This window comes from Synechococcus sp. PCC 7336 (assembly GCF_000332275.1).
Lineage (GTDB): Bacteria > Cyanobacteriota > Cyanobacteriia > Thermostichales > PCC-7336 > PCC-7336.
Genome location: NZ_CM001776.1, coordinates 4,902,883 through 4,960,553, shown reverse-complemented (window position 1 = coordinate 4,960,553; position 57,671 = coordinate 4,902,883). Strand labels below are relative to the sequence as shown.

Annotated in this window: 35 protein-coding genes; 18 read left to right on the top strand and 17 right to left on the bottom strand. The window is 54.4% G+C overall.

The annotated features are described in order from the left end of the window. Positions 1-369 precede the first annotated feature (369 nt). The 6 genes from SYN7336_RS23200 (at position 370) to SYN7336_RS23175 (ending at position 6,927) form a co-directional block, all read left to right on the top strand. Positions 370-714 carry a hypothetical protein gene (locus SYN7336_RS23200; protein WP_017328341.1) on the top strand — a complete coding sequence of 115 codons (345 nt, stop codon included), beginning with the start codon at positions 370-372 and terminating at the stop codon, positions 712-714. A 169-nt stretch (positions 715-883) separates the two neighbouring features. Continuing rightward, positions 884-1,804, top strand: coding sequence for a sulfotransferase (locus tag SYN7336_RS23195; RefSeq protein ID WP_017328340.1), 921 nt, complete (start codon positions 884-886; stop codon positions 1,802-1,804). Positions 1,805-1,990: 186 nt separating this feature from the next. After that, a complete protein-coding gene (aroC, locus tag SYN7336_RS23190; RefSeq protein WP_026101264.1) occupies positions 1,991-3,112 on the top strand; it encodes a chorismate synthase in 1,122 nt (373 codons plus the stop codon). A 223-nt stretch (positions 3,113-3,335) separates the two neighbouring features. Beyond that, positions 3,336-3,863 (top strand): Ycf51 family protein, encoded by a 528-nt coding sequence (locus tag SYN7336_RS23185; protein ID WP_017328338.1) that lies wholly within the window; start codon positions 3,336-3,338, stop codon positions 3,861-3,863. An 84-nt stretch (positions 3,864-3,947) separates the two neighbouring features. Then, on the top strand, positions 3,948-6,251 hold the full coding sequence (recJ, locus tag SYN7336_RS23180) for a single-stranded-DNA-specific exonuclease RecJ (RefSeq protein ID WP_017328337.1): 2,304 nt from the start codon (positions 3,948-3,950) through the stop codon (positions 6,249-6,251). Positions 6,252-6,360: 109 nt separating this feature from the next. Then, a complete protein-coding gene (locus SYN7336_RS23175) occupies positions 6,361-6,927 on the top strand; it encodes a Uma2 family endonuclease (RefSeq protein ID WP_017328336.1) in 567 nt (188 codons plus the stop codon). Between the two features lie 284 nt (positions 6,928-7,211). On the opposite strand, the gene SYN7336_RS23170 is transcribed toward SYN7336_RS23175, so the two are convergent. Beyond that, positions 7,212-7,487: a hypothetical protein gene (locus SYN7336_RS23170; RefSeq protein WP_227498568.1), complete on the bottom strand. Its 276-nt coding sequence runs from the start codon at positions 7,485-7,487 to the stop codon at positions 7,212-7,214. A 427-nt stretch (positions 7,488-7,914) separates the two neighbouring features. Here SYN7336_RS23170 and arsB point away from each other — a divergent pair, with 427 nt between their 5' ends. Further along, complete coding sequence (arsB, locus tag SYN7336_RS23165; RefSeq protein ID WP_017328334.1) at positions 7,915-9,075, top strand: ACR3 family arsenite efflux transporter; 1,161 nt, start codon at positions 7,915-7,917, stop codon at positions 9,073-9,075. Between the two features lie 13 nt (positions 9,076-9,088). Continuing rightward, positions 9,089-9,469 carry a hypothetical protein gene (locus SYN7336_RS23160; protein ID WP_017328333.1) on the top strand — a complete coding sequence of 127 codons (381 nt, stop codon included), beginning with the start codon at positions 9,089-9,091 and terminating at the stop codon, positions 9,467-9,469. 46 nt (positions 9,470-9,515) lie between these two features. Here SYN7336_RS23160 and SYN7336_RS23155 read toward each other — a convergent pair whose 3' ends face one another. Next, positions 9,516-9,884, bottom strand: a complete 369-nt coding sequence (locus tag SYN7336_RS23155) for an AbrB family transcriptional regulator (RefSeq protein WP_017328332.1) — start codon at positions 9,882-9,884, stop codon at positions 9,516-9,518. A 166-nt stretch (positions 9,885-10,050) separates the two neighbouring features. Between SYN7336_RS23155 and SYN7336_RS23150 the strand changes: the two genes are divergently transcribed. Together SYN7336_RS23150 and SYN7336_RS23145 are read left to right on the top strand one after the other, a co-directional pair. After that, on the top strand, positions 10,051-11,451 hold the full coding sequence (locus tag SYN7336_RS23150) for a cell wall metabolism sensor histidine kinase WalK (protein WP_017328331.1): 1,401 nt from the start codon (positions 10,051-10,053) through the stop codon (positions 11,449-11,451). Between the two features lie 125 nt (positions 11,452-11,576). Then, entirely contained in the window at positions 11,577-13,292 is a 1,716-nt protein-coding gene (locus tag SYN7336_RS23145; protein WP_038026225.1) for a hypothetical protein, read from the top strand. Positions 13,293-13,760: 468 nt separating this feature from the next. Here SYN7336_RS23145 and SYN7336_RS23140 read toward each other — a convergent pair whose 3' ends face one another. Further along, on the bottom strand, positions 13,761-13,988 hold the full coding sequence (locus SYN7336_RS23140; RefSeq protein WP_017328330.1) for a hypothetical protein: 228 nt from the start codon (positions 13,986-13,988) through the stop codon (positions 13,761-13,763). 224 nt (positions 13,989-14,212) lie between these two features. Between SYN7336_RS23140 and SYN7336_RS30250 the strand changes: the two genes are divergently transcribed. Then, a complete protein-coding gene (locus tag SYN7336_RS30250) occupies positions 14,213-15,322 on the top strand; it encodes a pentapeptide repeat-containing protein (RefSeq protein WP_017328328.1) in 1,110 nt (369 codons plus the stop codon). Between the two features lie 17 nt (positions 15,323-15,339). Here the strand turns inward: SYN7336_RS30250 and SYN7336_RS23125 are convergent, their stop codons facing one another. The 4 genes from SYN7336_RS23125 to SYN7336_RS23110 form a co-directional block, all read right to left on the bottom strand. Continuing rightward, positions 15,340-25,431, bottom strand: a complete 10,092-nt coding sequence (locus tag SYN7336_RS23125) for a tetratricopeptide repeat protein (protein ID WP_020480096.1) — start codon at positions 25,429-25,431, stop codon at positions 15,340-15,342. A gap of 257 nt (positions 25,432-25,688) precedes the next feature. Further along, positions 25,689-26,333 (bottom strand): hypothetical protein, encoded by a 645-nt coding sequence (locus tag SYN7336_RS23120; protein WP_156820297.1) that lies wholly within the window; start codon positions 26,331-26,333, stop codon positions 25,689-25,691. Between the two features lie 273 nt (positions 26,334-26,606). Beyond that, complete coding sequence (gene rodA / locus SYN7336_RS23115; RefSeq protein ID WP_038026222.1) at positions 26,607-27,890, bottom strand: rod shape-determining protein RodA; 1,284 nt, start codon at positions 27,888-27,890, stop codon at positions 26,607-26,609. A 5-nt stretch (positions 27,891-27,895) separates the two neighbouring features. Next, the gene (locus tag SYN7336_RS23110) at positions 27,896-29,392 is read right to left on the bottom strand and encodes an MFS transporter (protein ID WP_017328325.1); all 1,497 of its coding nucleotides are present in this window, start codon (positions 29,390-29,392) and stop codon (positions 27,896-27,898) included. A gap of 334 nt (positions 29,393-29,726) precedes the next feature. Here SYN7336_RS23110 and SYN7336_RS27475 point away from each other — a divergent pair, with 334 nt between their 5' ends. The 6 genes from SYN7336_RS27475 (at position 29,727) to SYN7336_RS23075 (ending at position 36,283) form a co-directional block, all read left to right on the top strand. Then, positions 29,727-30,842, top strand: a complete 1,116-nt coding sequence (locus tag SYN7336_RS27475; RefSeq protein WP_017328324.1) for a sucrase ferredoxin — start codon at positions 29,727-29,729, stop codon at positions 30,840-30,842. Positions 30,843-31,013: 171 nt separating this feature from the next. Further along, positions 31,014-31,931, top strand: coding sequence for an energy transducer TonB (locus tag SYN7336_RS29395; RefSeq protein WP_156820296.1), 918 nt, complete (start codon positions 31,014-31,016; stop codon positions 31,929-31,931). 180 nt (positions 31,932-32,111) lie between these two features. Continuing rightward, positions 32,112-33,146 (top strand): iron ABC transporter permease, encoded by a 1,035-nt coding sequence (locus SYN7336_RS23095; RefSeq protein WP_227498567.1) that lies wholly within the window; start codon positions 32,112-32,114, stop codon positions 33,144-33,146. Then, positions 33,146-34,195, top strand: coding sequence for an iron ABC transporter permease (locus SYN7336_RS23090; RefSeq protein ID WP_017328320.1), 1,050 nt, complete (start codon positions 33,146-33,148; stop codon positions 34,193-34,195). Before SYN7336_RS23095 ends, SYN7336_RS23090 begins: the two co-directional genes overlap by 1 nt. Further along, positions 34,192-35,034 (top strand): ABC transporter ATP-binding protein, encoded by an 843-nt coding sequence (locus tag SYN7336_RS23085; protein WP_017328319.1) that lies wholly within the window; start codon positions 34,192-34,194, stop codon positions 35,032-35,034. The genes SYN7336_RS23090 and SYN7336_RS23085 overlap by 4 nt, the downstream gene beginning before the upstream one ends. Before the next feature lie 109 nt (positions 35,035-35,143). After that, entirely contained in the window at positions 35,144-36,283 is a 1,140-nt protein-coding gene (locus SYN7336_RS23075) for an LptF/LptG family permease (RefSeq protein ID WP_083885862.1), read from the top strand. 300 nt (positions 36,284-36,583) lie between these two features. Here the strand turns inward: SYN7336_RS23075 and SYN7336_RS27465 are convergent, their stop codons facing one another. The 4 genes from SYN7336_RS27465 to SYN7336_RS23055 form a co-directional block, all read right to left on the bottom strand. After that, positions 36,584-37,747, bottom strand: coding sequence for an LptF/LptG family permease (locus SYN7336_RS27465; RefSeq protein WP_051039870.1), 1,164 nt, complete (start codon positions 37,745-37,747; stop codon positions 36,584-36,586). A 360-nt stretch (positions 37,748-38,107) separates the two neighbouring features. Beyond that, the gene (locus SYN7336_RS31375) at positions 38,108-38,683 is read right to left on the bottom strand and encodes a hypothetical protein (RefSeq protein ID WP_156820295.1); all 576 of its coding nucleotides are present in this window, start codon (positions 38,681-38,683) and stop codon (positions 38,108-38,110) included. A 148-nt stretch (positions 38,684-38,831) separates the two neighbouring features. Continuing rightward, a complete protein-coding gene (locus SYN7336_RS23065; RefSeq protein ID WP_051039869.1) occupies positions 38,832-41,306 on the bottom strand; it encodes a TonB-dependent siderophore receptor in 2,475 nt (824 codons plus the stop codon). 770 nt (positions 41,307-42,076) lie between these two features. Further along, on the bottom strand, positions 42,077-43,636 hold the full coding sequence (locus SYN7336_RS23055; RefSeq protein WP_017328313.1) for an LptA/OstA family protein: 1,560 nt from the start codon (positions 43,634-43,636) through the stop codon (positions 42,077-42,079). 500 nt (positions 43,637-44,136) lie between these two features. On the opposite strand from SYN7336_RS23055, the gene SYN7336_RS23050 reads away from it, so the two are divergent. Beyond that, positions 44,137-44,934 (top strand): hypothetical protein, encoded by a 798-nt coding sequence (locus SYN7336_RS23050; protein ID WP_017328312.1) that lies wholly within the window; start codon positions 44,137-44,139, stop codon positions 44,932-44,934. A 315-nt stretch (positions 44,935-45,249) separates the two neighbouring features. Here SYN7336_RS23050 and SYN7336_RS23045 read toward each other — a convergent pair whose 3' ends face one another. The 6 genes from SYN7336_RS23045 to SYN7336_RS23020 form a co-directional block, all read right to left on the bottom strand. After that, positions 45,250-46,017, bottom strand: a complete 768-nt coding sequence (locus SYN7336_RS23045) for a thioesterase II family protein (protein WP_026101257.1) — start codon at positions 46,015-46,017, stop codon at positions 45,250-45,252. A gap of 65 nt (positions 46,018-46,082) precedes the next feature. Beyond that, a complete protein-coding gene (locus SYN7336_RS27460) occupies positions 46,083-49,025 on the bottom strand; it encodes a hypothetical protein (RefSeq protein WP_156820294.1) in 2,943 nt (980 codons plus the stop codon). Positions 49,026-49,267: 242 nt separating this feature from the next. After that, entirely contained in the window at positions 49,268-49,852 is a 585-nt protein-coding gene (locus tag SYN7336_RS28465) for a hypothetical protein (RefSeq protein ID WP_017328308.1), read from the bottom strand. A 104-nt stretch (positions 49,853-49,956) separates the two neighbouring features. Then, positions 49,957-54,138: a tandem-95 repeat protein gene (locus tag SYN7336_RS23030; protein ID WP_227498710.1), complete on the bottom strand. Its 4,182-nt coding sequence runs from the start codon at positions 54,136-54,138 to the stop codon at positions 49,957-49,959. Between the two features lie 662 nt (positions 54,139-54,800). Next, entirely contained in the window at positions 54,801-55,853 is a 1,053-nt protein-coding gene (locus SYN7336_RS28460; RefSeq protein ID WP_051039867.1) for an ABC transporter substrate-binding protein, read from the bottom strand. Beyond that, positions 55,837-57,462 carry a cyclic peptide export ABC transporter gene (locus SYN7336_RS23020; protein ID WP_017328305.1) on the bottom strand — a complete coding sequence of 542 codons (1,626 nt, stop codon included), beginning with the start codon at positions 57,460-57,462 and terminating at the stop codon, positions 55,837-55,839. The genes SYN7336_RS28460 and SYN7336_RS23020 overlap by 17 nt, the downstream gene beginning before the upstream one ends. Between the last annotated feature and the right edge of the window lie 209 nt (positions 57,463-57,671).

Here is a 57,671-nt window from a genome sequence, read left to right as displayed (position 1 = left end):
GTGAGGGTCTGTAGCCCCCAACTCATCTCGACCTCAAAAAATATAGATCCTAACCTAGGTGAGTTTTGTGCTTGGCCCCTGAAACTTTTTGCCTCCCACAGCCTCTTCTCAGCCAATCAGGAGATTAGCACTCCCCATCGTCGAGTGCTTCAAGATTGTTGTCAAAATCGAGACATCCCTGATGGGGATCGGCTAAATTGGCAGTCATCTCATTACTCATCGATCCACCAAAATCTGCTGCTCGAAAGTGGCTCAGTTTCAGATTGGAGCAGCAGGAATCTAGGGGTCGGGCAATGGCGATCGCCTCTCGCAGGCAAAACTAGCCAACTCAGATTTCGAATTTATGTTGACTGTTTAATTTGGAACGACATGAGCTATTCATTTGAACTTTTAGGCGTTACCCCAATTCTAGAGTTCTTCAATCACCAACAGCGCCTGTTAGCACAACCCAGCCAGACTCGACTGGAGTATATCGGCGCTCGCCGCTGCTCGCTCGATCGCTTCTTACAACAATTACAGGATCTACCCCCCGATCGCAACTGGGACCCCGAGGCTTTGGCTCAGGTGGCGATCGACTACTGGATCGGTCGCGCCCCCACCATTCAATTTTGGACGCAGCGACTGGCAGACGCCGGTTCCTCTTGCTTGGTTGTCGCTCGAATTGGCGATTTCAACAGCCTGCGTCACGAATTCGAGCACCTGTTTACCCACTGATTGTCCGGGTTCTGCCTAGAGCGGCGATCGAAATATTTGTGCTCCTGGCGATCGGCGAGCGATATCCATTGCTTTTGATGGGGAGCGCGGCACGATTGCGTTAAGATTCACACAGTCTCGCTCGGGGCAATGCTCAAGAAGTCTAGCTCCTACCAAGTCTTAAATCCTTATGAGTGTTGTCACCATTTTAGGCATTGAAATGCGTTCGGGGACGAATTATCTCCACGATCTCATCGTCAAGCACCCTCAGTGTAGTGGGGCTAGAGGAATATGGGAAGATTTTGTGCTGGCGGATCTACAGTATGTTTCTAAATACTTCTCAGTTTTAGAGACTTTTTGGCAGAAATTCCCGTTCGATCGAAAAAATATCGATAAGTCGAAAGAGGCATTTGGAGGTGTCCTCATTGATTTGCTCAAATGTCAGAGCACCGAGAAACAGGAGTTTTCCTATTTGGTGACAAAGACTCCTTCTTTTGTTGGGATAGAAAAGGCTCCAGAATTTTTTCCCAATTCTAAATTTTTACTTCTCATCCGAGACGGCAGATCGGTTGCCTATTCCTTAGAGAAATCATTTAATGTCAATTATTTTGATGCCTTAGAGCGTTGGCGAGAGAGTGCCCGCAAGCTAATCGAATTTATGGAGAGTCATGAGGCATTTTTTCGGCAACAGTGTTTTCTGGTCAAGTACGAGGACATATTTCTAGATTCGCAGGCTCAGCTCAGCGATATTTTTAGATTTCTGTGCTTGGATCCCGACGAGTGTAACTTCTCTGAAATTGAAGCGTTAGAGGTGCGAGGAAGCTCCGATCTCAGAGCGGCAAATCAGCAGATCGATTGGAAGAAGGTTAAACGAACTCAAGACTTCAATCCTATCGGTCGGTTTAAGGCTTGGCCAAAGTGGAAGCAGGCATATGCAGATTTTTACTGCCGAGATGAATTGAAGCAGTTTGGATACCCATTAGAGGCTGAAATAGGTGGATGGTTACCGACTCCGCTAGTATCGGGCTTGCATGTTATAGAGCGTCTCAACCCCAAAAAGCTACAGGTACGCATGAAGAAATGGCTTAAAGCCCAATTAATCGATCGCTAGCGTCCTCCTCTGCTTGTAAGACCGATGGGTCGACCTCATGGGTGGGAGGCAAACGCTCTAGCCTGAATTTCTAACTTGCATGCTTGCTGGCCTAATGGCCTCGATCGGGAGCGCTGCACGACTGCGTTAAGATTCTCACAGTCCCTCTCGGGGCCAATCTCAGCCAGTCATTCTCACAAGGCTCTTATGGCAAACGGTAACTCCTTCGGACAGATGTTCAGTATCACCACCTACGGCGAGTCCCACGGTGGGGCAGTGGGGGCGATCGTGGATGGCTGCCCGCCTCGGGTGCCGATCTCGGCGGAAGAGATTCAAGTGGATCTCGATCGCCGTCGTCCCGGTCAAAGCAAGATTGTCACTCCCCGCAAAGAATCTGACATTTGCGAAATCACCTCGGGCGTGTTTCAGGGAATGACCATTGGCACCCCCATCCACATCATCGTGCGCAACAAAGATGCGCGATCGCAGGACTATAGCGAGATGGAAACCACCTTTCGTCCCTCCCATGCGGATGCCACCTATCAGGCAAAGTATGGCATTCGCAATTGGCAGGGGGGCGGTCGAGCCTCGGCGCGAGAGACCATTGGGCGCGTGGCAGCAGGGGCGATCGCCAAGAAAATTCTGAAACTGGCAGCGGGTGTTGAGGTGATTGGTTACGTCAAGCGGATTAAAGACTTAGAGGGGACGATCGATCCCGACAGGGTCACGCTGGCAGATGTGGAATCGAATATTGTCCGCTGCCCGGATACGGCTGTAGCCGAACAGGCGATCGACTTGATTCAAGCAACGGGCAAGCAGGGGGATTCGATTGGTGGTGTGGTGGAATGCGTGGCTCGCAATGTGCCTGTGGGATTGGGGGCACCCGTGTTTGACAAATTAGAGGCGGATTTGGCAAAAGGGGCAATGTCGCTGCCTGCCAGTAAGGGCTTCGAGATTGGGTCGGGGTTTGCCGGAACGTATCTGACGGGCAAGCAACATAATGACGAGTTTTATATGGCAGGCGATCGCTTTAGAACGGCGACCAATCGTTCTGGCGGCATTCAAGGGGGCATCTCCAACGGCGAGAATATCGTCATTCGAGTGGCGTTCAAGCCCACTGCAACGATTCGCAAAGCCCAAAATACTGTGACCCGAGACGGTAGAGAAACAGTTTTGGCTGCTCGCGGTCGCCACGATCCCTGCGTGTTGCCCCGTGCGGTGCCGATGGTGGAGGCGATGGTGGCGCTGGTATTGTGCGATCATTATTTGCGCCAGCAGGCTCAATGCCAGTCTCTGTCCTTGTCTCCCTTGGAAGCTTCCGTGAAATAGGGATTGCGCGATCGCGATGTCTTGCTTTAGTTCGAGCTGTTCGAGACCTGCCGTACGCCAGACGAGGACGACCCCCACCCCAACGATCGCCCTTAGCCAGCCCCGTTCTATGACTCAAAACCGACACTTTTTGGCGTATGTCGAATTGCGCAGATGGCATTAGACTGATGTAGCATTGCGCCACATAATTGTTCGAGCTGTTTTAGGCCCTTCAAACTGCGATATGGACCCATCCCTGTTTGCTACTGCTTCTCGCTACTGTCTCATCCTGGCTGGCATTCTGGCTGTTGCCACCGTTGTGCTGTGGATTCGCCAGACGAAGTATCGCTTTGCCTTTTTCGGCTACACAGCCTTCACGATCGTGCTGTCGGTCGGTCTGGCAGCCCTCAGCTTTGGCCCCATTATCCGCACTACCGTTCCGGGAGCTGCTCCCTTCACTACGGTGTATGACAACGGCTCCGCACGAGCGGCGATCGCCGTTGGAGCAGACATTTCCCCCGAACAACTGGAACTCACGCTCCTGCAGGCAGCCAAAAATCTGTTCTCTTCGGGTCGTTACTCTGCCAACACCTCCACGCTGACCATTCGAGCCCGCACCATCGTTCATCCCGAGCCGGGTGTCTCTCTGCCGATTTATTTGGGGCAGGTGCGGCAATCAATGGCTGTGCGCAGCGATCCGAACATCGACATAGAAATTTTTTCGGAAGGCTTTGAAGAGTTGAACGAATATACTTCCGTTGAGGCGGGTTAGTTGGCCTGACAGGCACCTACGCTTGCTGGAGAGCATGACTGCGGCTAAGTTTGGGAAGCATTCGCTGGCTGAAACTGAACCGACATGATTGCGGTAACCCCCCCTCAACGATATTGGCAGATCCTCGCAACCGAAGCGCCCCCTGACTGGCTGGTGCAGCAGGTGGGCCGACGAGCGGCGCAACTCTTGTGGCAGCGGGGATTGCGATCGCCTCAAGCCGTCACCGCCTTTTGCGATCCCCAGCAATATAGTCCAACGTCACCCTGGGCCTTTGGGGAGATGAATCTGGCCGTGCAGCGGCTGCTAGAAGCCAGACAGCAGCAGGAACGGGTTGCCATTTGGGGGGATTTCGATGCGGATGGGGTGACGGCTACCGCAGTGTTGTGGGAAGGGTTAGGTCAGTTTTTCGATCGCGATCGCCTCTCTTTCTACATTCCCAATCGCTTGACCGAATCTCACGGGGTTTCGGCGATCGGGATCGAGCGGTTGCAAGCAGAGGGGATTGCCCTGATTGTCACCTGCGATACGGGCAGCACGAGTTTGGCGGCGATCGCTCGTGCGCATGAGCTGGGGATCGATGTCATCATTACCGACCACCACACCCTGCCTCCCGAACGACCGCCCGTGGTAGCGATGCTCAATCCGCGTGACTTTCCTAACGACCATCCCCTCGCCACACTGTCGGGGGTTGCCGTCGCCTACAAATTGGTTGAAGCCCTGTATCTATCCGAGCCCGATATTCCCGAGCAACCGCTGGAGCTGTTGTTGGATTTGGTGGCGATCGGTTTGGTGGCGGACTTAGTGGAGCTGCGGGGGGATGTGCGCTATTTGGCGCAGCAGGGGATCGAGCAATTGAAGCAACAGGCTCGACCTGCCGTTCAGTTGTTGTTAGAGCAATGCAAGCGGGCGGGCGATCGCGCGATGGATATTGCCTTTGGGCTGGGGCCGCGCATTAATGCGGTCAGTCGCGTGCATGGAGATGCCTCCTTTTGCGTCGAGATGCTGACGGAGGGCGATCGCGAGCTTGCCAAAACCTACGTGGCTCAGACGGAGCTGGCGAACACCCGGCGCAAAGGCATGCAAGCAGAGGTGTTGCGTCAGGCGCGCGAGCGGTTGCAGCAAGCGGATTTTTCGACGGATGCGGCGATCGTGCTGGCCTCTGCCGATTGGCCTGCCGGGGTGTTGGGCATTGTGGCGGGACAGTTGGCCCGAGATTATCAACGACCGGCGTTTGTGTTTCGGGTTGAGGGCGATCGCGCTTCCGGCTCTGCTCGCTCGGTGGCAGGCATCGACCTGTACCAACTGCTGCAACAGCACGAAACGGTTATCGATAATTTTGGCGGTCACCCTCTCGCAGCAGGGTTGCGACTGCCTGCCGAGAATCTTCCCCTGTTGCAACAGCGGCTCAATCACACCCTACGCCAATGGTTTCCCACGGGCTTTCCAGTACCGCAATTGGCGATCGACCTGGAGGTGACGGTGGCGGAATTGGGGCGGGAGTTGTTTCGCGAGCTGCACCAATTGGAGCCGTTTGGCATGGGGAATCCCGTGCCGAAGTTACTGCTGCGGGGGGTGCGTTTTGATGCGGGGCGCAATCGCAACAGCCGCGATGCCAAGGGGCAAACGGTGCGCTATATCTACACGACGTTTCGGTTGAGCGATCGCACCGGCAGCATTCGCGGGATTTGGTGGGGCCATTACAGCTACGAATTGCCTCAGGGGCTTTGCGATGCGGTGGTGGAATTGGACTATATGGGCACCCAACGCGATCGCGCTTCTTCGTTCGACTATCAAGTCCGTCCGATCGACGTTCGGGCAGCGGTTTCTTCCAGTGACCGACCTCTCCATCAGTTCCATCCGATCGATTTGCGAGGCAAACCCGAACCCGATATTCAAGCGCAGCTTGCAGAAATCTCCGAGCCCGTCATTCTAGGCACCTGTCCGACCAATTGGACGGAAGTGTTCAGTCGAGCCCTGCCCCAACGGCCCCTCGTGCTGGCCTACCGCGAGCCTCTGCAGCGATCGCCCCAACAAGCCTGGAGCACTTTGGTGGGTTGGGCGAAGTCTCTAGCGGCATCTGGAACGGCGGCTTCTCGCCAGCGGTGGATCGAGGCGCTACAGGTGTCTGCTCGGACGTTTGGGTTGGGGTTGGTGGCGTTAGAGTCGGCGGGGTTTGGGGTCGAGGTTGAGGGCGATCGCTTTTCGCTGTCTGCGAATGGCGGGTTGGTGGGGGATGTGGAGGCGATCGAGCGGTTTCAGGCGGCGGTGGCGGAGGAGGGGTTTCAGCGGCGATATTTTTACGAGACGGATGTGGAGGCGATCGCGGCGGTGCTGAATCATCCGGCGGGGCGATCTGGGCTGGAGGAAGCGGTCGAGCTATCGGCTTGAGTCGGCAATCGAACCCCCAGAGTTGTTTCTGCTTTTGGGCTGCTGGCGAATCGATCGAGGACGCCTCGGAGGTTGGATAGACTGGTAGCATTCTGCGGGGGCTTGCCTGATGGCTCAGACGGCGGGACGGGATTTGCGCTGGACGACGGCGGATTTAGAGGTGATGCCGGATAACGGCGATCGCTACGAAATTATTGAGGGGGAGTTGTATGTGACGCGCGCACCTCATTGGCGACATCAGACTGCTTGTCTGCGGGTGGCGAGTTCTTTGGATCTGTGGTCTCAGTCAACGGGGGCTGGGCGTGTGGTGGTTGGGCCTGGGGTGATTTTTGGGTCTTGGGATAGTGTGATTCCCGATGTGGTTTGGATCGATCGGGGGCGATTTGAACAGTTGGAGGATGGGTCGGGGCATTTCGCGGGTGCGCCGGATTTGGTGGTTGAGGTTTTGTCGGCGGGGGTTGCTAACGAGCAGCGCGATCGCGAGGTTAAGCTCAAGCTCTATTCCAAGCGGGGGGTGCGGGAATATTGGCTGGTGGATTGGCGGGGGCAGCAGGTGGAGGTTTATCGTCGGGAGCAGGCGGTTTTGGTTTTGCAGGCGACTCTTTTGGCTGATGATGAGCTTACGTCTTCGCTGTTGCCTGACTATCGGTATTTAGTGGGGAAGTTGTTTGTTTGAGGGGTTGGGAAGAGTCTCCGATCGGGAGACGGTAGACTGTTTGTCTGAATGCTTGGGAATGAGGGTTTAATAACTTATTCAACCTGAGTTGGATGGCTCTGCATTGCCCTCACCCCCGGCCCCTCTCCCCAGGGAGAGGGGAGAAATAACCGCAAATCCTTGCTGGTCTTTCGCTGTCCCCTTTATCCGGGCAGGGTTACTATCCCCGGCGAGGATGGCGATGATGCCAAGCTTTATTTGGAAAAGCTGGTGGAGGAGGCGATTGAGATGGTTGGGCAGGGAGGTCAGGAAAGCAAGGCGATCGCCTTGCCGCGTTCGTTGCTGATATGTCCGTAAGCCGCATCGCCCGTAAAAAAGATCGGATCGGGCCGCAATCCCTGCGTTTCCTGCATCCTCTTCAGGTCAGCCCGCAGCGTTCCCACGACCCGTGCCGCATCCCAACCCGTTCTAGGCTGATTGACATGCAGATCTGCACGAGATTTTTCTACATGCCCACCCCATTGAGCTGAATATTCCGAGAGCAATGGGTACAGCAGAAAAAAGGGTAGGACGGGAGTCATGAGGTTGCAGGAAGCAGTTGAGCCAGAGGTCTGAGTCAGTAACACAACTCCCAGACCGGCCATCCCCAATCTCTTGCCAATAAATCAACCAAATTTGATTGACTGGAGATCTTAGAGAATGCAAAAGTTTCTCCCCTCTCCCCAGGGAGAGGGGCCGGGGGTGAGGGCAGCAGCACCATCAAACGCAGTTTGGCAAACTTGCCGACCCTGCCTCAAAGACACCTCAGGGAAGACCAGCGGGTGCGCGATCGCCAGGTTAAATTAAGTTTTCTAGGCTTGACCAATCAATTCTATTTGATTTAATGTTTGTTGGCACAGTATTGGCAAGGGCCGCCCAGTCCGATCGCGTTTGACGAACGATTGCGCCGACAGGAATCCCTCAACTAGCTGTCCCAAAGCCATTTCAACGGATAAGTCGTGATTGCCGATGAGTATTGAAAATCTCCAAGAAGCTGTTGTCCCGATCGCAGAACCAGCTCCCCAACGATTGAACGTTTTCCAGCGGTATCTCACCCTTTGGGTTGTGCTGTGCATTTTGGCTGGAATTGCATTGGGAAGACTGTTCCCCAACGTGGCGATCGCCCTCGATGCCATGAGCGTCAGCCAAGTGTCGATCCCCATTGCCATCTGCTTGTTCTTTATGATGTATCCCATCATGGTGAAGATCGACTTTACCCAGGTCGACAAAGCCGTTCGTACCCCTAAACCCGTTACGCTCACTCTGGTGGTGAATTGGGTCATCAAACCATTTACCATGTTGGTGCTGGCTCAGTTTTTTCTGGGCTGGCTATTTCGTGCCTTCATTACCGGAACAGAGACGATCGGCGGTACTGAAATCGCTCTGGCGAATTCTTACATTGCTGGGGCTATTCTGCTGGGGATTGCTCCTTGCACGGCAATGGTTCTGATGTGGGGCTATCTTTCTTACGGCAATCAGGGGCACACCCTGGTGATGGTGGCGCTCAACTCGCTGGCCATGCTGGCGCTTTACGCTCCTCTGGGTCGGTGGCTATTGGCAGCCAACGATTTAACAGTACCCTGGCAAACGATTGTGCTGTCAGTCTTAATTTATGTCGGGCTACCTTTGATTGCAGGAACGTTAAGCCGCTATTGGATTATCAAATATAAGGGACGAGAGTGGTTCGAGCAACGGTTTCTCAAGTATCTCGATCCGGTGGCTATTTCAGCACTCCTCATCACCTTGGTGCTTCTGTTTGCCTTCAAAGGGGAACTCATCGTTAACAATCCGCTGCACATTCTTCTAATTGCGGTACCGCTTTTTCTCCAAACCAATTTTATTTTTTGGATGACCTATGCTGCAGCCCTGAGACTGAAGCTTTCCTATGAAGATGCCGCTCCTGCTGCGTTAATTGGGGCGAGCAATCATTTCGAGGTGGCGATCGCCACAGCGGTTACGTTGTTTGGCCTCAACTCGGGGGCAGCCTTAGCGACGGTGGTTGGAGTCCTGATTGAAGTTCCGTTGATGTTAATGCTGGTGGAAATTTGCAAGCGCACGGCTGGCTGGTTTCCTCGCGAACCCGATAAGGCCACACTGCTCGATCCGCGCTGCGCTCGAACCCTCGGTTAAACCCTTTTCAAACATGACTGTTCCACAACTGCTTCCCGAGCTGTCAGGCGAGGTGGGTGAATTGGGCGAATCCCAATGCAGTTTTGCCTGGTTGTGGAATGCAACCTTTGCCCCATCCACCTGCCAATCCCGATGCCATTCGAGCGATCGCCCAATTCTCGACACTCAACTGCAGGCTTATCGCATTCAAGTCGCCCTCTCCCGAGATACATTTGTTGCCTACATCACCGGTTGCGAGCTGCAGGTGGCGCGGGAGTTTTTGGGGCATTTGCCGGGGAAGCTGCAGTTGGATTTGTACGAGCATCAAGCGTTCGACCTGTGGAAACGGCTCAGTCGCATGAAAATGCTGCCCGTGCGGTTAGAGCGCTGGCAATCGACTGAAAAATCGGGATAGATCGTTTTGCTGGTTTGCGCTCTAGCGCTCGAACAAACCCGTTCGCCTAATCTACCCGCGTTAACGTAATGCTCCGCTTGCTCAGTTTGAGGGTGAACTCATCCCCAGGCTCTAAACCCATTTCTTTGGTGTAGGTGGCACCAATCAATAAATTCCCATTCTTGTGAACCGAGGCTTTATAGCTAGCCTCGCGGCCTCGACTGCCTTTGTCAGGAGCAGCCTCGAACTCCACACCTTCAGCTTCCAGCAGGGCACTGTAAAAGGCCATCAAATTGATCCGTTCTCGATCGCCTTTCGTTTGGCTGATGTAACCGCAAGCTTTGGCGATATCTTTTTTGTCTGCCCCTTGCATTTCTTTAACTTTGTCTTGAAGCGCCTGACCGGTGAGAGGTTGAGATTTCTTTTTAGCAGCCATATTGAGTTATTTCCAGTACAGAAATGTCGTTTGTGCCCTTGAGAACAAATGAACATGTTCTGTATAAGATTAGCCTGTTTTGAATTTCTTTCAACCACCGTCACAAAGCTATTCAACAGAATCCCGACCGATCGCTAGACTGGGATCGTTTCACTGCTCTTGCGCCATGTTTCAAGCCACACGCCGCCGCCTTGCCCTCTGGTACGCTGCCTGCACGGCTATTCTCCTCCTCCTGTTTGCCAGTTGCTTTTATGTTTACGTGCGCAACACCCTTATCGAGCGGGTGGACGACACCCTTCACCACGTGGTGGAAGTGGTAGAGCGATCGCTCGTTATCGAGCCGACAGGATTTGCCAGTCCAGCAATTGAACCGACAAGCCTCGCAGGCTCCCGCCCGGAATTTCGCGTCGATCTCGATGCAAGTTTGCGGGATCGCGATGTTGCCGTGGAGGACGATCGGATTGACTTGGAATGGTTTAGCCCCAAAGGGGAACCCCTGCGATCGACCTTTCCTGCTGGTTTGCATCTGCCGGGGCTCTCCAAGCAGCCAGAACAGACTGTTACGGTGGCAGCAAACTATACGTTGCGACAACTGACACAGCCCTTGCGTTACAACGACGAACTGTTGGGCTATTTGCGGGTCAGCCATCCCTGGTTTGAGGTGACGAAACCGACGCGACAGCTGGTGTTTGATTTAGCAGTGGGCGTTACCGGCACTTTGGGGGTCGTGGGAATTGTGGGCTGGTTTTTGTCGGGACTGGCGATCGCCCCCGTGCGGGAGTCTTACCAACAGCTCAAACGGTTTACAGCAGATGCCTCCCACGAATTGCGCAGCCCGATTGCCAGCATTCAGACCAACGTGCAAGTGGCCCTCTCCGATCCCGCACTGGAGGCAGGCGATCGCCACAACTGGCAGGTGGTGGAACGCCTGACCCAACGGCTGGGACGGTTGGTGGACGATTTGCTCTTTTTAGCCCGACAGGATGGGGGAGTGGCAGCAACCCCGCAATGTTGCGCGCTGGATATGTTGGTGCTGGAGGCGGTGGAAGAGCAGCGATCGCGGGCGGCAGAGCAGGGGATTCGCTTGACGCTAGCGATTGGCGATCCGCCCGATGGGGAAGGGGCAGCAATTCCTCTTTATAGCTTGATGGGGAATGAGGACGAGCTGGTGCGGCTGCTGACCAATTTGATTGAGAATGCCCTCCGCTACACCCCTCGGGGGGGTCGGGTTGCCGTCGATCTGCGCCAGTGGGTGAAATCGGGCCAGCCCTCGATTCAGTTGCAGGTGAAAGATACTGGCATCGGCATTCCATCGGATGCCATTCCCCATCTGTTCGATCGCTTCTATCGGATCGATCTCGCCCGCAGCCGTTCTGCCAGTGGGAATAGCGAGCGAACTCGGAGCAGTTCGGCAGGTTCGGGGTTGGGATTGGCGATCGTCAAAACCATTGTGGATCGCTATCGCGGTCAGATTCGGGTGGAGAGTGTAGAGGGGGAAGGGAGTTGCTTTACGGTCTTCTTGCCCGTTAAAAATGCCGAGTCTTGCGAGTCAGCGGAGCTCGCCTGAAGCGTGATTCGGGGCTTGTCGACAAACTGGGCTCGAAACAACAGCTTATCGCTCCAATTCTCTCTATAGTGGGAGTATTCTCGGGGATAGTAATGTACCCTCCCCGACAACCCCCTAACAGCATCATGTCTTCTTCGGGTCCCTACCGCAGCCGCCTCTTTCGGCACGCAGTCCGTCAATATCGCCGCACGATTTCGGGTGGCAAGCGCACTTGGCGACACTTTCAGGCTGCTGTTTGGAGGGAAACCCAAGTCCTGTTGCTTCCTTTTTACAAGCTGTTTCGGGCAGTAGAGCAATCCGATCGCCAGTTCTCGCCAGCCCAGTCTCAATCTCGCCTGACATCGGCAGCTAGTTCTGGCGAAACCGCCAGTGAGGCGATCGAGCAGCTCGTGCAGGTGGCCCAAACGATTCCCTTCATTGCCGACTCTGCGTCGGAGGTTTTAACTGCTCCCCAACTCGCGACTCGGCCTAAACGCCCTCGTTCTTCCCATACCCCCAGTTTGGCGAGCCGTATCGAGTACCTGGAAAGCAATTCCCCTCTAGCCCGATCGCAGCCACTGCAAATTCAGGCGATCGCCAGTCAGATCGACAGCCGAGCCCTCGTTCTCGTCACTCCTCGCAACGACGTTCTAAACTGCCTGTCTGGCGATCGGCAAGCTCTGCTCGCCCAGCGAATTGAAAACGCTCTCGCCCAACTGCAAGCCCCGCCGATCTCGTCCATTGCGATCGCCCCGCCAGCGCCTACCTGGCGACAAACCCTCGCTCGCCTGTCGCGACCCTTGCGCCAGCGCCTCTCGCTCCCCAATGCCGCCGAACAGCCCTTACCGTCGCTGCCACAGCTCTGGAAAAAGCTCTCGGTGCCCCAATCGGTCAATCCACTGGCGATCGCCCGTCAAACCCTTCAGTCACTCCGCCTACAGCCCGCCGAGTCCGATCCAGGTCAACCCCTATTGACCGGAGAGCGAGTCAGACAGAATCTGCCGCAGCCGTTGCAGCCTAATCCCGCCAGCTCTTCCCCCGAACTCGAAACCCTTCCGACGAGATACCCCGTCTCTGCTGCGACTCGATTCGCCTCGTTCGTTCCTTCGGCCTCAACTTCCAACGCTCTTCTCAATCCTGCGGGCGATCGCCCCCTCCTGCCCCCCGGCCCCGAGCCTGCGCCCCTCCCCCTCCTCAATCCCCCCACTGTCGGCTTCCTGCGGCCCGCTGTCAAACGCGCGCTCGAACGGCGATCGCCAGCAACGGCCAGCCGTCTGACGCCGAACCCAGAACAATCTGCCAGCCGCCGCTCCCCAAAATCGGCTGCGCGATCGCCATCTCGCAAGACGTCGCCCATTTCAAAGCAAAGGAGAGCCTCGTCTGCCAGCTATTCGCCAACCTACATTGAAGTGGAAGCTACCCCCCTCGGCAACGAGCGCTCCCCCCTCCAAGAGGGGCTCAGTTGGCTCGACCGAGGTGTGTTTGTGGCCGAAGAGACTGCCCTCAAGGGATGGCAGTGGTGGTGTGACTTCATACAAGAGCCCGAACAACCCAAGCCAGCTAACTTTGCTGCCGCCGCCGCCGATAGTCGCGACTACGTTCGAGCCTGGACTCGCAAGCTCCAAGCAATTGGCAGTGCGAGCGCTCAACTGGCGATCGCTATTTTGCAAGAATTGATGCCAGTGTTGTGGCAATCTGCCCTGCTACTGGTGCGCTGGAGCAAAGAACTCACCAGGAAACTGCTGCAATGGCTGTGGATTGAGGGTCTGCCCCTACTGTTAAAGAGGGGGGGGGCGAGCGCCCGCTGGAGTGCGACGAACGGCTGGAAACTGCTTCAGCAGTTGGGGAAAGCATTTTGGTGAACTGAGTGTGTTTAACGCTTCCAGTCCACAGCGTTAAACATCACAAGCGAACCACGACTGAATTCAGGGTAGAAATCCTGTAAATTATTAGCGAGCATGGCGATCTGATAAATTTATTCAGGCATTCTGAGCAGTAAACCCCATCCAGATGGAGATCTGGAGTTTTCAGGCATTGCACTCGGCCCCCTAAATCCCCCACTGGTGGGGGACTTCCGAGAGGCTATTGGCTTCGTTCTACAACTTTAATCATCCCGATCTCCATCGCCTTCCCCGCCTCTCAACCCTCAACTGGAACTGTATTCAAGTCCCCCAGAATGGGGGATTTAGGGGGCTAATGCAGCGAACCACAGCGCTAGTGAAGACACATTCTCAAAACTACGGGTCTCTACTTAGACGGGGCTTGAGCATAAAAGTGAATTCTGTTCCGGCAGTAGCGATCGCATTCCATCGAGATCGACGCCCGAGATTTTAGGAATTTTCATCTACAAACTTGAGAAAGGCGTAAGCCTCAGCCGCAGGTAACCGAAAGGTTTTTTCCTGATAATCAATAATGTAGGTTCCTTCGATCTTGCCGCAGGCGGTGCAGGTGACGGCATTCGACTTCAGGGTCGAGACGCTCAGTTGTTCGATTTCCTTATCCACCCATTGTTTAAAATTGCTCAAGTCGGGAGGAGCGAGATCGACAGTGTCGGTCATTGTCTAGAAACCCAGAAACGACGGTCAATGTTTGTGCGGTTTGCCCGATCGCGATCGCTCGCGAGCGGCAGCCGCAAACCTATTGTGCCCGGGGAAACTCATCTGACTGCCGAGCCTCCGAACTTGTTGTTTGGCCCACAAGAGATGGGCAAGCTCAGTTTATTCGGAGGTCGACGATTTTCAAGCTTGGCCTCTTTTTTAGCCTCTCGTAGGGTTGGAATGCTATGGCTGCGCAACAAGTAATCGAACTGGCCAAACAAGGAGATCCAGATGCTATTGCCTCGATCCTCAATCGCGCTTTAGGCGATCGGGGTGTTACGGCAAGGGTTTCGGTCGATCGAGATGTTCTCCAAGTCGAGCTAGAATCCGATCCGCCTCCCCGGCCACAAAACTTTGTGCCCCCCCTAGAACAGGCATTTGTCGGGCTCGCCCCCCGATCGCTGCGTGGCGTCACCTTCTATGGCTTGCAACCGGGCTCGATGGCTCCAGTTTGGGCTCGCAGCATCGAATTCGCCAGCACCTCTGACGAGGAACCCGCAGAGGCACAATCGACAGTTGAACTTTTGGCTGACGAGGAACCTGAAGAAACACAATCGGTTGGCAGTATAACTGAACTCTTGGCTGATGAGGAACCTGAGGAAATACAATCGATTGGTCATGTGGCTAAATTCTTGACTAACGAAGAACCCGAGGAAACACAATCGGTCGATCGTGCGGTTGAACTCTTGACTGATGAGAATGTTGAAGAGGCACAATCAACGGTTGAAGTTTTGGCTGACGAAGAACCTGCAGAGACACAAGCAGTTGGCAGCGCGGTTGAACTCTTGCAGGAATACTCTGCTGGAGAGCGCATATTTCGCGATGCAAATCTAGCTAACGCCGACCTGGCTGAAGCCAATCTCTGCGATGTAGTTTTAACAGCAGCCAACCTGCAAGAATCTAGTTTGAGTGCGGCTAATTTAAGTGCTGCCGATCTGCAGGGTGTCAACGCGATCGAGGCCAATTTGAGCGAAGCGAATTTATATAATGTCAATTTGAGTGAAGCCAATTTGAGTGGCGCGGTTTTGGTGTTTGCCAATCTCAGACAGGCTGATTTGAGCAGAGCAACGTTGATAGAGGCCGATCTGAGCCAAGCCAATTTGAGTGCAGTCAACTTGTGCCGCGCTAATCTGCAGGGAGCGCTATTGCAGCAGGTCAATCTCAGAGGAGCCAATCTGTTAGGCGCTAATCTGCAAGAAGCTCAGTTGCAGGGGTCCTGCTATAGCGAACAGACCCGTTTCGATGGCGATTTTGCGCCCGAAGCGGCTGGGATGGTGAGACTCGACGCCCCTTAGCAAATGATGCACCTCGATTAAAACCGCTCCCAGCGGGGCTGGAACCCCCGCCGCCGCAGAAAATTCAACTCAATGCGGCGCAAGCGCGACAGCACCTCGGTGTCGGGGGGATCGCCCAGCACTTCATCCTCCGCCTCGAACTCCCGCAGTTGTCGGTAGGCCGAAACCGGTTGTTCTGCGCCCTCGCGATCGAATTGCGCCCAAAACAGACTCTGGGCCGCAGAAAGAGCAATGTCATTCGTGGGGTCGAGAGCCAACGCCCGCTCGTACAAATCTCTCGCCTCCTCCAATCGCCCCTGCGAGAAGCGAATTCCCCCCAAAGCCAGCAAAGGATCGACCGCACTAGGCTGGAGGACAATTAATCGTTCGTAGGCTCGTACCGCCAACTCCGTCTGCCCTAGCTCGGCCCTCACCCCCGCCAGCGCTTGCAAAGCATTCACATTATTGGGGTCGAGCTCGATAATCTCCTCGTAGGTGCGAGCCGCCAAATCCAGTCGTCCCTGCCTCCGATAGGCATTCGCCGTCACAAACCGCGCATCAATATTGCTCGGATCGATCGCCAGCAGTTGTCCGTAGACCGCCAACGCCCCATCAAAATCCCCCAAAGACTGGAGAAAATCCCCCAGCGCAAAGTACACATCTGGATTGGTGGGGTCGAGGGAGCGAGTCACTTCAAATGCCTGCTTTGCCCCCACCACATCGCCAAGCTGGCGACGGGCATCGGCCAAGGCAAACCAAGCCCCAGCGTTATTGGGATCGAGACTGACAATTCGTTCGTAGGCAGCAGCAGCTCCCACAAAATCTCCCACTTGCTTGCGGGCTTCGGCAAACGCGAATAACTCTCCAACTGTGGCCCTAGCAGGCGGGGCTTGAGCCGGAGAAGAGCCGGGGGGTAAGGGTTGGGAAGGCGGAGATGGCGGCGCGGGAGCGGCCTGCGGCGGAGCATCCACCACTCCTCGGGGAGGAGGCGCGGCGGCAACCAGCCTCGGTGGCGGCGGCGTTCGCACGACAGCGGGAGATCGCGAGCCAAAAGAGGCGATCGCACGCGGAGCCGAGGGGCCAACAGCGGGACGTAGAGGGGGGCGAGTGCGGCCAGGGGTCCCAGATGCTTCTGGAGTGGAGTCTGCTGCTGAGGCGATCGCGTCGTCTGTCGCGAGTTGGAGACGATTGTTAAGGGTGTTGACCGCACGACCTTCATCAGTCTCGGGTGGAACTGTTCGACGCAATCGGGTTAGTTGCGCGCGAGCCTCTGCCGGGTCCACTCGGGCAAGGGCTTCGATGTAGCGCAGCCGCACATTCACATCGTCCGGCTCGATGACCAGCATGGCCTCGTACAGTTCCAAGCGGGAGAAATCGGTGGGCAGCACGGCCACCAAGGTATACACCTCGGGGGGGGGCTCGCGAAAGGGGAAGCGCTCGAACCAGCGATCGAGCATCTCTTCTCCCTCGGCGCGCGAGGCCAGTTGGTCAATTAGGGACACCGCGACGAGGCCCACTTCGGCCTGCAGGTCGTCGGCATCGTTGCGCAATAGCTCGCGGTAGAGGCGGCGGGCTTCGTCGCGCTCGCCCCGTTTGATGCGCAGTCCGGCCAGACTGAGGGCGGCCCCGCGCGCCACCGAGGGTAACTCCAGATCCCGATCGTCCAGTAGAGCTTCGTAGCGGCGGATGGCCCGCTCTTCGCGGTCCTCCTTCAGATCGATATCCGCCAGTAACAGCTCGGCGTTGGCATCGAAGTCTTCTCCAAAGGCGGCTTTTCCTCGGGCTAGGGTTCTGCGAGCGGCGATCGTGTCGTCCTCTTCCAACTGCATTTGAGCAATGCGGAAGTCGATGAAGGGCACATCCACCGCCTCAGCCTCCCGCAGGATTTCGTAGAAGGCCATCAGTTCGGAGTTGGGGGGATCGAGGCGGACCACAGACTGAGCGGCATCTAGCTGTTGTTCGGGGGGAATCAGGGCAATGGGCAAGAGCACCTGTTGCAGCCGCTCCTTCAGGTCCACCTGATAGAGGAAGCCGATTTCCCAATCCTCGGACAGCTCCTGCACCAGCGGATCGTCACTATCGGCCTCCCGCAGCAAGACGCTTTCGATCGCCAGTCGCTGTACCCGCAGTGTGTCGTCGGCGGGGAAGTCCTGTACGAGCCGGTCGTAAAGCTCTAAGGCGCGATCGCGCTGTGCGGGCAGGCGACTGAAGAAATTGGCCGCCTCCCGCAGGGTATCGGCCTCGGTGGTGGGGTCCGCCAAAATGTCGTCGTAGAGGGCGATCGCTTTTGCTCGGATGGCATCGGAGGCCCCGGGTTGGCTGGGCAGGCTGTCGAGTAACGCCTCCAGCGCCACTTCATTATCGGGATCGGCAGCCAACACCTGCTCGAACAGTTGGAAGGCGTCTTCCAATTGCCCTTGCTCGAAGCGCTTGCTGGCGAGCCCCTGGATCGCGTCGAGGTTATCGGGATCGAGCTCCAAGATGGTTTCGTAGGCGGCGGCAGCGCGATCGACTTGTCCCTGTTCGGCGCGCACGCCTCCCAAGGCTTGCCATGCTGCGATATTCTCGGGCTGGGCTGCTACAACCCCGGTCAGTAGACGAGCGGCGGCGTTGAGTTGCCCCTCTTGCCGCTCCAACTCCGCTAGAGCAAACAGGGCAGAGACATTATCCGGTTCCAGGCGGACGATGCGCTGGTAAGCCTCGCGAGCGGCGGCGGGATCGTCCAATTGCCGCAGCAAATCTGCCAGCGCCAGCCAAGCACCAACGTTGCGCGCATCGGCATCGACAATCTCTCGATAGGCCGCCAGTGCGCCGTCAAAGTCCTCTCGCTCCAAGCGCAGGCGGGCGGCGAGAAAATTCAGCGCCACCCCTTCAGAAGAGTCGGCAGGGAATTGACGCTTCAATGCCGTCAACTCCGCTTGCGCCGCCACCGGATCGAGTAAGGCGAGAGCTTCAATTCGGCGAATCTGAACGCCAAAGGCTTCTGGTTCGAGCTCGAGCATGGCGCTGTACAAATCCAACCGCTCCACTCTGGGGGATAGCTCGGACACCAGTCGATAGACCTCTGGTGGGGGCTCCCGGAAAGGGAACCGATCGAACCAGCTATCGAGTAGGGCTTCCCCCTCCACATCGGCAATGCGATCGTCCACCACGTCGAGGGAAGCCAAGCCCAGCTGGGCCTGCAGGTCGTCGGGATTGTCGGATAGGAGGCGCTCGTAGAGCTCGCGAGCTGCCTCCCGCTCGTTCTGAGCGGCTCTCAAGCCAGCCAAATTCAGAATCGCTGCCCGCCGAATCTCCTCACTCTCCAGGTCTTCGCTGGCAATGATGTCTTCATAGCGGCGAATGCTGCGGTCTGCTCGCCCCACCTGCCGTTCTAGAGAGGCGATCAGCAATTCCGCACTGGCGGCAAAATCCGGCCCTCGGGTGGCAGCGGCACTGGTGAGGGTTTGGCGGGCGGCTTCGTTTTGGCCCAACTCCAGTTGCATTTGGGCAATGCGGAAGGCCAAGAACGGCACGTCCACTGCGGGGCTGTCGAACTCCTGGTAGGTGGCGAGGAGGGCTGGATCGGGGGGATCGAGACGGACCAAGAGTTGGGCTACATCCCGCTGGCGGGCCGGATCGGCGATCGCCGCTGCCGCCAATGCTGCCTGCAGGCGGTCTTGCAATTCGGGCTGGTAGAGGAAACCAATCGGCCACTGGCGGGACCGTTCTGTAACAAGGGGCTCGCTGCTGTCGGCATCCCGCAGCAGAATGGCTTCTAGAGCTAATTGCTGTACCGGCAAACTGTCATCTTCTGGAAAGCGATCGGCCAGATCGCGATACAAATCCAGAGCGGTTTGCCGCTGCCCGGGTAGGGTGCCGAAGAACGCCGCGGCCGATCGGACTAAAGCTGGGTCGGGATTGGGGGCGCTCAACAGGTCGTCGTAGAGGGCGATCGCGTCTTGCACGAAGCTGGCGGGGGCATCCGGTTGGGCGGGCAGGATGTTGAGGACGGCGTCGAGGGCGACAGGATTGTCGGGATCTTTTGCCAGCACGCGATTGTAAAGCCGTCGCGACTCTAGCAAATCCCCCCGTTGCAGTTGCAATCCTGCCAGACCCAGCAGCACGTCGGTGGAGTCGGGGGCGAGTAGCAGCAGGGTGTCGTAGGTGACCAGGGCGCGATCGACTTGCCCCAATTCGGCCAAGCTGCCTGCTAGCCCCTGGAGCGCGCCGATATTTTCCGGCTCGATCGCCACAATGCGCTCGTAAGCGGCTAGAGCGCGATCGAACTCCCCTTGCTCTTGCCGGAAACTGGCGAGTGCAAACAGGGCCGGGAGGTTGTCGGGGGCGATCGCCAACAACTCCCCATACACCTGCGCTGCTCCTGCCAAGTCATTCTGCTGTCGTTTTAAATCCGCCAGCACGAACAAGGCATCGATATTCTCGGGTTCGAGGCGGCGGATGCGCTCGTAAATCTGCAGGGCAGCATCCCCGTTCCCCTGCTGCTGCCGCACGTCTGCCAGCGCCAACAGCAGCTCGATATCGTCGGGCTCGCCCGTCAATAGACTGTCATAGATCGCCGCCGCCCCCTCCAGATCCCCTTCCGCCACACTCAACTGAGCGCTGGCGAAATTGAGGGCCCGCGCCATCTCTACATCCCCTGGAGACAGGCGACGGCGGAAGTCTTCTAGGCGCGTGCGGGCGGCCACTGGATCGATTGCTGCCAAAGCCTCGATAAAGCGCACCCGCAAACCGGCATTCTCTGGCCGTAAGGCCAATAATCCTTCATACAGGGGCAAGCGCTCCCCACTGCCGGGGAGAGCATTGAGTAAAGCGATCGCCTCGGCGGGCGGGATGCGGAACGGGAAGCGATCGAACCAGCGCTCCAAGATGGCTTCTGCAGCTTCGAGCTCGATCGTCTCTTCTTGGAGAGACAGTGCTGCCAGCCCCACTTCTGCCTGCAAGTCGGTGGGGTTCGCATCCAGCAAAGCATCGTACTGTGCGATGGCTGCGGGACGATCGCCTTGCTGCGCCAGCAACCCAGCTAAGCTGAGCCGCGCCCCCCGCACCACTTCGGGGTTAGAGCTATTGGCAATCAGGGTTTCGTAGCGCTGCCGACTCAGCACATTGGCCCCCTCCTGCAACTCTAGATCGAGCAACAACAATTGAGCACTCTCGGCGAAATCGCCCTCGTCGGCCACCAGTGCGGTCAGCGTCTGCCGAGCAGCATCCGTCAGTCCTCGTTCCAACTGCATTTGGGCAATGCGGAAGGGCAGCAGCGGCAGTTCCAGCCCCGCCCGCTCGAAGCTCTGATAAATCGCCAAGAGCTGCGGGTTAGGGGGATCGAGACGGACTAGGAATTCTGCCAATTCCTGCTGCTGTTCCCGTTCGGTCGGCAGAGGAGGACGCAGGGCCAGCCGCAGGCGATCGCGCAACTCCAGTTGATAGAGAAAGCCCGGATTCCAGTCGAGGGCAAGTTCTTGCACCCGCTCGTTCGAGGCATTCGCCCGACTCAGCAGCACACTTTCCGTCACCAGCCGCAAGGCGGGTAAATTGCGATCGCTGGGGGAAAGGGCGATGAGGCGATCGAAGACGGCTAGGGCGTCCAGTTGTTTTTCGGGAAATTGACTGAAGAATTTGGCGGTCTTGCGGAGGGTTTCGACCGATACATTGGATTCTGCCAGCAGCGCCTCGTAGCGGGCAAAGGCATCTTGGCGCAGGCTCTCGGGGGCATTGGGCTGAAGCGGCAAGACATTCAGAAGGGCGTCGAGGGCGGTTTCGTTATCGGGGGCGATCGCCAGCACCTGTTCGTAGAGCACCTGCGCCTCTAACAAAGCCCCCTGCCGCAGTCGCAACCCCGCCAAGCCCAACAGCACGTCAGCAGAATCGGGAGCTAAGGTTTGCAGGGTTTCGTAGGCCAGTAAAGCGCGATCGAACTGCTCCAGTTCTGTGGCAGTGCCCGCCAGCGATTGTAGGGCGGGAAGATTGGCAGGAGCGATCGCCAAAATCTGTTCGTAATCCTCCAGTGCCGCCGCCAGATTCCCCTGCCGTCGGCGCAAATCTGCCCGCGCAAACCGCACCTGCACATTCTCGGGATCGAGCTGCAAGACCTCGGCATAAGCTTGTAGCGCCCCAGCCTCATCCCCCCGCTGCTGGCGCAAATCCGCCAGAGCGAACCACACTTCTAGATTGCCGGGGGCGATCGCCCGCACCCGCTCGTAAAGCTCCAGTGCTGCCGACTCGTCCCCCTGCTCCCGTCTCAGGGCTGCCAAGCCCAAGAGGGCAGCCACGGCATCGGGGTCGTCGGCCAAGATGGCGTTGTAATCTGCCGCCGCTGCTGACAAATTCCCACGATCCACATGCAGTTGGGCACTGATAAAATGCAACGCCTGGGCCAAGTGCCCATCGCCAGTCCCCATCTGACGGCGAAACTCTTCCAAGCGGGTGCGGGCAGCCACTGGTTCGAGCTGGGAGAGGGCAGCCACAATGTGAATCTGGAGGTCCCGATTGGCAGGGGTGAAGGCCAATAGACCCTCGTATAGGTCCAAGCGATCTAAATCGGCGGGTAGGGCAGTGGCGAGGCGAGTGAATTCGGCTGTGGGCATGCGGAAGGGAAAGCGATCGAGCCACTGCGCCAGAACGGCTTCGGCTTCTGGCTGAGAGAGGGCGTCGTCTAAATAATTGGCGGCAGCCAAGCCCGCGATCGCCTGTAGGTCTTCAGGATTGTCCCGCAGTGCCAAGTTGTACAGTTGCCGCGCCCGCTCGAAATCCTCCCGGGCCACCTGCAATCCCGCCAAACCCAGGATCGCCCCTCGCCGTACCCCTCCATCGGGATGGTTGAGCAGCGTTTCGTACCGCTGCATACTCTCCTCAATCGAGCCCGCCTGACGGTCCAGTTCCGCCAGCAGCAATTCCGCTCCTGCTGCCCCAATGCCTCCCCGCGCCAGGACTATCTCCAAAGCTGCCTTCGCCGCCACTGCCTTCTCCCGTTCCACCCACATCTGGGCTACCCGAAAGTCCAACAAAGGAACGTCTACCTGTGCATCCAACAATTGTTGATAAACCTCTAATAGGTCTGGATCGGGGGGATCGATTCGGGCCAAGACTTCTGCAATTTGCTGTTGTCGCTCGGGCTCGGTTTCCGGCAGAGCTAGGGCCGCTTGCAGGCGATCGCGTAGGTTGAGGTGATACAAAAATCCCACGGGCCACTGTTCGGCTAGGGGCTGCACGACGGGGTTGGCCCGAGCGGCATCGGCCAGCACGATGCTTTCGAGGGCGAGTTGCTGGATGGTATAGCTGCGGTTGGTGGGAAAGCGCACAATTAACCGGTCGAACAGTTGCAGTGCTTGCGAATAGCGATCGGGCACGGTGGCAAAGAGGAGGGCGGCATCCCGGACGATGGCGGGGTCGGGGTCGGGCTGACTCAACTGCTCGTCGTAGAGAGCGATCGCCTCCCGCAAGAACCGTTCTGGGGCGTCCGGTTGGGCGGGCAGAATATTGAGAATGGCATCGAGGGCCGCTGCATTAGTGGGGTCGAGGGCTAAGACCTGCTGGTAGAGCTGGTGGGATTCCTCCAAATCTCCGATCTGTAACTGCAAGCCTGCGAAACCCAGCAGCACGTCTGTCGAATTGGGGGCCACTGTCAGCAGCGTTTCGTAGGCCAACAAAGCCCGCTCGATCTGCCCCAATTCCGTCGCAGTTCCCGCCAGAGCTTGCAGCGCCCCAATATTCTCGGGCTCGATCGCCACAATGCGTTCGTAAATCTGCAGCGCCTCGGCCAACTCCCCCTGCTCTCGCCGAAAATCTGCTAGGGGAAACAGCACCTCTAGGTTGTTGGTTTCAATCTGGGCGATCGCCGCCAGCGCCTCCGCCTCCCCTGCCTCATCTCCTGCTTCGCTTCGCAGCTCGGCCAAGGCTAGCCAAGCCTCTAGGCGATCGGGATCGCTCCGAACAATGCGCTCGTACAGCGCCAGAGCCGCTGCCCCATTCCCCTGCTGTTGGCGCAGCTCGGCTAAGGCCAGCAACGCATCGGTATCCTGCGGATCGGTAGCCACAATTGTCTCGTATGCCGCTGCTGCTCCGTCTAAATCTCCTGCCTCTTGCAGCAACCGAGCCGCCAGAAAACTCAACTGTCGCGCCGCCTCAGACTCTGGCGCAACCCGCTCGCGAAACTCGTCCAGACGAGCCCGAGCGGCCAGCAGGTCCGTCGCGGCCAATGCCTCCACAAGCCGCACCTGTACCCCAAAATCCTGGGGCCGCACCGCCAACAGCCCTTCATACAACCCCAGTCGAGCACTCGTGCTGGGGAGACCGCTCGCGAGGGCAAATACCTCGGGGCTGGGTATTCGAAAGGGGAAGCGCTCCAACCAACGATCCAAGACTTCTGCAGCCTCGCGCTCGGATAGGGACTCCTCCGCCAGCAAGACCGTCGTCAATCCCACTTCTGCCTGCAAATCCAGCGGCTCGATCGCCAGCAGTTGTTCGTACAGCCGCCGCGCTCGCTCCAGATTGTTGAGACTGATATTGGCTCCTGCCAAGCTCAACGTAGCGCCCCGACGAATAGCCGGGTCCGCGCTGCGGGCCAGCAGCCGTTCGTAACGCTGGATGCTGGCGTCGAGGCGACCCTCGCGGCGATCGATCTCCGCCAGCAGCAGTTCTGCATTATCGGCAAAGGCATCCCCCTGCTCTGCCACAGCCGCTGCGATCGTCGTCCGCGCACTCTCTCTATCCCCCAACTCGATTTGCAATTGGGCAAGGCGGAAATCAATCAAGGGAAGGTCGATCTCTGCCTGCTGCAAGCTCTCGAAAATCGGCAGCAGCTCGGGATCGAGGGGATCGACTCGCACTAAGGTTTGGCCCACTGGCTGCTGTCGCTCGGGGGGGATGTCTAAGTCGGGTAGGACTAATGCCTGCAGCCGCTCCCGCAAATCGAGCTGGTAAACAAATCCCGGCATCCAATTGGGGCTGAGTTGCTGCACGAGTGGATGGGAGGTAGGCGCTTCGCTCAGCACCACGCTCTCCACCGCCAGCCGCATGATGGGAAAACTGCGATCGCCGGGAAACAGTGCCGTCAGTCGGTCGTACAGTTCCAGCGACTGCAATTGCCGCTCGGGCACCGTGCTGTAAAAACTGGCCGCCGCCAAAATAATCTCGGCGTCGAGATCCTCGATCGCCAACAGCCGGGTATAAATGGCGATCGCCTCAGACTGATATTCCTCGGGGGCATCCGGCTGTGCGGCCAATCCCACCAAAATCGACGCCAAAACTGCGGCCACCTGCGTATCCGCCTGACGGGGACGCAGCACCTCCAGCGCTTCTACCGCCCGCTCGACCCCCTGTAGGGACAAGGCATAGGCGATCGCTGCATCCTTCTCTGCGAGGTCGCGACCAGCCGCGAAGTATTGCTCGAACAGGGCGATCGCCCGAGGGTGTTGCCCCGAGAAGGCAAAGGCTTTGGCGGCTTCCAACTGCAGTTCGGGGGTGGGGTCTAGCCGCAGGGCAACTTCGTAGTCGGCGGTGGCCGCTTCAAACCGTTGTTGAAAGCTAAGAATGCGAGCCCGATTGAGGCGGGCACTGAGCCGATTGGGCGCAATCTCGATCAGCCGATCTAGAGCCTCCAGCCCTCCCTCGTACCATTCCGGTCGAAAGGTGCCCAACTGCCCTACCGTCTCCAGAGCCAACACATTATCGGGCTCTTGCGCCAGCACAGCCCCATAAGCCTCCCAACTCTGGCGATCGCGACCGGCGCGGCGCAGCGCGATCGCCAAGCCCAACTTGGCCTCAATCGAGGCGGGAAAGTCTGCGATCGCCTGTCTAAAAGTCAAGATGGCATCGTCCACCAATCCCTGTTCGAGCAGGGTATAACCTTCCACGACGCGTTCGGGGACTCGGGCGGGCAGTGTGGGTTGGGGATCGGCCTGTGCGATGACCGGCTTGGCTGAGTCAGCGATCGATGTCGTTCTGGGGCGATTGCTTTGAGCCCGGACCCGCAGTGGCGATTGGGGGGCGATCGAGATCGTCGCTGCGAACACTCCGGCAGAGAAGCCCAAGGCCGTGCCCCACAAGACCAGTGCTCGGTTTTGGTTGCTGTCCGCCATATCGATCGTCGGCCTCAAGTGATTGCGCGAGCTGGCGATCGCCGAGAGGGCCATCGCCCTTTACCACCCAGGTCTCGCCAATCGGTCGATGGAAAACTAAGGGCTAGAGCAGTCAACCGGCCTAAACAACGACTAGCCGGTTGCCCTGTCGCACAGCCTCTATCCTCTGACAAGATTTCCCCCATCATTGCCGTTCTATTCAAACTGTGACAGTCAGCAAGAGTTGGTAACAAATGTCAGGGGATTGGCAAGTTAAGGCTGTACCGATCGGGCCACTCAATGCTGTAGAGGTGCTTTGCCCGAGCGATGGGCTATTCGAACGCAAGTTCTCGGGCACTGCAAGTGTCGGGATGCAAGTCTAGATCGGACAGAGGGGTGTTGTTAACATCGTTGAGGCTAAAGCGCAGCGGAATGCCCGCATCGAGCAGAGATTTCAGCGAGGGCTCTTCACAAGCGTAAGCGGAAAAGAAAGCTTCAAACGCTTCACCAATTAAGGCAGGGTTCGTTTCCCGAGCTTTAACTCTCAACAACCGCGTATCGTAAACGAACGTATCTCCTTCAACTGAGGTCGAGAGCAACTCTGCGTTTGGGTCAATTTGGACGGGAAGTGATTGGTTGAGAGCGCTCGAAATCTGTTCTAGGGGAATCTCTGCGATCGCGATCGATGCAGTTGCCGTCTCTGGAGGCGGCGAGGGAGGTTCGGTTTCGGGGGCTAAGGTGTTTGGATTGCTAGCCCGTTGCAATTGCACGAGCTGACTGCGATAGACAGTGAGGGATTGCAAAGACCCGTTTTCGGCAATCAATCGATCTAACACCTCGATCGCCTCTGGCCAGTTTTCGGCTTCAACAGCAGCTTGCAAGTGTTCGTCCAAATCCTGGGCAAGCCCTACCCCCGGCCACAAACCAGCTGAGAGTACAGTTACACCAACGGCTCCCATCAGTGTTTTAGCTTGCATCAAAATGTCTTACCCAAATAACCTGAATGTAATATATACAGACACAGTTAACCACTGCATTCGCCCCCTAAATCCCCCATTCTGGGGGACTTGGCGACAGCGCTAGCTTGGGTTTTGGAGATGGGGAAGACGAACCGGCGAATCGCAGCTATTAAAGCTGTAGATCGAAGCCAACAGATTCTCACAAGTCCCCCACTGGTGGGGGATTTAGGGGGCCGAGTGCAATGCCTATAAACTCCAGATCTCAATATGGATGAGGTTAGGTAAAAACCTTTAGGTAAAAAAAGACGAGCGCTGTCGGTGCTTGGCGATCGATTCGACAATGCCTAACGCCAGGTAGTTGGTCAATAGGGCCGATCGCCCATAACTGACAAACGGCAGCGGCAAGCCGGTAATGGGCATCAAGCCGATGGTCATGCCGATATTGACCATTGACTGAAACAGGATCATGCTAAAAACACCGATCGCCACCAGCGCGCCGAAATCGTCTTTAGCGTTTTGGGCAATCAAAATCAAGCGAAAACAGACGATCCAAATCAAGCTCAATACGGCGATCGCCCCGATAAATCCCAGCTCTTCGCCGATCGCTGCAAAAATAAAGTCTGTATGCTGTTCGGGGATAAAATCTAACTGAGTTTGGGTGCCTTGCGCGATCCCGCGTCCCCACAGCCCACCCGCGCCAATGGCAATTCTCGATTGAATCAGGTGATAGCCTGCCCCTAACGGATCTTGGCTGGGGTCCATAAAAATGAGTAGGCGCTGCCGCTGATAGGGCTTGAGAATTCCCCAAGCAATTTGGCCCAATACCCCTGCCAAAAGATTGAGCACGGTAAACGCAAACGCGCCAAATCGACGCCAAGGCAAGTGCCAAGCAGCCAAAACGCATACCAGTGCGACCCAACCCAGCCACCCCCACAGCATCCACTTCGCCTCGGTATTGGCATAGATGCCGTAGAAAATAGCGGCGATCGCGGGAGAGCTCAGTAGCAGCAGCCAACTGAACCGAGCCCCCCCCCAATACAACATCCCGATCGCAATGGCGATAAAGATCAGAGCTGTGCCCAAATCCGGCTGCAAGAAGATGAGCAGCCAGGGGGGGGCGATCGCCAAAGCCACTAAGCCAATTTGACTGAAGTACCTAATCGGCCAGCGATGCAGCACTGCCGCTGCCGTCAAAATGACACTCAGCTTGGCAAACTCCGAGGGCTGCACCTTAAAACCGACAAGATTAATCCACCGAGCTGCCCCTCCCCCCGTTACGCCGACAAAAATCACAGCCACCAGTAGAGCAACGCAAATCCCGTAGACAAACCAATGCCATTTCAGCCAAATCTGATAGTCAATCCGCGCCACAAATAACGCTAGGACCAGACAGAGGCAGGACATGATGGCCTGCTGCAACCAAAAGGAACTGTCTTGCCGAGTGCTGTAAATGGCCAAGATGCCGATGGCATTGAGGGCCATTACCGTCAGCAGCAAAATGCCGTCAAAGTCTTTCCAATCTTTACGCCACTGTTTCCAATTCAGCCAATGGCGACTGCCTAGGAAGGACATCATGGGGCTCAATCCTCAATTTCGCTGCTGAGTACGGCGGCGATCGCCTGTTTGGTATTGTCCTGAAACTCTTTGATATTGACTCGACGCAACAATAGGAGTGCTGTGATGATGCCTAGGGCTTGAACCCCAAACACACTGCTGTAGGCCAGAAGTGGGATTTCAAATAGATGTCGGCCCAAATCTAAAATGCCGCCGCCAAAGACAGTGGACAACCCCCTTGCCATCGCCTGAGCTAGTCCCCAAGCTCCAATAAATGTGCCCGCTGTTGCCGCCGCTGTTAAATCCAGCATTAAACCAATCGCCCCCGCCGTGAGAATGCCGGAGGACAGGCCAAACAGCACTAAAGAGCCCCGCAAAAAGTTGGCACTGCCACTAAAACCAGACAGAATCAACAGGCCAAAACAAATGGCGGCGGCAATACAACCCAACCGAGTCGTACCCCGTTTGCCCAGGCGGGGCACAATCAAAAAGCCGGTTCCGGCGATTCCGAGCAAGGTACCGACCCCAAAAAAGGCATTGAGCAGAGTGGTATCCGCGAGGCAGAGACCAAAGACTTCGCCGCCGTAAGGTTCCAACACGGCATCCTGCATAAATAAGCTGATGGTCATGACCAGCAAAAAGCTGAAAAACAGGCCCGTTTGGCGGCTGGCGGTGAGGATTTTGATGGCTCGGCCGAAGCCAATTTTGTCTTCGCGAAGACTGGCTCCAGAATCGCGCGATCGCTGGTGAAAGCGGGAGTACTTTTTCTCTACGCCCGCCGTGGCCAGACAGCAGAGCCCGAAGACTGCGGCAGGCACGATGACAAATAAAGGATTGACGGATTGCTGCAGTTGTGGGATGTCGGCAACGCGGGCGTTGAGGGCGGGATTGAAGTTGAGAATATCGCTGCCGCAGATCTCGGGGGTATTGAGAATGGTCGAGCTGATATTAGCCCCAATCACAATTCCCACCATCAGCATCGACCAGACAATGCTGACCAACTTGGAGCGATTGGCTTCGTCCGATACATCCACTAGTAGAGCCGCAAATGGGGTGGAACTGGCGCTGAGGGCCAGTCCGTAAACCGCAAAGACTGCGGCCAAGATTGCAGCCCAGGTATAGCTGATTGGGCTCCAGCCCGAGGTCTGCAGACTTTCTCCCAAGCGCCAAATCACCTGCAGTGCCACAAACGAAATGCTGGTAAAGATAGCAGCTCCAATCCAGACGTAGCTGGTGCGGTGGTAGCCCAGAATGGGTTTGGTATCTGAGAGTTGGCCGAACCACAACCGCGCAGGGGAGACAAACTGATACATGGCGATCGCCCCCGCAGCAATGAAGGCGGTCACCTTAAGCTCGTCAATCATGATCCGATTGAGCACCCCCAGCGTCAGCAGGGACATCGTGCCCAAACCCATTTGAAACAAGCCCAACCGGAACATGACCGGCAGGGTAATGGTGGGGCCTCGCTCCGGCTCGCTGGCGGGCAGAGGGGGTTCGAGATCGGGAGATTTCGAGCTGGACATGGGTGAGTCGAAGGAGCAATGCTATTGCACGATAATCGAAATTGAGACGGATCGCTCAATTAAACCCCGTCTGAGCAGAGACCCGTAGTTTTGAGAATGTGTCTATTAGACCCTTTCACTAGCGCTGTGGTTCGCTGCATTAGCCCCCCCTAATCCGGTCATGGGATTTAGATGAAGAGAATGAGTAATTGGTTACACTAGCCTCCTGTAGGGTGACTATCTTCAGTCTCCCGCAATCACTTGGGGGTGGGCGGTTCTTGGCCGCAACTCATCATAGAGACAACACAACCCATCTTCGCGTTCAGTCATTTTAGTCTCTCTAGGGAAGCCTGCTGTGAGATCTGACAGTCTATCGACCCGCGATTGCCGCTACTGTTCGGCGGTTTCCCAAGCAAGCGGTGAAACTCCTATCGGGACGGCTGGCTCGCTCGACCATTGGATAGCGATCGCCCTTCCCCAACCCCGCCCTCGCCAACTGTGGGCAGCTCGCCCCCTGCTTGCCCCTTTAGAGCAGTTGCCCAAAGCGATCGCCATCCGTCGGGGTCAGCGGCTGCGCCTGGTCGCGATCTCCTCCGATCGGAATGACTACAATCCCGATCGCGTGCGGGTGTTGCACTACTATCGCCCAGAGGGTCCGTTTGCAGAATTCAACCGCTCGGAATATCTACTCCCAGAAACTGAGGTAGTATCGCTGGTTCGCAGTATTCTCAGCAATCCTCAGGCGCGATCGCCCTTTCAGCACTATTGTCAGAAGGCTGGCAAAGGGATGCGCGACCTATTTGTTTGTACTCATACCCGCCACGATCTGGCTTGCGGTCGCTATGGCACTCCTCTATTTCGCTTGCTGTATCGCAAGTACAATCACCTCGATCGCCTGCGCGTCTGGCAAAGCAGTCATTTCGGCGGCCATCGCTTTGCGCCCACTTTGATGGATTTTCCCTCAGGGCACTGTTGGGGGCATCTCAATTCCGATCGGTTAGAGGAGGTGTTAGAGACTTTGGTCGAGCGCCAAGGAGAATGCCAAATCCTCAAGCCGTTCTATCGGGGCTGGGCGGGAACTCACAAGTTCGGCCAGTTGCTGGAAAGCGAATTGTGGATGCAAACGGGTTGGGATTGGTTGTCCTATCGGAGATCGGCGCGGGTGGTACAGCCCAATTTGTCGGGTTTGCGGGCATTCCTTTGGCAGGCATTGAGGATTGTACCCGGACGGCGAGCCCTCAATGGGAGAGATGCACTGGCGATGGCAGCCCGTCAGGCAGAGGTTCGGCTCGACTACAACCGCCCCGATGGGAAAGCTGAATCGTGCCGCGCTCGCATAGAGGTCTGCGGACAGGTCGCGACTATGGCGCGCTCCGATACAGACGAACGCGTTGTCTTACCACAATATCGAGTCAGTATTTTGTCTGACACCGAACCTCTGGCAGGAAGCGATTCTAGAGACCGGGCTTAGTTAACCGTGCGAATCCTTCCAGACGGGACCGCGATCGATGCGAGCGATCGCGGTCCCGTCTGTTACTGTTAAAGAGCTTATTCAAAATAATTCTTAAGAAGCTTTTTCCCGAGCGCTTGCCGCATACTTCGGCGCAGGCGGCTTTTAGCGACGTTGATGTCAGGGTTTCCCATGCCATCTCAAAGTATTGATAAAACGACGACGATCGAGCAGGTAGAGGATGTTCCTGAGTTAGACCGGGATTCCTATAGCCTTGGAATTACGATCGCTGCTCGACAACAAGCCGAGCAACGCGTGCTGAAATTAATACTGCCTTGCACTTTGGGCTCGCTCGTCCTGCATGTCGGGTTACTGACGCTGCTTTGGGCTATCCAACAGGCTCCTCCCCCGACCCCAGCAGAATTAGAAGAATTGATTTCCTTTGAATTCATCGAGATCGAGCCAGTCCCCAGACCGGCGGAGCCAGAGGAGGCTGAGCCCGAGCCGCCTCCAGTGCCCGAACCACCACCTCCAGCACCCGAACCACCACCTCCAGCACCCGAGCCAGCCACCCAGGCCCCTCCACCTCCAACGCCCGGGCCACCACCTCCAGTTCCCGAAGCAAGCTCGATTCCCGAGCCATTGCCCGAGCCAGTGACTCAAGCTCCCCCACCCGTTCCGGTGCCTCGATTTACCCCGCTTGCCGATGCATTTCAACAGGACGCCGAGCCATCGGCCCCGGTGGCTTCACCCGAGCCGCCACCGGCTCCGACAGTTGCCCCAGAACCAGCTCCAACTCCCGTTGCGGCACTGCCTCCTCCACCTGTCGAACCCGAAGTCTTAGCTCGTCCGCTGAGGAGTGCGTTGGTTCCCCCAGACTATCCCAGCGAGGCCCGACGCCAGGGACGGGAGGGGGTTGTCTTGGTGAGGGCAAGAGTAACGGCAGACGGAAAAGTTGCAGATGTACTCATTGCACGATCGAGTGGCTACAGCCCCTTTGATGAGGCGGCTCTCGATGCCGTTCGACGCTGGCGCTTTGCTCCGGCCAAGCGGGGCGATACTCCGATCGAATCTTGGGTTGTCCAACCCATTCGCTTCAATCTAAACTGATGCTAGTTCTTGAGAATCTTTTTGATTTGTAAAAGCGAGTATTGCATATAGTCGCTATAGTAACAGTTCAATTCCAGGCGTTGCGATCGAGGATGGGCCAACTCAGAAGGGCTTCATCAGCGGGATCGACTTTGAGTGGGGCTCATCGCAGTCCTACATCGCGATTGAGGAGAGTGTTGAGTGCCTAAAAGATTGCCATCCCTGCGAGCAGCGCCACCATCTGTTTTGGATTTGCAGCTTGCCATTGGCCTCGGCCTCAGCCTCGGCCTGTTCCTGTTGTGCGCGATCGCCAGCCTGAGCTGGGGAGCAGCGGATATTTCCCCCGCAACGATCTTTGACGCCTTCCTGCATTTCGATCCCGCCGTGCGAGAGCATCTCATCATTCGCACCGTGCGGTTACCCCGCTCGCTAGTGGGAGCAGCCGTAGGGGCAGCACTGGCAGTTGCGGGGGGGATTATGCAGGGGCTGACTCGCAACCCGCTAGCATCGCCGGGGATATTGGGAGTCAATGCAGGAGCATCTTTAGCGGTGGTGGGGGCGACATTGTGGCTGGGGGCACTTTCTCCCTCTACTGCAGTGTGGTTCGCATTTGCAGGGGCAGGACTGACTGCAACGGTCGTCTACGCTGTGGCTAGCCTGGGCAGTCGCAGCATGACTCCCCTCAAGCTCACCCTGGCGGGAGCAACGCTAGCAGCGCTACTCTCTGCGATTGTCTCGGGGATGTTAGTGCTCAATCAACGTACGCTTGAAGAAATTCGGTTTTGGCTGGCTGGTTCGTTGATCGGGCGGGACTTCCAGTCTGTCTGGCAGGGCCTGGTTTATATTGCTGTGGGTTTGGCGATCGCTTTGACCCTCGGAAAACCGATTACGGTGCTCAATTTGGGGGAAGATATCGCCCGCAGTCTGGGGCAAGCGACCGGGCGGGTCAAAGGGGTAGCAGTGGCGACCGTTGCTCTGTTAGCTGGTAGCGCTGTCGCGATCGCGGGTCCAATTGGGTTTGTGGGGTTAGTGGTCCCGAATGCCGTGCGGTTGTTTATCAAGTTTGATTATCGCTGGATATTGATTTACTCGGCTCTGTTCGGTTCGAGTTTGCTGTTGCTGGCCGATCTTGGCGCTCGTACCCTCGTTCCTTCGGGAGAATTGCCCGTTGGCACGATTGTGGCGCTTGTTGGGGCTCCATTTTTTATCTATCTCGTGCGCTGGAAGGTTGAGTAATGGCATCTCCGTGGATTGGCATTCGCTGGCATCGACCGCCGATCTCCCTGCGTATCGATCGTCGGACTCCAGCAGTACTCCTCGGCCTAGCTGGGCTAGCGGCAATTGCAATGCTATTCAGCATCGCTTGGGGAACGGAAACGATTCCTCCACTTGACGCGGCAAAAGCGCTTTTGGGGTTAGAAAGTGCCAGCCCTGCCGACCTCTTTGTCGTGCGCTCGCTCAGATTGCCGCGATCGCTGGCGGCCTTTCTCGTTGGGATTGGTTTGGGTACGGCCGGAACGATTCTGCAGGGACTGACCCGCAACCCCCTTGCCGCTCCAGGGATTATTGGGATTAATGCAGGTGCGAGCCTTGCGATCGTGCTGTCACTCGTCTTGCTGCCAACCCTGCCTGTCGGGGGACTGCCAATTGTGGCCTTTGTCGGCAGCCTGCTGATGTCTGCCGCCATTTACCTACTGGCCTGGGATAGCCGCGACAGTTCTCCTGTGAGGCTTATTCTGGTGGGCATTGGCTTGTCTCTCGCGGCAGGAGCTCTGACGTCGTTGCTGTTGGCGTTAGGCGGAATCAACCGAGTCAGTCTGGCATTAGTTTGGTTGGTAGGAAGTGTCTACGGTCGCAATTGGAATCACATTTTGGCGCTATTGCCCTGGCTGATTGCTTCTATTCCGCTGACATTGGCGCTTGCCCCAGAATTAAATATCCTCAGCTTGAGCGAGCCGGTAGCTAAGGGGTTGGGTTTGCGCATTCAACGCTCTCGGACGCTTTTGCTCGTGACAGCGGCCGCGCTCTCGGGGGCATCTGTTGCGACCGCTGGCACCATTGGATTTGTCGGCTTACTCGCCCCCCACCTGGCCCGTCGCCTAGTCGGCCCCTCCCATCTAGAGTTAATTCCCACTGCGGCATTGACGGGAGGGTTGCTGGTTCTGACTGCCGATGGGTTGAGTCGCGTGCTGTTTCCCACTGTGGAGATGCCCTGCGGGATTATGACTGTGGGATTGGGGGTTCCATACTTCCTCTATCTACTTGTGAAGAGTCCAACAGTATGAGTCAAAGCTCCTCTCAATTTCCGGTTTTAGAAGCTAGATCGCTTACTCTAGCTTATCAGAAATTCCCGATCCTCCAAGATCTCGACCTGTCCATCATGAGTGGCCAAATCACAACACTGATTGGCCAAAACGGTTGTGGAAAATCCACTTTACTCAGCGGTTTATCTCGATTGCTTGCTCCGAAACAAGGTAGTGTCTATCTCGATGGAACGTCAATTCATACTCTCTCAACCCGAACGGTTGCCAAACAATTGGGAATCTTACCGCAGTCTCCTCCTCACCCCGAGGGAATTTCGGTCAAGTCATTAGTGACTTTGGGACGTTACCCCCGTCAAAATTGGCTGCAAGCTTGGTCGGAAGAAGACGAAGAGATGGTGAATCGCGCTTTAGTGATTACCCGTATGCGAGACTTAGGCGATCGCCCTTTAGATAGCTTGTCGGGCGGCCAAAAACAAAGGGCTTGGATTGCGATGGCTTTAGCTCAAGATACTCCAATACTGCTGCTAGACGAACCGACAACTTATTTGGATATGGCCCATCAAATTGAGGTGTTGGACTTACTTCACGATCTCAATCGAAATTGCGATCGGACGATTGTTATGGTTTTGCACGATCTAAATTTAGCTTGTCGCTATTCCGATACGATTGTTGCTTTAAAAAATGGTAAAATCCTTGCCCAAGGTCATCCAAAAGACATCATTGATGCGACATCAATCGAGAAAGTTTTTGACATTCAATGCACAATCTTGAACGACCCAACGACGAATATGCCGCTCTGTATCCCCCGGAGTCAAACCCTTACCTTGGCGGGCACGAGTCAAAGTCAGAAAGAGATCTAATCGAACTGCGCTCGAACGACAGCAACCCTGGATCAATTGTCAATTCCGTTGCTTGCCAGAACTGGACAAGAGTACCTCGCAGCGTATACGACCGCATGAGTTCCGCTATATGAGAGCACTTCCGACTCAATCAACCGACGTGGAAACGAGGCAGTTTTTCTTGCAGCGCTATCTAATAGCCTTATTTATACGGCCTATATTCGTCGGTATCGTTAGCGGCACTGTCCTTCTAAGCATCGGCAAACTGCTTGAGTTGGCTAATGACTTGATTGTAGAGAGAGTCAGCTTGTTTGCTAGCTTGCAGATTTTTCTGCTCGATCTTCCCACGATCGTCGTGCAAGCATTGCCAATTGCAGCTCTGTTTTCGACATTACTGACTTTGCGGACGCTCAATTCCAGTGGCGAGCTCGTGGCTCTCAGAGCTGCTGGAATTTCCTATCGTAAAATATGCATTCCGTTTTTAACAATTGCTCTACTGCTTAGCCTTTCATCTGCTTGGATCGGCGACTCGATTGTCCCTTTAACCCAAAGGCGTATTAGTCATGTCAAGAGTTATCTTCATACGAATAGTTTAAACAGTTCCAGACTGCACGATGTTTTTTATCAGGCTTCTCCCTATACCTGGCTATTTATTCGATCGGCCGAACCCATACATAAGACTTTGCAGTATGTCTCCGTCCTGCAAGCAAACCCGGGTGGAGATCCACTCCCTGTCGGTTTGCAGCAAATTACACTAGCATCTTCAGCGGTATGGGACGGTCAGAATTGGCTGCTCGTCGATGGCTTCAATCATCAATACGATCCCAATGGCAACGCGATTGCTGAAACCCACTTCGATCGCCGCACTTTATCAGATGTGGCTAGCTTGCAGACATTATTGCAGTCCGAGCTACCGCTTAATGCTCTCACTCGTCGAGAACTGGAAGAACAGATAGCCTTGCAACGAGAGTCCAATCTATCGACGCTAGAGCTGGAGACGGAATGGCACCATCGTTTCGCTCAATCTTGGGCAAGCCTATTTGCAGTTGCGATCTCGCTACCATTAGCCATTGGCCCCCTGCGATCGAAGGCCCGCTTCGCGACATTAGCTTTGGCGGTTGTTCTATTATTTTTTTATCGCTTTAGCGCGAATTTAGGGGTTAGCTTGGGCAAAGCTGGAGTACTCGAACCGGGGTTAGCGGCTTGGAGCAGCAATCTTGCCTTTGGTGCGATCGCAATCTATCTGCTGCTTCGCACTTCAAAAGCGTAAACCCCATCCAGACTGAGATCTGGAGTTGTCAGGCATTGCACTCGGCCCCCTAAATCCCCCACCAGTGGGGGACTTCCGAGAGACTATTGGCTTCGTTCTACAACTTTAATCATCCCGATCTCCATCGTCTTCCTTGCCTCCCAACCCTCAACTGGAACTGTACTCAAGTCCCCCAGAATGGGGGATTTAGGGGGCGAATGCAGCGAACCACAGCGCTAGTAAGAGGGTCTAATAGACACATTCTCAAAACTACGGGGCTCTACTTAGACGGGGTTTAGTTTTTCGATTGACGGAGGTATGCTAGCTTTTTCTGACTTCGTTCATATAAGGCCGCAAGAGCAGAAGACTTGCTGCTGCAAAAGCAAGATTCGGCAACCAGGCTGCCAGCCAAGGACTGAGGGCTCCAATATGGCCCCAACTGCGAGCCACGCTCAGTAAGCAGTAGTAGGCAAAAACGATCGCGATCGCCACGACAACTCCCCCATACCGCCCAGCTTGGCGAACCGTTCTGACCCCTAACGGGGCGGCGATCGCAATTGCAAAGACGCTGGAAAAGGGAAGCGCAAATTTCAGATGCCACTCACTCTCCAATTGAGCGAATTGTTCGGCTGGCAAACCTTCTGTAGCTAGCTGGCGAATTTGCTCTCGTAATGCTCGACTGGAGAGTTCCTGCGGCAGTTTTTCACCCAGAAGGTAACTGACTAGCGCTTGCCCCAGCCGGAACTGCAATATCCTCACACGCCCCGTATAGCGACCAGAGCCATCATCGTTATATTGCCAAACGTTGGCATTGTTTAGCGCCAACTTGCTCTCTTGCCAAGTTGCTGAATTAGCAGAGATCAACTTTGGGTAGTTTCCGGCGTCGTTCTCAGACTCGAAATCGAACAGCAAAACCCCTTTCATTTCCTTGGCCTCCTGTCCGATGTCAGCAATGTAAAGCCAACGGCGATCGCCGATTGATACTAACTGCTGCGGCTCTAGTAGAATCGCATCTTGGCTGAGAAGCAGATTCTGGTTGAGTTGCCTCACTTTATGGTTGGTATAGGGAACAACGCCGTCGTTGAGGCTGAAAGATAGACAGGCGATCGCCATGCCGACCAGCAAAAATGGGAGAAAAATTCGTAAATGGGATATTCCACTCGCCTGCAATGCAGCCAACTCGCGATCGGCTCCCATTCTCCCCAAAACCAGCAGTGTAGCGAACAGCCCTGCAATGGGAAATGTGATGACAAAAATAGCCGGTAGGCTGAGAATTAAAAGTTGGAGAACTGTGATTCCATTGACTCCCTTCTGAACCAAGAGATCGGTATAAAGCAGCAGTTGATGCCCCAACAATAGAACCGTGCCGCCGCCTACCCCCAACAGGAAAGGTTGAATGAATTCTTGAAACACATACTTGTCAAGTATGGCGCGGTCACTCAACCGAGCTCTAAATGATGTGGGGAGATCGTAAGTTTGCGCCATGTCAATTTCAGCTTGTGAATCAATCTGGCTCCAGGCGATCCTATACGGATCTCTGTGAAGCTATATATAAACCCAATCCATATTGAGATCTGGAGTTTTCAGACATTGCACTCGGCCCCCTAAATCCCCCACCAGTGGGGGACTTCCGAGAGGCTATTGGCTTCATTCTACAACTTTAATCATCACGATCTCCATCGCTTTCTCCGCCTCCCAACCCTCAACTGGAAATGTACTCAAGTCCCCCAGAATGGGGGATTTAGGGGGCTAATGCAGCGAACCACAGTGCCAGTGAGAGGCTTTAATAGACACATTCTCAAAACTACAGATCTCTACTTAGACGGGGTTTAGAATGGCTGCGATCTATACCAGCACAATCGTGACCGTGCGAGTCGAGGTATAGTCGACTCCTGCACCATCAGTGAACGTGAAGCCGAGCGTAAAAGTTCCCGGAAACGCTGGAATAACATCGTCAAATGCGCAAGTCCCTCCAGGGGGAACTGGAGCTGGCGTACAAACATCCTCGACAGGTTCGTTGAGATCGAGGCCCCCTGGCGATATTGAGGCCACATAGAAATCTACGCCTAAAGGAACTGAACCGTTAGGTAATCTGATGGGGCCAGTAAACTGGACCACAGGCGCTATTCCTGGCGTAATAGTGATAGTTAATGTTGCTGGAATCGCATCCAAAATAGCATCGATATCTTCAGCAGTATCGAGCGATCCCCCTACAATACTCGTCGTAACTGAGCCACCTCCTCCGATCGTGGAAGGGACTTCTCCTGCAGGTAATGGCGTCGGCGCAGGGCCGGGTGTTGGTGTAGCGCTAGGTGTCGGCGTAGGGCCGGGTGGTGGGGTAGAACTGGACGGTGGTGGGGCTGTGGGGATCGAAGCAGTGTCTTGATTCCCACAGGCGGCTAGTCCAAACAGAGTTGCCATAAACAATAAATATCTAAATGCTGTGTTTGTTGTGTATTTCTTAAGTGCGTTCATCTGGAAACCCCTCACTCATGAAGTCGCTATTTTTCATAAGATATTAAGCTCGAACTTCTTGCTGTCTTTTCACTCTAAAAAGACCTGAAAATTCCTAGAAGCCCCAAGAAAATGAGCCTCGAAATTCAAAAGGCGGACCGGGCGATATACTTGTCCGGGTTCCAGCAGAAGAAATAAAATTGGTGTCAAATATATTATTAAAGTTCAAAGCCAAATTAAAATCATCGCGGCGATAGAAAACTGCTATATCAAATACAGTATAGGGATCGAGTTGGAACGAATTTTCAATGTCTCCCTCGCGTTCGGCCACAGCAGTCAAACCCATACCGAATGCCAGACCGGATAGAGCTCCCGTTTGAATTTCGTAGGTAGTCCAAATTCTACCGCTATGAAGTGGAACATTCTCAAATCGGTTCCCCTCAGTAATTGCTTCATCCTCAATAACTTCAGTATCAGTAAATGCATATGAAGCGATCGCATTCCACCCCGGTAAGAGCTCTCCTGAGATATCCAGTTCTATGCCACGACTGCGGGTTTCGCCAATTGGAATTTGGAACGTAGGATTATCTGGATCTGGGGCTAGCTCGTTCTCCCGAGTAATGTTAAAGGCGGCTAGTGTGGCGGAAAGATTGCCATCGAGGAAGTCAGTTTTGATGCCAATCTCAAATTGTCTCGACTCCTCTGGATCGACGAGCTCTGTATTCGAGATTAGCGCGATGGTATTGGAGCGAAATGATTCACTAAAGCTCCCATAGAGAGAAATTGATTCAATTGGCTTGTAAACAATGCCAGCTTGCGGGATAAACTCTGTAGTTTCGAACCCCGGCTCGACATCAAACAGAAAATCAGTGTTTCGATCGTCAATGATTTCTAAACGACCTCCGACAAGAAGAAAGACTGTATCGGCAATATTAACCGTATCTTGGATATAAAATCCGAGATTTTCAGCTCGGGTTAAAACATCAATAATTTGGAAACCAACTGCGCTGTCTAAAACGCTCTCATCCTGAAAGATGGGGTTGAAAATATCGATCGGGTCCGCTGGTGCGATGACGATCTCATTATCTCGGGTTTGCAGGCTCCATTCGACACCCAACAGCAACTGATGCTCGATATTCCTACCCGTGTTGAATTCTCCCCCAATCTCCCCTCTCGCGATAAAAGTCTCGAATAACTCTGGATCGCTGTCAAAAAAGGTGCGTGTCAGGATGCCAGTTTCTTCATCGAGCACACCGGGCTCTGTATTGATGCGGCTGCGATCGACCCTCGTATAGAAAAAACCATTTCTCAGTTGCCAGCGATCGCTGAAATCGTGCTCGAACTCGTAGCCGACTCGAACTTCCTCAGAGGTGAGTTCGTCAAATGGGTTGCCCAGCCGACGGCCAAACGGAATGTCGGCAATTGTATCGCCAATCGCGACTAAGCCACGATCGAAGGGACGCTCGTCAAATAGGTATTCTCCGTTAATATTGAGCCGCGTTCGCTCTGCGATATCCCAGGCCAGAGTGGGGGCAACAAAAATTCGTTCGATGGATGTGAACTCTCGAAAACTTTCTGAGTTTTCATAGGCTGCATTCAGGCGAGCACGCAGATCGCCATCTGCTGTAATGGGTTGGTTAAAGTCTATCTCTGGGCGGAACGTACTGAAGCTACCGCCGAGAAAAGAGACATCAAAGAAGGGGGTGAACTGGGGCTGTTTCGTGATTAGGTTAATCGTGCCGCCAGCATCGAGCGAGCCGAACAAAATGGCTGCCGGCCCCTTTAAAACTTCTATTTGTTCGATGTTTGCAGTATCGCGCGGTGAAGAGCGATCGAAAAACACACTTTCGCGAAAGCCGTTGCGAGCCACTGTGCCAGCTTCGAATCCCCGAATCCTGAATTCATCTGCTCCATCGGTCACATTTCCAGGGGTGACCCCGCTCACATTTCTCAGTGCTTCTGTCAGACGCGTTGCCCCTTGGTCTTCGATTACGGCTCTGGGAACCACTTGGATTGAAAGGGGGGTATCGCGAATTGGCGTATCCGAACGAGTGCCTGTACTTGCTTCTGGAGCGAGGAAACGAGCCCGATCGGCTTCGACGACAAACTCTTCGAAGACAAACTCTCCTTCTAGAAACTCTCCCTCACTTACAGGCGGAGAAGCCGGTACGTCTTCTGTGACTGCCTCCAAAGATTCTTCTACAAGCGACTCAGCAACAGCCCCCTCCATATTGAGCACTCCAATGAAGACTCCCCCCTCGATCTGCATAACTCGAATATTGGGAGCCTCGTCGACGCCCAGGATAGTGACTCGGATTGTGCTGTCGTCTAGTTCGACAACAGACACAGAAGCAATAGTCTCGGCAGGAGACTCTCGCACCCAGCGATCGCCCTCGGCCAACTGGAGTCGGGCATTAGCGATATCGACAATCGCGGTATTGTCAGCACTGGAGACTGATGTTTCGAAGGATGTACCGGGTGGTGCCTGCAAAATAATTTCAAGGCTCCCATCTAAAAGCACAATCTGAACGTGTTCGATCGCAATAGCTTGGGCCCTAACGGGTTGCGATACCACCAGTGATGCAGCCAACAGGACTGCTGGCAGTGAATATCTCCAGCCGATCACGAGAGACTCTCCCAAGCGAGTGACACCGGTCCCGAGGGCTCATTCGCCACATCTGCACGACATGCTGCTGCCATCATTACCTGATAATTATTCTCAGCTAAGCTGAAAAAATAAAATGCATCTCTCAACTGCAGACTACTGAATTCATGCAGCCAGTTACGAGCGAACATAGTTCTATAAGACATTGCGAACTCATTTTTATAGTGCAAACCCTGCACAAGCTACAGCAAGCTCAGCGCCCAGTTGGGCGGACAGGAGGGTGTCGAAGTGCTTGTTGCGTTGAGAGCTAGCAACCCACTCAATGATTAACTCTTAGATGCAAGCTTTTGTCAAGAAGTTTTTGCAGCCCTGCTGTCAAGCTAGAGCAATTTTCAGGTGGACAACGTACGCTCTAATTTTCAAACCTAGAATCTCCAATCTCCTTCGGTACAGAAGGTATACCACCAACCTGGAAAATGCTCTAAACCCCATCCAGATTGAGATCTGGAGTTTTCAGGCATTGCACTCGGCCCCCTAAATCCCCCACCAGTGGGGGACTTGTGAGAGGCTATTGGCTTCGTTCTACAACTTTAACGATCGCGATCTCCATCGCCTTCCCCGTCTCCCAACCCTCAACTGGAACTGTATCAAGTCCCCCAGAATGGGGGATTTAGGGGGCTGATGCAGCGAACCACAGCGCCAGTGAGAGGGTCTAACAGACACATTCTCAAAACTACGGGTCTCTACTCAGGGGGTTAGTTCGATCGCAATTCGTCTCCTTCGAGGCGGAACTGAAACTGACTTGGCCCTTGAGTCGACAGTGTATTGCTCTCCATGTCGAAAACGATGAGGGGCGACGAGATGCGATCTGCTCTTCGGCAGTATGCAGCAGCAGCTTCAGACCCTGACAGTCCAGTAATATCGACCTGCGGTTCCGAGTCGACCTCGCCACCGCGCTCGCACAAACGTGCCGGCTCGGTCGTACCGCTTAGCTCCAACACCTGCGATGCCTCCCGGTAAATGCCCTCATCTCCTTCTGCCGAGCGATTGGCTTGCACGATCGCCACGCGATCGAAGAAGCGGATATCGTTTGTCTGGCGATCGATCGTGACTCGTTCGGCATAAATCCGAGTTGGGCGACTCAATGCTTCCCTAAATTCTTCATCGTTTGTCCTGCGCGCTAGCCATTCTCCAGACACCTGCTCCAATTGGACATTTCCGCTCAGGAAAATCGTTCCCGGTTCGATAGTGGCCTCTGCCGATCTCGCCTGTCGACCGTCCTGAATCAGTTCTACTGAGTCCGAAAAGGTAGCTGTTTTGGTCTGCGAATCGTAGATCATTCGCAGCGATCGCACTTCAGTCCGCGATCGCTGCACTTCTTCCACAGCAGACTCTCCGCCTGCGCGATCTGGATTTTCAAGCTGAGTGAACACGACATTCTGCTCGAATCGAAAGATTTTATCCTGATGGTTGCCAATCATCCGCTCGGAAGACAATACCCTCGAAGGCTCTTGCAGGACAACCCCATCCATTAATAAACTCTCCGACCCCCTGCGCTGGTAAACCCCCCGGGGTGCTCGGATGGTGGTTTCACCTTGCAGAATCACTAAGTTCCCTTCTGCGCTAGCCGTTTCGGTCTCGCGGTTGTAATCGACGCGATCGGCCTCTATGGTTAGCGTATCGGGGGTGGGCGCAGGCTGAAGATCTGCTGCTGCCGAGGATTGATTTTGTTCAGTTGCGGCAATAAGCACTTTTCCCTGCAGGGCTGTGAGCTCCGACAGACTGAAGTCAAACGAGCCAGACTGGCCGCTCAGCTCCACTTCTGGAGATTCGAGGATAAAGGGTTGAGTGGCTTCAATGCGTCGATCTGAATGCACCTGCAACGTTTCAGTCTCTAAGAGGGTGCCATCGGGACTGAAGACTCTGACATTCCGCTCTAAATCTAGGCGGTTGAGCTCGGTATGATAAAAGGCAGCTTCTGCTTGCCACTGAACCTCTGTTCGATCGCCAAAAAAGACTGTATCCTCAGGACTCCCTCCAGATTGAGCTGGATCTCCATAAAGCCAGCCACTCGCACCGCGATCGAATATCTGTAACTCGTCCTGCAAGCGCATTTCGTCTGCAAGCAGCCGCCACCGCCTAACCCCTGCTTGTCTGCCAACGAAATCTACATCGAGTTCAATCGTTTGGGGCGTGTCGCGTGTAATATCTGACGGCATTTCCTCGACTGGCCAGAGGATTCCCCAAGCGAGGAGACCCGCTACACTGGTAAACCCAAACAGTGGCAACGCAATCTTGGGGAGAAGCAATTTCATGGAGAGGCTCTATCGATCGCTAGTGAAAAATATTAGACAAACCTGGAAGGTAACTGCCTGTACAGTTCCAGTAATCCTATCTCAAGTTTTCAGTCAGCTAAACCTCATCCATGTTGAGACCTGGAGTTTTTAGGCGTTGCACTCGGCCCCCTAAATCCCCCACCAGTGGGGGACTTGTGAGAGTCTGTTGGCTTCGTGCTACAACTTGAATGACCGCGATTGGCCGGTTCGTCTTCCCAGTCTCTAAACCCCAGCTAGCACTGTCGTCAAGTCCCCCAGAATGGGGGATTTAGGGGGCGAATGCAGTGGTTAACAGCGTTAGTGAGGGGGACTAAAAGGTGCCTCATTAAAACTACAGGTTTCTGACTAGACTTGGTTTAGTGTTTGGAACTCTGCGGTCAGTTGTGCAATTGTTGCATCACTGCGGGCGATCGCCAATTGTCTCGGTACGCCTACTCTGCTTCGCTCGGCATCGTAATTCTATCGATATGGGGTAGTGCATGAAAGATCGACATTCTTGTTTGCCAGTGAAACCCTCACTTGCCCGACTTTTTCTGAAAGCATCGCAAGCTAGCGGCTATTTCTTGCAGTGCAGTGCGATCGCGCTGTTGGGAATTGCTACTTGGGGTGGCTGGGGAGCTCGTGTCGCTGCTCGACCGATCCTGAGTGTCAACATGCGTTTGGGGCGATCGCTCCACCCAGATTATTGGTACGTAGTGGCATTGGGAAACAGCACCAACATTCCCCAAGTGAATTTGCTCAATCCAAATCTGCAAATCGATCCAGGTGAGGTGTCTTTTGTCGATAATTGGGACTATTTGATTCGGGTCAAGCCCCTCAATACCAGTGGATTAGTCGATAGTTCGATTCAAGTGGAAGGTGATGTCGAGCGAGAGTTCGTGACTGGGTTTAATGAAGTGGTTGTGCTAGGCGGAGAGCGCCCCTTAGATACCTTGAGTATCGAGGTAGACTTAGCTCAGCTCGATCGCCTCGATCCGGATCGTCAAGCTATTCATGTCAGCTTATTCACAATACCCAACCCGTTCGAGCTAGATCCCGAGTTTACTCTGTTAGCAATTGATGCAACCCGGGGGGAAAGCCCTAATGCTTACGCCCTCAGCCTTGCCGATCGCCGTCGAGTCACAGTAGATAATCCCCAGCGTCAAGAGACAGTTCGGCGCAGTCGAGAGTTGATTGCGGAGCAAGAAAATCTTACCAGTCAACTCCTAGAGCGCAGGGCATTGAGCATTCTGTCCGCTAACATCGTGACATTCGAGCTGGAGCTAGAAGATAGATAAAAAAGATAAACCGTATCCATGTTGAGACCTGGAGTTTTCAGGCGTTGCACTCGGCCCCCTAAATCCCCCACCAGTGGGGGACTTGTGAGAGGCTATTGGCTTCGTTCTACAACTTTAATGATCGCTGTTCGCCGGTTCGTCTTCCTTGTCTCCAAACCCCAGCTAGCACTGTCGCCAAGTCCCCCAGAATGGGGGATGTAGGGGGCGAATGCAGCGATCGACAGCGCTAGTGAGAGGGACTCATAGGTGTCTCATCAAAACTACGGGTTTCAGACTAGACTCGGTTTAGGGAACGTATCGATTTATTGATGCTGACTATTTTTCTAAAGAAAGCACATTTCCGATTTGATTGGCCAAGCTATTGACTAATACCTTGAGCGAAGAATCTATATAAAAGTGATCGCCTGGAAATAACTCCATAGAAAAACTCTTACTAGTTTGCATTTTCCATGCCTCTAACTGCTCTTGGCTAACTTCGGGATCGCGGCAACCCGCATAAGCTGCGATCGCACAATCTAGGCGTGCTTCTGGGACATAGGCATAAGTTTCAATCATTGTAAAGTCAGCCCGCATAATGGGAAAGAACAACTGCCGCATTTCTTCATTTTCAAAGACCGCTCGAGCAGTTCCGCCGAGCTGCTTTATTGCTGCCCAGAATTCAGGTTCTGGCAGAGTGTGAATGAACGGGGGAGATGTGGAGAGTTGAGGAGATTTGCGACCTGACACCGCCAATAACTTAGGCAGGGGTTGGTTGTGGCGACGTAAGCAACGGGTCAGTTCGAAGCAGAGCAAAGCACCCATGCTGTGGCCAAAGAACGCAAATGGGCGATCGAGGTCTGGCTGAAGAGCTGCAGCGGTCGCTTCCACGAGTGGAGCGAGGCGTTTGACGAGCGGCTCTTTTATGCGCCTTCCCCGACCGGGGAGCTCGATGGCACACAGTTCGATATCGGTTGGAAAGAGGTGAGGCCAAGTGTGGAAAATACTGGCGGCTCCACCGGCAAAGGGGAAGCAATACAGTCGAACTCTCGCTCGCTCGTTAGGTTTAGGGCGGATAATCCAGAGGGAAGGATCGGTTGAAATCACGGGTTTGTTCAGTTGAATTTTGACTTGAAAAAGTTCCGAACGTGAGGCTGATTGAGTCGCGATCGCTAACGATTCGATCGGTTGAAGTCATTATCGTTAAGCAACTCAGGCGTAGTATCGGCAAAAAACTCCCCTCTTTGTTGGGTGAGGCCGAGCGGTCGACTGGGGAAAGCCACTAGGATGCCCTCAATTCGAAAAAGCTCATTTTGAGGCTCGGCAACAAATCGCAGTTCGAAATCCCGTAAATCTCGGCGCACCTCGACTAAATCAATTCCATCGCGATTTAATCCCAAACGGATGCGCCAGTGGTTTTGCCAGCGGGTCCCGATGGTTAGATCGGCATTGACGCCGTAGCGGATCTTGCCATCGCGAGGATCGTAGATAGCTTGGAGGCTGTAGCTCAAACCTGGTTCGTAGCTATCCAGTCCCGAGCGAAGATTGCGATCGAATGTCGTCGAAGAGAGCTGACCGTAGCGAAGCGCTATTGGTAAAAGTTCTCGCTCGTTTGGATCGTAGCTAGCAGATACGTTCAGATTCAACAGGGTGGGAGCCGTTGCCAGCGACAGGTCGGCGGTCAAATGCTCCCATTGGCCTTCGACAAAGTTGTAACCCGAATGTGCATGCAATTGCAGAGCATAGTTCAGGTCGGAAGTCCGGGCGATTTGCTGTTGCCGCTCGATCGCCTCTCGGTCTTCAAGAGTATCGTCTTCGAACAGTAGCGGTATCGGCTGTTCGCCGGGTAAGTCGTCTTCAAATGCAATAAAGCCAGGAGGCGCAGTCACGCTGGCACTGGGAGTTTTGAGGGTTAAAGCGGCTTCTAGTCGGTGGCGATCGCTGTGACTTCTGGGGATGTCGAAGGGTACAGAGTTGTCGCCTAGCATGGTGCGAAAGTAATGAATATCCAGCTCCGACCCAGATACTGGACTGAGAAGCAAACTGGGGTCGATCGTTACAGCAGACTCTCCATCTCCAGACGAGTAAACGATCTGTTCGTACTGAATGGAGCTCGGGCTTAATGTCAGCCAACGGCCAACATGAATTGGCGAAAATCGCAGAACTGCGGCTGAAGAAGCTGTCGTATAAAAGCGCAAAAGATCTCTGGTCTCTAGATCGGCGACTTGATTGCGGTACAATCCCACACGACCTGCGAGTGAAACCCCCGCTCCAAGCCGGATTGGGTTAGACGCGAAAGAAAATTCAAAATTGCGTCGAGCTTCTAAATCGTCAGTCGAACGATTTAAGCCACGATAAATCGCGATCGCATTTCCCCAGTCAGGATGGGCGATCGCAGACAGGTTCCAACGAAAATCGGAGCTCGCTGGTTCTGTCGAGGCTGCATGACTAACGCTTTGGACATAGCTGAGTCTTGAATTGGTGCGGAGCCAATCAATACCCGAAAAGCGCTGGGAATGGTTGAGAGTCGCTGGCAAGGTATAGCCGCCAAGCTCGCGAGATCCAAACCGGCTGACATCGAGGGTTGTTAGCGATAGAGGAGTCGTGTAGGAGGAATTGAGGCGGAAATCAGCTCGGTCGTTGCGACCCCCTGCTGGCCGAACGGTATTGTCGAGGTTAATGTCCACCTGCCCTCGCCATCGATCGCCGCTTAAGAAACTATGCTGAGGGAGCTCGAAGCGGTGGGCGAGTCGGAAGCGATTGGAGGTGCGATTCTCATCAGCTTCCGTTAGCCAATAAAATTGGGCTCGGCCAAAGTGGTTACCGGCAGTAATGGGTAAACGGTAGTCGTGTAGAAAGCCAAGGCCAACCCCTTGCTCCTGCAGGAGGTCGAGCCTGAAACCGCCAAAGTGAGATTCGTTGAAGCGATAAGCCCAGCTAGATTTGAGAAAAGCTCCTTCTGTCGGACTAAACCCCGGCAACACCCATTGGTGTGCGCGCAAGCTGTAAATAAATAGTGGAAATAGGGCTACCTGTCTGCCTGCTCGAAGAGAGCCATCTTCAGCCCGATCTCCACCGACAAACACCCGCGCCCATCTGATAGCGACACTATTGTCGGGATCGATCTCCACCCGATCTCCCTCGATGTAATGGGTAATCGGATTGCCCGTAGATGTGGTGACCGTGGCGTTGTGGAGCACAATGCGGGCATCGAGTTCCGCGATCGCTGTAGCGCTGCGGATATGTACGTAGGTTCCGGGCTGTTCGCCTGGAACAACTGCATAGGCGTCTTCTAAGCTAGCGGTTCGAGTCTCCACAAAATAGTTGAGGTTTCGACCGCGAACCACTCGAATACTTCTTTCAGCTCGATCGATCGCTTGGATCAAGCGAAATGCGCCATCGCTAGCGAGTCGATTCTCACTGCGATAGAACAGCAGGCGATCGCCTTCGACGATCGTGCCATCCGCAAACTGAATGCGTGCATTTCCTGTGGCGCTCGCGACTTTCTCGTCTGAATCGTAGCTGAGTTGGTCTGCATGGATGTCCACTTGACTGGGATCGAGGGGCAGCTCGGTTTCCAATCTGAGCTGAAGTTGTGCTTGTTCCCGTCCGAGAGTGGCCGCATTGGAGTCGGCTGGAAGGGCTACATCCAACTCTGAGGAAGGGAGATTTGACTCGTCTGGGTTGGCGATCGATATCGTGCCAGCTCGATCGAACTCTAGATCGTCGGGACGATCGTTGCTGCGGTTGAGAAATTCTAAGACCCGTTCCTCAGCCCAGCCTGTCGGTGCCTCCATCAGGAGAGCTGCTTCTGTAGGTACAGCTAAGCTTGCGGCAGTCACCTCCGGCAGGGCCGATACGATATTTTCTGCAGCAGCAGGATCGAGAGTGCTAGTTGGCGATGGCGCTAACGTGGAGGCCAAACGCTCGCCTTCACGATCTAAAAGACTCTCCTCTAACAATGGCAGCGCAGCCAGCTCGGCTTGTCTCCCTTGCAAAAGGAGGCCACCCATCGAAGCCGCCAGGATTGTTGCCCAGCGACCCATTACGATCCAATGCATAACCGGACCGCTGGCTCGCCGAGTGAGGATAGGTTTGCGCCCATGATAAATCATCTAGATTCTCAAGAGTTTTGAGCTGGAACTAGCCATCTCTGATATAAAAAAGATGTAAATTTTGAAGAGCAAAACAATTTAAGAATCCTCGACTTCAACAGCATTTCACTATCCATATAGCAATCTTTCAAGATGTCATCAAGGCTTATATATGACAAAAGCTTAAATGTCATAGGACTCGTATAGATAGGATCGTTTCTAACGGAACTATCGTACGAGTCCTTACAGGTATAGTTATATGTTTACGATTGAGAACGCTTCTTTAGGCGGCCTCGGCTAAGTAAACCAGCGGAGAGTAGGAAAGAGATTATCAAAGAAGAGCCTGGTTCTGGGATAACAGTAGAGGGAGAAGTGATAGTAAAGTTCCCTGTCGCTATTTCCTCCTCGAAAGTCGAGAAATTAGCTATAGTTGTTTCTTGGCCACTAGTAATATCTCCCAGAGTAAACGACAGGAGTTCAATTTCGGGAGGACCAATAATTGTCGCTAAAACTTCTAGGCTGATATCATCAGATACATCAAATAGATCGGAGCCAAAATCATAAACGAAATTGCTGAGATCTCCGAGCCCAAAGGTTGTACCGGGAATTAGGCTAGAACTGGAGAATGTTGCGGTAAAGGCTGTTAATTCACTGCCTTCAATAAAACCATCTCCTACAATTAGGGGATCGACTCCATTAAACTCAAATGAGCCCGACAGAGTACCGCCAAAATCGAATCCCGTTTGTTCGAATGTAAAACTTGCCGCACTGGCAGGCAACTCGAGCAGAAGTGTCGACGTGACTGTAGCAAGTGCGATCGCCAAACCTTTACCGTATTGAAGCTGCATAATTATGCTCCCTATGTGTACCTTGAAACAAAATATGTGACCTTTACCTCGGACGTGATGGACTTATGGCCCCAGCACTAAGGTGTGCCGGGGCCGTAAGTAACTTAGAAGACGAAGTTGGCAGCGTTGTTGAGATTGTCGAAGTTGGCATTGTCATTAACAACCTGCAGATAGGTCCTGAAAACATCTGGACCTTCAGCTCCATCTAAATCGACTTGAATAGAATCGCGACTGCCCAGACCGTCAACAACTCGCACAAAGCCGTCAGCAAAGGGATCTTCACCGTCGAAGCCGATGCTGTCGAGTAAACCGCCGAGATCGATGAGATCTGCCTCTGCGGCGTTATCGAAGGTTGTGAAGTCTGTAATCAGATCGATGCGATCTGCAAAGGATGTGAACGTAAACCTGTCGTTACCGCCGTTACCAGAGAGGATATCGCGGTTGTCGCCACCAATGATGTTGTCATTATCAGTGGTGCCAGAGAGGATATCGCGTCCGTCAGTACCCCCCACAACGTCTGCATCGGCAATACTAAGCGTAAACTCGCTTGCGTCTGGATCTAGCTCGTACAGCTCGCCATCGAGAAGGCTGAAGGTAATATCCTCAATGCCTTCAACAAGGCCATCATCGGCAACTATCAGTGAGATGCTGGCAGTTGCTTCAGTCAGAGTGAGCAGGACAGAGTCCGCTGTCACGGAAGGCGGGAAGATAATTCCATCCACAGACCCAGGATCGAGCAAGATAGACGGATCGAACTCCAATGCAGCTGCAGGTGTATCGCTTCCCACGACAACCGTGAGACCGCCTATAGGAATTTCGCCCTCGACGTTGAAGGAAACTGTAATCTCTTCCCCTTCGACCACATCAGCCCGATCGACTGTGAAGCCAACTACGGGACCGTCGGGGAAGTCAACGCCATCGGTGATGCTGATGGTGCCGATGTTGGAGTCGGGATCGATATTGTAGGGATTGTCGAGCAAGCCATCGGTATCGGACAATAACTCGAAAAAGTCGACCGTGACATCTTCTTCCTGAATCAAGTCATCTTCAAGGACGACATCGAAGGAACCAATCTGGTCGGTGAGAATCAGTTCGAACGCATTGAGCTCGGGGAAGAAACCATCTCCAAATTCGAGGTTGATAAAGTTGCTGGGTCCAACCTCTAAACCTTGAGAGGTAAAGTCTCCCAAATTGTCTAGCGAGACCAGCACCGAAAGCCCGTCCTCGGGAACAAAACCATCAACGGTGTATTGGAAGGTAATGGTGCGTTCTTCGAGCGACCCTTCCTCCGAAACCGCATCGGGAACGACTTCGAAGCTGACCAGAGGCACATCGGAGACCGAGAGGTCGATACTGCCATTGGCGGGGTCAACTTCGTAAAGCTCGCCATCTTCGAGGAAGAGATTGACAGTTTCAGTTCCTTCGGGGATGCCATCCTCAGCTAACTCGAGCGTAATGCTGGCATCGGGGTCGAGCAGTGTCAGCAAGACGTTGCTAGCTGTGACCACAGGCGGTCCGGCAAAGCCAGGGGGAGTTACCCCCAGAATGGCCGGGTCGAACTCCAGTGCTGCTTCACCTGTGGTGCTGCCAATAACCACCGTGAGACCGCCCTCGGGAATGTCGCCCTCGACATCGAAGGTTAGGGTAACTTCCTGAGTTTCGAACAGGTCAGTGGTATCTGCTGTGAAGCTAACTACGGGACCGTCGAGGAAGTCAACGCCATCGGTGATGCTGATGGTGCCGATGTTGGAGTCGGGATTGACGGCATAAGGGGTACCGAGCAAGCCATCGGTATCGGACAATAACTCGAAAAAGTCGACCGTGACATCTTCTTCTTGAATCAAGTCATCTTCAAGGACGACATCGAAGGAACCAAGCTGGTCGGTGAGAATCAGTTCGAACGCATTGAGCTCGGGGAAGAAACCATCTCCAAATTCGAGGTTGATAAAGTTGCTGGGTCCAACCTCTAAACCTTGAGAGGTAAAGTCTCCCAAATTGTCTAGCGAGACCAGCACCGAAAGCCCGTCCTCGGGAACAAAACCATCAACGGTGTATTGGAAGGTAATGGTGCGTTCTTCGAGCGACCCTTCCTCTGACACCGCATCGGGAACGACTTCGAAGCTGACTACAGGTACTTCTGGAGGCGCAACTGCAATCGTAGCTGTAGCGATATTGGAATCAGTTGTGCCATCGTTCGCCACGTAGGTAAAGCTATCCGTACCGCTGAAGCCAGCGTCAGGGATGTACTCGAAGGAACCATCGGCATTGAGGGTAAGGCTGCCGTTGCTGACATCGCTCACCAGAGAAGCACTCAGTGTGTCTCCATCGACATCGACATCGCCATTGAGAACGCCTAAAGCCGCATCTACAGCCAGAGTCTCACCTGCGGCAACACCGAAGCCATCGTCATCTGCAACGGGGTCGTCGTTGACGGGATCGACAGTAAGAGTCACTGTCGCCGTATCTGTACCGCCGTTACCGTCGCTGACTGCGTAGGTGAAACTATCGGAGCCATTGAAATCGGCATCGGGAGTGTACTCGAAGGAGCCATCGGCGTTGAGGGTGAGAGTACCGTTGCTGACATCGCTAACCAAAGCAGCAGACAGGCTATCCCCATCAATATCGCTATCGTTGGCAAGCACACCTGCTGCTGCATCGACGGTCAGCGTGGCATCTTCGTCAACGCTGAAGCTATCGCCTGCAGCCACGGGGTCGTCGTTGACGGGATCGACAGTAAGAGTCACTGTCGCTGTATCTGTACCGCCATTACCATCGCTGACTGCGTAGGTGAAACTATCGGAGCCATTGAAATCGGCATCGGGAGTGTACTCGAAGGAGCCATCGGCGTTGAGGGTGAGAGTACCGTTGCTGACATCGCTGACCAAAGCAGCAGACAGGCTATCCCCATCAATATCGCTATCGTTGGCAAGCACATCTGCTGCTGCATCGACGGTCAGCGTGGCATCTTCGTCAACGCTGAAGCTATCGCCTGCAGCCACGGGGTCGTCGTTGATGGGATCGACAGTAAGAGTCACTGTCGCCGTATCTGTACCGCCGTTACCGTCGCTGACTGCGTAGGTAAAGCTATCGGAGCCATTGAAATCGGCATCGGGAGTGTACTCGAAGGAGCCATCGGCGTTGAGGGTGAGAGTACCGTTGCTGACATCGCTAACCAAAGCAGCAGACAAGGTGTCCCCATCAATATCGCTGTCGTTACCTAGGACGCCAGATGCAGCATCTACGGTGAGGGTCTCGTCTTCATTGACGCTGAAGCTGTCTCCTGTAGCAATGGGATCGGTATTCGTTGGGACTTGGCTGGGATCGTCAAAAATAGTCACAGAAGCTGTATTGGCTGCCGGATTAACCGTGACGCCTTCAGTTCCCGGAACTGGAATAAGCTCACCTGGGTTGTCTGGATCTGGGATGAGTAGATCGTCTGGCACCGGGAGAATCTCCCAGATGATTTCTTCAGGCCCCTCTGGGATGAAATCATTCAAGGTCGGTAGAGTGATGGTGGCACCGAATGGACCTTCTGGAGGCAGTTCCCCACCGACCTCGGCGTCAAATCTGAGTAAGATATCGGTCGCAGAGACAACAACTGGCGCACTAAAGAATCCCGTAACCCCCCCAGCTAGAATGCTAAATTCACCGAGAGCACCTGGGATATTGCTGCGAAGGATGACCGCGACTCCTGTATCTGATGGAGGAGGTCCGCTGATGTCAAAGAAGAGGGTATAGGATGTCCCTTCAGTTTCAATGAGTACATCAGTGTTGTCGCTAAGGCTGATTTCAATATCGAGTTCGAAGTGACCTGAATACTGGTTTTGTATCTGCTGAGAGAAGGCGATTGAAGTCTTGACTTCGCCTGCCCGTGCATCGAGTTGCCAGTTGGCTCCATTGGCAGTGTTACCGACGATCCCGGTTGATGCTGCAATATTAGCTCCCGTGAGCTGGTGGAGTTGTTGTATAAAAAGCTGTCCCATTCCTCCTGCTGCAACTTCGCAGCCATAGAGGAAAAGATCGGCATCTTGTAGGCTGTTGGCCCAACTTTTGAGCGGCTCAAAATAGCGATCGAGGGTATCGAAGCTAAGTCTTGTATTCCCGAGGAGTAAGTTGCCGGAAGTACCGTGGGAAACAATGTGAAGACTAGAGATGCGAGCAAATTTCTTTAAAAATCCAGTGATTTGCGTAATGCCATCGCGTTCTCCATCCAGCAGGAGTACTTCAGAGTTGGGCTCAACATCAGCAATCAAAGAGGGTATGTCACTGACACTAGAATCAATCACAACAAGTTGGCGATCCGCGAGCAGAAAATCTCGACTGGATACATGCACCGGAGTGGATGAGACAGAAGACAATGTCTTTCTCCTTATTTTTTACTTTGTGCGGTGAGCATTCGTACGATTTAGGTGTTAGATATATCCACGAACAGCAAAACAGCGACACATATTTGAGGTGTCCGCCAAAGCAAATTGCCTTTCTCACCTGCGCTTTGCCTCCAGGGAGTGCACGAATATTCCGCCACGCTCAAATGAAACAGACATTCCTCAGCACAGAAGTCTAAGGCGGGACAAACTCACCACCCTAAGACTGAGCATTGGAGGTTAGAAATTTCTCTTGTTACCGTTGAGCCTGCGAGATATTGAGCCCCAAAAGGCATTCAGCTTCCAACTGAAGCAACAGAGACATTATTGATTTTACTCTCAATAAGAGTAAGCTTTCTCTGAGGCCAGTAGCAGCTTGCAGTTTTGTGATAGATATCACAAACTCTTAAAAACAGGTATTTAGGGACATATACAGTGCTTGACAGTGCAATAGCTTTGTTAGAAATAGTTCTCAATAACGGGTCTATGTAAATATACCACTGCCGTTTTCGTCTGGCAAGAAAGATTTAAAAAGAGATGAGACTGTTTGGAAAAGAGTGGTTGAAAGGTAGAACTGATAAGGATTACAGATGATTTCTAACCGGTTGAGAGTGCCGCAGTTTTGTGTCTAATGAGGGTTGACTGGGGACTCGAACCAAATACTCTTGCAAGTCCTCAAGCAATAGCGAGGCCCCTTGAATGCCTGGAAAGAACCAATACACTTCGGACACGACATGAGTTTGCTGATTGCGAACGGCATTGAGCTGTTGCCACAAAGGATTGGCCTGCAGGCGATCGCGGGCAGCAGCATCGCTGGCGAAATCTCCCCACATAAAGATAATGTCGCCATCGGCGCGCTCGAGCGTTTCTAAACTAATCGGGATGCGGGGCAGCAATCGCGAAACATCTTGGGAGGGAGGGCGTCTCACCCCTGCCTCTTCAAAGATGGCTCCTGTAATCGAAGATTTAATGTACAGAAAAATACCATCGCTGCGAACGCGAATAAAGGAAACTTCGATGTCGTCGAGGCGATCGCCAACAGTATCGCGAAAGCTGGTTAAATTGGCCTCATATGCGGCGATCGCCTCGCTGGCCCGCTCGCGGCGGTTGACGATGTCTGCAAGCGCCAGCAGGCGGCTGCGCAGATTGTCCGAACGCCGAGTCGGTAACGCGACCGTCGGAGCAATTTGAGACAGTTGAGGGTACAGTTCGCTGTGGGCATCGGTCGCGACAATCAGATCTGGATTTAACCGAACGATCTGCTCCAAGTCGGGCTGGACCAAATTGCCCGCCAATTGGCTCTCTGCGACTTGTTCGCTGAGGTAGGGCGGTACTGAATAACCTCGATCGGCAGTAAACCCCGCAATGCCCACAGGTACAATTCCTAGGGCGAGCAGATTGTCTAAATCGACCACGGGATTCAGCAGTACCACCCGCTGGGGCTGGAGAGGAACGGCCGAGCGCCCGAAAGCATGCTCGATCGTGCGGGTTGGGCTGGAACTATGGGAGATTGCGTCAGGCTCGCCACTGTCAATCACCTGAATGCCAGAACGACTGCAGCCCGCTAATACCAGCGCTGTCGCTAACGCAATCAGCAATCCAGTCACTGTCTGGCTGGATTTATAGAACCTTGTCATGAATTACTTGCCCGTAATCGAGTTTGACTAAGCGATCGGCACATTCAAAATAGCGATCGTCGTGAGTCACGACGATCGCCGTTTTTCCTTTGGCTTTGAGATCGGGCAGTAATCTTTCGTAAAAGACTCGCTTGAAGGTGGGATCTTGATCGGAGGCCCATTCGTCAAAGACATAAATGGGACGATCTTCCAAATAGGCTGTCAGTAGAGCCAAGCGCTTGCGCTGCCCCTGAGACAGGCTGCGGGTGGAAAAGACGCCATCTTGCAATTGCACGGCCCGATCGAGCTGTAACTGCTGCAGGTACTCGCGCGCGCGCCCGTCAAGGTTGGGAATATCCAGTCCCAACAGGCGATCGAATAGGTAGAAATCTGAGAAGACAACTGAAAAGAGCTGTCTGAATGATTCTAGATTCGCGTCTGAAATCGGTTCACCATCGAGCAGCAATTTACCCTGCTCGGGATCGTAAAGACCGGTAATTAACTTGACTAAGGTTGATTTGCCACTGCCGTTGCCGCCGATGACAAAAACGACTTCGCCCGGTTGAAATTTCAGATCGATGGGGCCGAGGACAAAACTGCCCTCGTTGTCTCCGTTATAGGTGTGTACTGCTCCTGCCAATTCCACAGAAGACCAGCCACGATTGGGCGATGGGATTGTCTCGACCGATGTGGCTTCAATACCGAGGGCGGAGAGAGAGAGTCCCAACGCCTCGATATTTTTCAAGGCAATGTTGGCCTGAGCAATCATGGGACGGGCATTGAGGATGGTGCGCAAGGGGTTGATGGTAAAGACAATGGTGAGGGCATAGCTGGCTGCCAGGGCTGGGGAGATCGTGGCAACTTGGGGCAGGAGAAACAGTAGCAGGGCAATGGGCATGAAAAAGAGAATCAAAGCCCAACTGCCAGAAACGGCAAAGACCGACATGGCATAGGTGCGATGCTGCTTGAACTCAGCGGCATCTCGGCTGACATCTTCGGAGATGAAGGCCGATCGCCGTTGCCGGTGAATCTTGAGTTCTTTGGTGCCTTCAGTTGCTGTGCGGAAATCTTCAAACAGGCGATCGCGAGTTTGGCGAGCAAATTTGAGCGCCAAAACCCCTCGGTTCACCAAAACTTGGTAGCTATAAAGCGCCAGTGTCATCAAGACCAACAAACCGGCAAAGAGCAGCGGAGAGAGCCAGGCCAAGTACACGATGCAGCCCAACAGCAAAGCAGAGTTGGCGAGTAATCCCGACAACCAGGGGGATGCCTTCGAGACGGCATCGACGTCTTCAGTGAGAGCAGCCATGAGGCGAGATCTGCCAATGGACTCTAACTGTCGGAGAGGACAGTCGAGGATCTGCTCGACCAGTTCCACCTGTAGCTGGAAAATAGTGGTCTGGGTAATTCGCACCACCAGCACCTGAGAAAGTGCTGTCGTGACAAAGGCAGCTACACTCAAACCGGCAAAACTCCAGGCGAGAGAAGCGCTGGGGCGATCGACAAGTTCGATGGCTGTATTGATGGTGGCAATGAGCCCAGCCGTACTGGCTCCACTGAGTAGGCCCAGCATGCCAGCTAGCGCCATCATCCACCAAGAATTTTTAAACAGAAGGCCGAGCAGCTTCATGACGGTGAATATTCCACGTGAAATTGGCGAGGGGGTAAAGCTCTGCGAGCTCCGAGAGATTGCGGGTGAATGCTCCCATTGAGGCTTTGGCGCGATGGAGACGTTTTGGGAAATCAATCAGGGAGGAGTGCAAAGTAGCTCTAGCTGCCGCTTTGCCATCGCGCAGCGCTCGGGGGCTGGATTGTAAAACCTGAGTTCGATGGCTCTGT

Excerpts from the sequence above, each read along its gene's own strand:
- SYN7336_RS23145 (WP_038026225.1), top strand. The coding sequence starts at position 11,577 with ATGTCTTCTTCGGGTCCCTACCGCAGCCGCCTCTTTCGGCACGCAGTC.
- SYN7336_RS31375 (WP_156820295.1), bottom strand. The coding sequence starts at position 38,683 with ATGGCAACTCTGTTTGGACTAGCCGCCTGTGGGAATCAAGACACTGCT.
- SYN7336_RS23140 (WP_017328330.1), bottom strand. The coding sequence starts at position 13,988 with ATGACCGACACTGTCGATCTCGCTCCTCCCGACTTGAGCAATTTTAAA.
- SYN7336_RS23150 (WP_017328331.1), top strand. The coding sequence starts at position 10,051 with ATGTTTCAAGCCACACGCCGCCGCCTTGCCCTCTGGTACGCTGCCTGC.
- rodA (WP_038026222.1), bottom strand. The coding sequence starts at position 27,890 with ATGATGTCCTTCCTAGGCAGTCGCCATTGGCTGAATTGGAAACAGTGG.
- SYN7336_RS23155 (WP_017328332.1), bottom strand. The coding sequence starts at position 9,884 with ATGGCTGCTAAAAAGAAATCTCAACCTCTCACCGGTCAGGCGCTTCAA.
- SYN7336_RS23120 (WP_156820297.1), bottom strand. The coding sequence starts at position 26,333 with ATGCAAGCTAAAACACTGATGGGAGCCGTTGGTGTAACTGTACTCTCA.
- SYN7336_RS27465 (WP_051039870.1), bottom strand. The coding sequence starts at position 37,747 with ATGGCGCAAACTTACGATCTCCCCACATCATTTAGAGCTCGGTTGAGT.
- SYN7336_RS23075 (WP_083885862.1), top strand. The coding sequence starts at position 35,144 with ATGAGAGCACTTCCGACTCAATCAACCGACGTGGAAACGAGGCAGTTT.
- SYN7336_RS23085 (WP_017328319.1), top strand. The coding sequence starts at position 34,192 with ATGAGTCAAAGCTCCTCTCAATTTCCGGTTTTAGAAGCTAGATCGCTT.
- arsB (WP_017328334.1), top strand. The coding sequence starts at position 7,915 with ATGAGTATTGAAAATCTCCAAGAAGCTGTTGTCCCGATCGCAGAACCA.
- SYN7336_RS27460 (WP_156820294.1), bottom strand. The coding sequence starts at position 49,025 with ATGATTTATCATGGGCGCAAACCTATCCTCACTCGGCGAGCCAGCGGT.
- recJ (WP_017328337.1), top strand. The coding sequence starts at position 3,948 with ATGATTGCGGTAACCCCCCCTCAACGATATTGGCAGATCCTCGCAACC.
- SYN7336_RS23055 (WP_017328313.1), bottom strand. The coding sequence starts at position 43,636 with ATGAAATTGCTTCTCCCCAAGATTGCGTTGCCACTGTTTGGGTTTACC.
- SYN7336_RS23050 (WP_017328312.1), top strand. The coding sequence starts at position 44,137 with ATGAAAGATCGACATTCTTGTTTGCCAGTGAAACCCTCACTTGCCCGA.
- SYN7336_RS23175 (WP_017328336.1), top strand. The coding sequence starts at position 6,361 with ATGGCTCAGACGGCGGGACGGGATTTGCGCTGGACGACGGCGGATTTA.
- SYN7336_RS23125 (WP_020480096.1), bottom strand. The coding sequence starts at position 25,431 with ATGGCCCTCTCGGCGATCGCCAGCTCGCGCAATCACTTGAGGCCGACG.
- SYN7336_RS28460 (WP_051039867.1), bottom strand. The coding sequence starts at position 55,853 with ATGACAAGGTTCTATAAATCCAGCCAGACAGTGACTGGATTGCTGATT.
- SYN7336_RS23185 (WP_017328338.1), top strand. The coding sequence starts at position 3,336 with ATGGACCCATCCCTGTTTGCTACTGCTTCTCGCTACTGTCTCATCCTG.
- SYN7336_RS23110 (WP_017328325.1), bottom strand. The coding sequence starts at position 29,392 with ATGTCCAGCTCGAAATCTCCCGATCTCGAACCCCCTCTGCCCGCCAGC.
- SYN7336_RS30250 (WP_017328328.1), top strand. The coding sequence starts at position 14,213 with ATGGCTGCGCAACAAGTAATCGAACTGGCCAAACAAGGAGATCCAGAT.
- SYN7336_RS23020 (WP_017328305.1), bottom strand. The coding sequence starts at position 57,462 with ATGAAGCTGCTCGGCCTTCTGTTTAAAAATTCTTGGTGGATGATGGCG.
- SYN7336_RS23195 (WP_017328340.1), top strand. The coding sequence starts at position 884 with ATGAGTGTTGTCACCATTTTAGGCATTGAAATGCGTTCGGGGACGAAT.
- aroC (WP_026101264.1), top strand. The coding sequence starts at position 1,991 with ATGGCAAACGGTAACTCCTTCGGACAGATGTTCAGTATCACCACCTAC.
- SYN7336_RS23160 (WP_017328333.1), top strand. The coding sequence starts at position 9,089 with ATGACTGTTCCACAACTGCTTCCCGAGCTGTCAGGCGAGGTGGGTGAA.
- SYN7336_RS23200 (WP_017328341.1), top strand. The coding sequence starts at position 370 with ATGAGCTATTCATTTGAACTTTTAGGCGTTACCCCAATTCTAGAGTTC.
- SYN7336_RS23170 (WP_227498568.1), bottom strand. The coding sequence starts at position 7,487 with ATGACTCCCGTCCTACCCTTTTTTCTGCTGTACCCATTGCTCTCGGAA.
- SYN7336_RS23090 (WP_017328320.1), top strand. The coding sequence starts at position 33,146 with ATGGCATCTCCGTGGATTGGCATTCGCTGGCATCGACCGCCGATCTCC.
- SYN7336_RS29395 (WP_156820296.1), top strand. The coding sequence starts at position 31,014 with ATGCCATCTCAAAGTATTGATAAAACGACGACGATCGAGCAGGTAGAG.
- SYN7336_RS28465 (WP_017328308.1), bottom strand. The coding sequence starts at position 49,852 with ATGCAGCTTCAATACGGTAAAGGTTTGGCGATCGCACTTGCTACAGTC.